We start from the raw sequence: 57671 nt of genomic DNA, 5'->3' as shown, positions 1-57671 counted from the left end.
GGCTCGCATCTGGGCGTAGATTCGCGAGATCAAGTAACCGCACCTGCTTTTCGTGGATCATACTTTGATTGGCAGCAATTCCGATCAGAATCGATGCCGCACCCTGCTCATGACCTGCGTGGCGGCCGAAGGGGTCCTTTGGCGGATCTTTGGCAAACAACTGCGCTTGCAAGAGCGGGTCAGCACCACCGTGCCCACCCTCCGCATGCTCGATTTCGACGTCATAAGCAGCTTTAAAATGAGGATGTACCACAAGCCGATGGCCACCTGCATGGGCATGCTCATCCACCTGCTTCTTGCTACCATCATCGTTCAAGATATGTGCTCCGTGCTTTTCCTCAAATTCGATGCGACCGCGGTCACCCATAAAGGAGACACGGTAGCCTTCATCGGGGCTGTATGCATTCAGACTGTAGTTTAGCAAAGGACCGTGTCGGTAGCGGACCATGACATTCATAGTATCCTCGATGTCGATACCGTCTCGAAATACATTTTGATCACGCTGGTAACCGCTCTCTTTCTCTGCCTCTAAATACAGGTGCCGATTGTAAATGTCATCGTCGCAAAGGTCTTCATATAAGAAAGCAAACGGATCCTCATGCCCGACAATACCATGATATCGCGGGTATTCGGTGTACTTACCATCACCTCGCTTAATTGCATTATCACGCCCGTAAAAAGAAAGATTACCATGGGCAAAAACAGCCTCTGGTATTCCGTCAATCCACCAGTTCACAAGATCGAAATGATGAGTCGATTTATGGACAAGTAAGCCCCCTGAGTCTTTCTTGTAGGAGTGCCAACGTCTAAAATAGTCTGCACCGTGACTGGTGTTCAGCAAATACTCTAGGTTTACTTGATGGACCTTTCCGATCACGCCAGAATCCAACACTTCTTTTACCTTAGTTGCAGCAGGAGACCATCTATAGTTAAAAGCAACTTGAACGCTACGTCCATGGCTCGCGGCTATCGTATCCATAATCGCCTGGCACTTTGTGGCATCGACTGTCATCGGCTTCTCAGTGATCACATCGCAGCCTGCCTCTAAACTCGCTTTAATGTAATAGTCGTGCTCTCGGTCGATTGTGCAAACCACGACCTTATCCGGACGCAATTCCTTGAGCATGGTGCAAAATTCGGACGCATGGTACACTGGGACATTTTTATAGTCATACAAATCTCTCAAGCGCTTCTGATGGTAGTTAGCTCGAACAAGGCTAGTATCACACAAGCCAACGATTTCACTGTCTTCTTTGTAGTCCCGAGCAACTGGATCCAGAAAAGTCCGAACACGACTCCCCGTTCCCACATAGGCAAAGCGTTTTAAGCCTAAACCTTTTTTATTGTTATCAGTTCCGACAGCCACTGATGCTGCACCCTCTTCTATTGAAACATTACTCACAATTTGATCCTTAGTATATGAAATTTCTGACGTATAATTCGAGCTGATCTATATCATCCTCGGAGACATGTTCAACATGGCCATCGATCATCAGTACATTTGTGCCATGGTTATGCCTCCATTCAACATTCTTCTCGAAAGAGTTGATGCCGAACACCGCATAACCATCAATCGAACTTGATGAAGCACTATCATAGAGCAAAGCGGTGGAAACGGGATTCTCAAAGACCAAAAGATTCATCGCCGTTTTCGAATCCGTACCCGCTGCATTCATCGCATAAGTACGGCGTGCATTTCCATCTGGATATGTATTCATAGCTTCAGGGCACAGAAAAAAAGTATCCTGATTTGTTTTGGGAAAAGGCATATTCATGTAATCGCCGGTAACGATCATCCAGGAAACCGAAGTCGCATTTTTGTTAAGATAATTATCCGTTGGCTTAGGCAGAAAACCCTTGTTCTCATTTGCATACATACGTAATGCGCCCCCCAACTGCCTGAGGTTATTGACGCATTTCACGTTGTCTGCTGCCGTGCGAGTCCGTCCTAGCGTCACCATCAACAAACCCGACAGAATGGCAATCACCGCAATAGCAACAAGCAATTCAAGGAGTGAAAATCCTCTCGATCTGTGCTTACTAGAAAGATGCATGGCTAAAGGCTTTCCCTTGAGCGAAGCACTGGTTGTTCGCCAACTAATTGAACTTTTCTATCCATCGCAACTGCTGCCAGGGATGATGCTTTGGCTGACTCTTTGTAACTGACCCATTGTCGAGCTTTCCATGGCACGTCGTAGGCAACAACTCCATCGACTTCGACATTGACGTTGCCGGAGAAGCGAATCTGGGAAATTCCGTTATCCCATGCCTGAATATCGCTAAGCACCGCACGGCAGTTACTCAGCCAAAGCCCATAGCCCAAATTGTCGTATATCTTCAATCGCGTTGCTGACATCTCGCTGTCAGCAACGTTGCCGACCCCATTGTCGTTTCCATAAAAGACTCCATCGCTAATTTCACATTGCATTTGATCGTGCGCTGAAAAACCTTCGTCCAAATTCTGAAAAGCTTCTATGTTTTCAAAGACGAGCCCCTGCCCCTTCCCATGCAAATTGAAACCATCGTTGAGCGCGCCAGTCGCTTTCAGATTGCGAAAAACTTGATGAGACGCATTTTCAATTCGCACCACAAAATAACGTGTGGAAATCTCCCAGCCATCTGGAGAAACTCCGGGTAAAAGCTCTAGGCTTTTATTATCCTCAGACAAGCGCGCATACTTGGTAAATTGCCCAGTCAGCGCATCCTGTAGCAGACGCTCACCTTTGAAAACGAGAACAAACGGAAACTCCTGCGCAATATCGCACACATAATGATCGCCCTCTTTTCTGAAACCCTCAAGAGGATCAAAACCAGTAACAGTCTCTCCGCTTCCCTCAACAACGATCGGTGCATCCTTTCGGCCAGACCTCTTAATAAAGAGTGGCTCACGATATGGGCCACTGCCCGGTTCAATACGAATAACATCCCCAGGTTGAACGTCCCTGCATGCATCGGCCAAACTCGTGTAATCTCCACCGCCATTTGAATCCACATTCAAAATCCGTCGAGATACTGCAGCCTGTTCGGGCACCGCAGGCTGTAAGTTCGCGGAATCTGACAAAACAAAGTGAAGCGGACGAGAATACTCCCAAGTCCCCAAAGGACCATCATTAGCAAAAATCCCCCTACCGCCCTCATACGTGTCATTCTTGGCCCCAACACTCAGCACAAGCGAGCGGCCAGCCTGACCAGCGGCATTAAAATTCACATAAAAGCAATAATCTCCAGGCTTCAATTCCAACTCTGCAAACGTGAGATATAGCCATGTTCGACTATCTAGCTTTTCGTCCTCATCTGGAATTAAACCAACGTAACTAGCCAAAATCTCACCAGGCTGGGCGCTCCCGTTCTTCGTCCGCGCAAAAGTCAACGAGAACAAGCTGTTCGTATCCAGATTACGAGTCGCAGAATTTATTTTTAAAGCGAGCTGAGAGATTTTAGTCTTTTTGCTGACCTTGAATTGTTGCCCAAGGGCACGACGTCCTTCATTTTCGATCCAATAGAAGCGAAAGCCATTGGCCCCTTCTAATTCAGCGTTCACTAGATGACTCCCGTCAACTTTGGGGTTCCCAACCATCACGCTTGTCGAGAGAGTTAACATCTCTTGGCTCACATTACTAGCCGTATCCACATCAGGCACGATAGCCTTAGATTCAAATTTTGGAGGAGCCACATGGATCGTGTTATTTTCAATCAACGCTTCCGACTGGATAATTGAAATGGCCTGTCCAGCTTTCAAACCATAATCGCGACCCGCATCTCCCGCATCGATTAGATTCACATTGGATATCTCGTTATTGCGTATGACGACATTTTTACTCGCCACAATACTGATACCGTCCATCGAACATCCATCAATAACGTTGTCCTCAATCAAAATATTGTCATTTCCTTGATAGTAACGTGAAGCCATCCCCATCGGCAATACATGAGTAAATAAGGAGATGGCACCGAGCGTGTAGCTCTCTTCATAAAGCTGATGCGCGCCGAGCCCCACATCCGTAATAGTATTGCCTCGGATAGTCAAATCGTGGACCCAACCCGCCTCTTTCCAATAAGCAAATTCTGGGCCGGCACTAATGGCAGCCCCCTTGAGACGTTCGAATCGGTTGTTCTCGATCAAACCGTCATTGCTCATCAAACGAAGTCCGCGTGCACGGTGGTCGTGGAAATAGGAATCTTTAATCACGAAGCCTGAAGCCGAACTAGCATGGAACTCACAAAAAGAAATTCCAGCAGGGACATCAGAAATCGCGTCCTTGAATCGTATTCGGTAAAATGTAGCGTTCTTCGATTTCCGATAGCTTGGCCATATTTCGCGCATCTTTGATTCCCATTTTTCGAAGGGCTCGTTGGCACGCTCAATACTCTCTATTTCTGAAGTCCTAATCAGTGAAAAATCTGGCTCTTGAAGAAATCGGACTACATCTCCCTCCTGTAATAAGTCCTCAAAGGGATCATCCCCGAACGGTCGCATCGATAGGCACGTCTTCTCGTCTTCCCATGCTAAAACCGGAAGCGTCGCACCATGCAGGTTCACCGAGTCATCCCCCATGTAAGCAAATTCGCATTCACTGATAATAGGACCCTTACGCGTATACGCAATGTTGACTGCATCCGCACAAGTCGAAAGAAGGCGCGGCTCAGTGGCACCTTCAGGCAATGGCCCTGGAAGCACGCGCAAACGCTCATAAGTGCCTCCATCTTTAGCAAAACGCACAAGCAAGCCCAAGCCCGGACCCGCATGAATCGTGCAATCCTCTAGATGCAGCCCTTCGGAATTATCTCGCACCTGTATGGCCGCAGCCTTTCGGATATTCATCACTATCCGATCACCTACTTCAACATAATGAAAGGCCGTTTCGCCCTTTTGGAAATGTAAGCGGCAATGCCTCGCATCCAAACGCTCGTTTTTACTCAGATAATAATCTGGAGCACCCGCCTTCCAGAGATGACGGTCTTTTTCAAAGAGATGCGCCCGACGGACCAAGTAATCTTCAGTCAGATCAGGATACCCATCATGGATGGCAATATCGGCAGTTAGCGCCTCCCGGTCCACCGCCGTAATGGTGCCCTGAGTGAATGGCAACGGATTGTAATCCACCGTAAGCCCTCGAATCGTCAGGTTCTTACAATTCCGAATAATTAAGGCGCTACCCACAGGGTTCGACGCAAGGAGCCGCACTCCTTCTGCATTAATTGTAACGCCCTCAAGGTTCTTCAAAAGCAACCCTTCTTTAGGTAAGACATAGTCGCCAGCAGCCAAATTAACTTCTGCAGGTTGGCCAGGCTGTAGCATTTGCAACGTCGACAACGAATTAGTCTCCACTTGACTACCTAACACGTATTGGGTTAATAAGGCGGCACAAGCCACCTGCACAAAGCATCGATAAACAGACATACAATTGGGATAAATATTGGGGCTAAAGCCGGAACCTACTTACGGTTCCGGCGTTGACGAGCTACAACAGAAATAGCAACGACTCCAAGGAAAAGCGCCACAGTGCTGGGCTCAGGGATCGACTGTACTGTAAACTGTAGGTCTCCACCTAAACTCGAAAAGTTGACGCCATCTGACGACTCCCAAGCCGAGCCATCCCCATACAAGTTGCCAGAAACCATTCCAAAAACCTGATCCTGGTCCTGGACACCAGCACTATCCCATGACAACACGATCGTGTAATAATTTCCCGCCGTTAAAGCAACATCCTCTAAATCAAAAACAATCCAATTTCCACTAACAGGATTACTACCTGAAGTGAGGTAGGTGCCGCTTTGGGTTGAAATCGCACTACCGATTAAAGAGATATTATCACTCTCGAAAATCTTTACATCGAAACTAGCGCCAGAAGCTCCTGCCTGCACATTACCAAGCGCAGAAAAAGAAAATGCATCTAAAGTGAAAGAACTATCAGCCAAAAATGATTGGCCCAAGTCGCGACGACTGTTCTCATTGTCCCGCCATTGGTAGCCACTAGCGGTACCGCTGGTGAAGCTTGCTTCGATATTTGTATCCGGCGCTGTAGGAGAAACGTCGACAACGGTTTCTGCAATTGCTGCCTGAGCAACAAAGATAATGGAACAGACAATGGGTAGTTTGAGCATGTTTTTCATAATTTTCTAGTCCTTGGGTTTTTGGATAAGCATTGAAATCAAGAGTTACCTAATACGTATTGGGCATGAGGCAATTACTAGGTTGTTAATACCGAAAAGCAAGATAAATATAAAAAAAACGGGCATTCAAGCAGCTAATGCCTTGGCTAATGCACCGGACCAGTAGATTCCCCCACCACTAATTGCGGCTCGACGAGGACAGTATCAGCATCCTCACCGCCACAGTTCTTAATCTGACTGATCAACAAACTGCTTACCTGCTCCATCAGTAATTCAGGGTGCTGGTCTATTGTCGTCAGTCGCGGGAAAAGGCACTGGGCAATGTCCTGATTATTGAAACCTGTCACAGAAAAATCATTCGGCACCGAATATCCAGCTCGATGCAAACTTTGGACAACTCCCAGCGCCACCAAATCGTCTAAACAAATCAATGCCATCGGGCGCTCTGCGGGCTTCATTTGCAACAATTGCTCAGTCAATTCTACGCCAGCGACCACAAAGCTATCATCAGCCTTTTTCTTAGGAAGGCTGACAAAGACCTCATCGGCACTCAGACCATGCTTGGCAGCAAAATCCACCAAGGGCGGCCACCGCCAGCCATCGCGGGGGCCAAATCCCATCAAAGCAAAACGCCGATGCCCCAACTCCCATAAATGCCCCATCAATAAAGCCATCGCCTTATGTCGATCCAATGAAACGCTCGGGCAGATGTGTCCTTCTTGCACTGGGTCTATCATGACGCAGGGCGTATCTTTCTTTTCCAGTAATGGGGACAAATCCGCAGGCATCAGTTGCGATTGAATCGTCACGATTCCCTCGACTTTGAGATTCAGAAAATCCTTAACCGCGTTGGCTTCAACATCCGCACGGTTCATGGTTGATTCGAAAAGGCAGCGATAGTTTTTCTCTTTCAGAAACATCTGTAATTCGGAAATCTTCTGCCCAATAATTGGAACACCATGTCGTGGAAAACAGACGCCGATCATGCCCGTCTCTCTTCCACGCAAGCCACGCGCGTAGAGATTAGGCTGAAAGCCATATTCCTCCATCGCCTTCCGAACACGTTCCCGAGTGTCCTCACTGACATCCTTATGGCCGTTGATTGCTCTGGAAATCGACCACTGGGAAATATTCAAATGACGGGCCAAATCTGCAGCAGAAAGAATTTCGCCCTTCTTTTTTCTATCTTTTAACTGCTCGGATGCCATTTAAAAAGCATGACCCAATTCGTATTGGAGGTCACGCACGAAACAAGCATCCACACAAACAAATTCAATGGGGCGTCAAAAAGCAGCCCCGCCCTCGGACGCGAGTAACCTGCGCTAGTCTTCCAGGTAGTTCCAAGCTTGGATGCGCCAAAAGCGCGGCGTCGGACTGCCGGACCAATTTTCTGACCAGTTTAGTGTGCTGCCGGATTTTGAAATGCCGTCATCAATGATTTCCCAGTTTTCAAGGTCACTGCTTACACTGACGGTGCTCGGTAGTCCGTAGGCGAAGCTCCAGCTCGTGTCCGCTTCCTGAAGGACGGCATCAATATCGATGCTGGTTCCGGCCAATAATACCACCGAGGGAACATCAACCCACGGCACAAGTAAGCTGCTGGAACCAACGGTGACATTCTTATCCACTGGTTGCGACAAAGCGCCTCCGCTGTAGGATATTTGGTATGTTCCGGAGTCTACGGGAATAGCATAGCCACCGGCAGTCCCGGTCACTGCAAAAAAATCACCGCTGTCCAGCATCACAGTTACCCCGCTGAGGCCCTCCCCCGGGTCGTAAAAATAATTGCCGTTTTGGTCTTCCCAAACCGTACCGACAATGAACCGGTTATAGTGATTCGCGCTTGAAGTACGGGCATTGCAGTAATTGATGGTGGTCACCTCAGGGCCGACAGACGTGTTCACATTATTCTCCTCGACCACACCAACCCCAACATTGCTGTAATTGCCCATTAAGCCAGCGCGGTGACCACGGCCAGTCTGCATGCCGGTACCATCATCTCCACCCCAATCGATATTAAAGCCAGCATGACCATAAGCTCCATTTCTGGAATATGAAAATACGCTGCCGCGTCCACTTGAGTATGAGAACCCGGCGTCTGACATTCGCTGAAATTGATCATTGTGGTTTTGCCCGTCGACGCTGATCAAATACTCCGAATGCGCAACTGCCGCATTATGCAAACGGATGTCGAACGCTGCGGGCGGTGTCGGTGATAGCGCGCCAAATTCCGTGCGTAGGATGTCCTTATTCACAGAAAAGTAGCTGATCGCGTTTTGAATAAGGCTATCTTGAACCAAGGACAACCATATGCCCTCCACCTCAGGATTTGCACGCGCCCGATTCATCATCCACATGTATTGCTGCTCGACCCCGCTAGGGCGCGATCCGTCCGCGCTTTTGTGAAAGGTCCACTCGCTCAATGCCAGAGGCATCTTATGGTCATCCGATAGCATTTTCGGCGACAAAATCGGCGGGCTTCCCTGTTCCCACGGCGGTGACTCAGCTGGTGATTGAGGGGAGCCAAAAGCAATTTGGCTACCAAGAAGAATGCTTAGGAGAATGGATAGTTGGGTCACGGGAAGCATCGAATGAGTCACTAGAATGATGTTGGCATCATACCAGTCCAACTCCCATTTCCCCAGCTACAAACAATCTACTGAGAGCGTTTCACATATATTTTATGTGCTGAATCATAAGATGATAACACCTCGGATTAGGTCACGCCACTTGGCTGACTTTTTAGACGTCCTCTTAGAAGCGATTGCAGGCGCGAAAACAATTCCTGGTCATAACCAATATAGTTTTATAAAATGTTGTTGTATCCCATCCGATGAGGCAGGATATTTGAGGGTAAACAACCCAACCACACCAACCTTCCATTCCAATCACCATGTCCGATAAGTCCCTCGCTAGTTTCATTGAACGCACGAAAAACCAAGACCGCGGCCAAGGGCTGTTCGAGCTTGAGAACGAGCGCATGCTCGAAGTGAACCTCAGCGGCTCGGTTTGGACGAAGATGGGCTCGATGGTCGGCTATCATGGGCAGGTAAAATTCACCCGCGAAGGCATCATGAGTCAGGGCCTGGGCAATTTGCTCAAGAAGGCGGTCAGCGGCGAGGGTGCCAAACTGACGCGCGCCGAGGGCAATGGTGTTGTATACTTGGCCGATGAGGGCAAAAAAGTCGTCATCGTCAAACTTCAAAACGAGGCGCTCGTGGTCAATGGCAACGACATCCTCGCCTTCGAAGAGCACATCACATATAACATTAAGATGATGAAGAAAGTCGCTGCGATGATGTCCGGCGGGCTCTTTAACGTTCGTCTGGAAGGCAGCGGCCTAATTGCTTTCACGACGCACTATGACCCCGTTACGTTACGCGTGACGCCCGGCCACAACATCATCACCGACCCAAACGCAACCGTGGCTTGGTCGGGGAATCTGGAACCAACCTTCCGCAAAGACGTTTCACTGAAAACCTTCGTCGGCCGCGGTAGCGGCGAAAGCATTCAAATGGAATTTGCCGGTGATGGCTTCGTGGTGATCCAGCCCTACGAAGAAGTTTACATGCAGCATACGACGGGCTAGGTCCCATACCGCAAGCACACCTCCTACTCATAAATAAGAAAATTCCGCTACGCCGCTTGGCTGGCGATGCGGGTGGACCACATTGTCAGGAGCGATTGCAGATGCGGGAACCAAAAACAGCCCGCTGGAGTGAGCGGTAGGCCGTCCGGGCAAGGAGCACCGATGAGGCCCGCTTCGCGCCAATTGTTGAGGAGGGGTGTGGCCGCGGCACGGTTGGGCCATTGGCTGAGCGGTGGTAACATGCGACGCTGGATATGCGCGACAATGGCGTCAGTGAAGCCTTGGCCGGGCGCAGCTTCGCGGGTGATGCAATGAGCACCAAGTTCGCCCGCCTCGATGGCATTCTCATAGTCCTCCAGCGTACGGAAACCACTGATTTGCACATTGCCGAGGCGCCCGCCAGCCGATGAACCGAAGGGCAAAATGTCGGCGCTGGTTTTGGCGAGCTGGTTGTAAATGGAGCGCTCGCGCTGGCCTCGCCTCCAGTGCTGTGGCGTAAAGTGCTCAAAGCCATGCTGCGCCAGCGCCTCGGCAGCGGCGGTAAACATTTCCGCACGCAGTTGGATGTCTGCTGGGGATTTGATCGATCCGCGCTCCACGGCCTTGGCCAATGGACTGTTTGGAAACTGTTTGAGCGCATAGAGGTCGAGCCCGTCGATGCCGGTTTCCTCGGCCAAAAAGCGAACATCCTCCACGACGGAGGCAACGTCCTGATTCGGTAGGCCGTAGATGAGGTCGACGATGGTCACGAAGTCGAGGTCGACAAAGTGTTGCAACGTTCGCCGGATTTTCCCGCGGTCAGCGAGGCGCCCCATTGAGCGGCGGAGGCGGCTGTTGGTGCTTTGCAGGCCGATCGAAATGCGGTTCGCGCCCGCCGCGCGCCAAGCAGCAGCCTTTTCCTTGCTGAATCCCCAAATGCGCCCCTCGACAGTGATTTCGGTTTCGGTATCGATAGGATAAAGCCTCTTTAAGGTTTCGAGTACTCGCGCCAAGTCTCCCGCCTCAAGGTCGCTCGGCGTACCGCCACCAAAGAAGACTGAACTGATGCGCCGCGTCGTGAGCGATGGCCCCACCCAACGGGCTTTTTGCTCAAGGTCTCGGCATAAGAACTCCGCGTAGCGCTCACTAAAACCAGGCTTTGTCGTGTTTTGGAAAAACGGACAAAATGAACAGCGATGATGACAAAAAGGCGTGTGCAGATACAGGTTCAACGGCGCATCATGGCGCTGTGAGTTAATCCCAGGTGCCCAGTCGGCAAACGACTCAGCCACGCCTTCGCCACGGCCACCACCACCATGCCCCATCCCGGGTCTTCCGCGTATTGGTGTAAAGATGTCGGAAAGGCGCACCCCAACTTGTGCGCAATAATCAGCAGTTTGCGGCGATACATTGTCCATATTGCAATACTGCTCGGATCCACAACGCGTGTAAAACCCACTTTCGAGAATGCGTCTCGTTTTCAGGAAAGCGCACCATGGCAATAAGTATTACTAATTCCATGGATGGACAAGATAAACATTTACGCCACCAAAAACTGACAATAAACTCAATCAACCATGACAATAAATAATGAAGCTTTGCTAGTATGGCATCCGAAACAAAACCTAACTATGCAAAATCATCGTAACAAAACTCACGTTTCTCAGGGCTTTACCCGATCGATCCCTGCCACGGAATTCTGGCACTAAGCGACAACCAGCGGCGGTGACCAATGATCCCCCCCCTCCAAGGTTTTAATCTCGCCCCAAACGAAAAAAACGTAAGTCTGTTAGCCAAATCATGATCAAGAAAATTCTCATCGCTTTCTTTCTGTTAATCATCATCGGCGTAGTGGCAGCATACTTCAGCATTAATGCTGTTGTGGGCGGCGGCATCACCAAAGTCTTCAACAAGCTGGGGCCTGAGATTACTGGAACCAAAACCTATGTTGAAAGCACCAGTGTGAATGTTTTCGACGGTGACATCGGTATTAACGGCCTGTTCATCGGCAATCCGGAAGGCTTCGACAAGCCCAGCGCGATGGAGTGTGGCGAGATCTTTATCGACATCGAGCCCGGCTCACTGTTTTCCGATCAAATCGTCATCAACGAAATCCGGATCATAGCGCCAAAATTCACTTTTGAGTCCACCCTCACCTCGAACAATCTGACCAAGCTCAAAAGCCAGATCGACGCCAACACCAAGAAATACACCAGCGAAAAGCAACCTCCCCCCCCCCCAGGCGAAGAACCTTCACCCACCGCCGAAGCCTCCAAGAAGACACTGCTCCTGCACAAGATCATCGTCACGGATGGCAACGTAGACCTTGCGGTATTGAAGATAGAAAAGACCCTCCCCCTCCCCCAAATCCAGAAGGACTTTGGCGGCGAAGGCGTAACCCCTGCTCAGGCGGCGGACTATGTGCTTTCTGTTGTACTTGAAAAGGTCGTCGAAGTTGCCGCTCAGTTGGTGCGCGAAATTTCCAACGACCCGAACGCCATCCTGAAAAGCATTACCGGCGGCGATGGCGCGTCGGCTGTAGATTCAGCCGGCGAGGCAATCAAGGGCCTCTTCGATTAACCCTGCTGTGCGATGGGTCCGTTTCGCCTCACGCCTCAAGAAGCGCGGACCCTTACGGTGCTGCTCCTGATCCTGTTGGCGGGCCTCATGGGTATGCTCATGTGGGGGGGGGACTCTGAACCTGAGGATAACATGGTTGTTAATCAGCATGACTAGAGGCATGTAACGACTTGGTGACGAGCCATACGAAGGTTGACGTATCGCAATCGAGAGAAGACTTTGGCGAGCGATTTAGCTACGCATGCAAGAAGTTTTCATGATAGTCGGTTTCCTTTTGGCGTCGTATGCCATCGTCGCCAATGACGCCATCCAGACGCTTGGAACATTCCTTTCTTCCAATGAGAAGAGACCTTGGTGGGTACTTTGGCTCTTCGCGTGCGGGATTCTGACTTTTGTCATGTGTTGGGGCTATTTTATTGTTGGTGACGTATCTTACGGTCGCTTAGGCAAATTCCCACTCCCCGAAGGAGGCATTACTTGGGTGCAAGTCGTCCCCCCTCTATTCATTTTGGCGCTGACTCGCTTCGGCGTACCAGTCAGCACAACATTTCTGGTACTCACGGTGTTTCACCCGGGGAACCTTGAGGACATGCTTAAAAAGAGCCTGTTTGGTTACGCCTTGGCCTTTGGTTGCGCTTACTTTATTGCCCGTTTTGTCGTCGTCGCTCTTGAGAGACGTTTCCTTGCCTCTCAAAAAGATGGCCAAGCGCAGATTCAAACCTATTGGGTATACCTTCAGTGGTGCGCCACAGCTTGGCTTTGGAGCCAATGGCTAGTTCAGGACTTGGCTAATATCTTCGCCTACCTCCCACGAGAGCTAAGCCTGCTTGGATTTGTCATGGCAATCGGCGTCATGTATGTGCTGCATGCCTGGATATTCTATAAGCGGGGGGGGGCTATCCAGAAAATCGTTACGTCAAAAACCAACATGACAGATATTCGCGCGGCCACGATTATTGATCTCCAATATGGCTTCGTGCTCTTCTTCTTCAAGGAACTCAATGACGTGCCGATGAGCACGACTTGGGTCTTCCTCGGCCTGCTCGCCGGGCGTGAGCTTGCCCTTACTGGTGCGCTCAAGCACCGTAAATTCAAGAAAGCTTACGCGACCTGTGGGCGCGATGCAATTAAGGCCTTGATCGGCTTGGGCATCAGTATTGGCCTCGCCTTCGCCCTACCTGAAATTGATAGAATGATCAAAGGGGAATCTTCGGCGAAAGCCACCATCGCTAAAGTCGAGCCTGCCGCCCAAACAACAGAAATAATCATTGAGCAGACCAAGGAGCCCGTTGAAGCTCCGCTAAATCAGTAAGGGGGGGGGCTGTGGCAGGCGCTTTACCTTAAATGCCCCATAATCATGACATGAAATTGCGCTAATTTAGCCCAATTCTATATCTAAAAATCGAACAAGCCCTACTCTGCCGTGTCTTCAGCGTCTAGTTTGCTTAGATCGAGATCCTTTAGATGTGACTTCAGCTCTTTGCCCGCCTTAAACTTGATCACGGCGCGCTTCGGGATAACCACGTCCTTTTCTGGACGGTTAGGGTTGCGACCAATGCGACTTTTCCGCAACTGGACTTCAAATACTCCAAAATTCCGCAATTCAACGTTGCGCCCTTCGGCCAAGGCCTCAGCAATGGCGTCGAGTGTCAACTGGACGGTTTCACGAACCTCCTTTTGCGGAAAATTAGTTTTCTCGTATATTTGTAGGACGATATCCCGTTTGGTGAGGTTCCCGGACATGACAAGGAATGATATAGATCGTAGAAGGCAACGCGTTGGACTGGAAACGATAGTCTTGCATCCGATTAGGGGTGTCAAACATTATTTAGTCCCTCATCATCTATTAGTTAGGAAATTTTTCCCCTACCCGAAACATCCATAGAATTCAGACAAAACCTTATATTTCAAGACCATCATGAGCGATAAAGACGACGGAAATATACTAGAAGAAATACAAAAACGGCTTCAGGGAATGATGCCTCCCGGCAGCAAAGTCGTTGGCGTCCACCCGATGCAGGGTGCCGATAAAATCAACGCCCCTGACGAGGAAGAGACCGATCGCGCACAAGATGACGCTGAGACTCTTCGTCGCATTCGGGACTTCAATTTAAAGCCCAAGGACATCCGCGACCACCTGAATCGCTACGTCATCAAGCAGTTTGACGCAAAAAAAGTTCTATCGGTCGCCATCTGCGATCATTACAACCACGTCCGCCAGTGCCTGGAGAACGAGCGCCTGCTGGAGCAAGACTACGCCAAGCAAAATATACTCCTGCTCGGCCCAACTGGCGTCGGTAAAACCTACTTGATGCGCAACATCGCACGCTACATCGGCGTGCCCTTCGTCAAAGCTGATGCGACTAAGTTCTCCGAAACGGGCTACGTCGGCTCCGATGTGGAAGACCTCGTCCGCGACCTCGTCAAGGCTGCCAATGGCAACGTCGAGCTTGCCCAGTACGGCATCATCTACATCGACGAGATCGACAAAATCGCCTCCTCGGGCAACTCCATGGGGGGCAAGGATGTCTCGGGTCGTGGCGTGCAGATCAATTTGCTCAAGTTGATGGAAGATACGGAAGTTAATCTCTTCTCGCCCAACGACATAATGGGACAAATGCAGGCGATGATGACCGGTGGACGCGGTGGCAAAAAGCCGAATCGCCAGTCCATCAATACCCGCCACATCCTGTTCATCGTCAGCGGCGCTTTTGACCAACTCGCAGAGAAAATCCAGAAGCGTGTCGAGCACACCGCAATTGGCTTCAACGCCAGCCCCAGCGACGCCGCCGGAGACGATCCTTTTAGATTCCTCCAACAAGCCGCCACGCGCGACTTCATTGACTACGGCTTCGAGCCGGAGTTCATTGGCCGCATCCCCGTCCGTGTCGGCTGCGAAAGCCTGAAGCCCGATGACTTAGCTGCGATCCTGACTAGCTCCGAAGGCTCCCTGCTCAAACAATACCGCCGTGACTTCCAGGGCTACGAAATTGACTTTAAAATCACGCCCGAGGCCATTGTCGAAATCGCCACTCAAGCCTTTGAGGAGCGAACTGGTGCCCGTGGCCTGATGACCGTCCTCGAGCGCATTTTCCGCAACTTCAAGTTCGAGCTGCCCTCCACCGCGATCAAGTCCTTCGAAGTAACCACCGAGATGATCGCCCAGCCCGATGAAGCGCTCACCAAGCTCATTGTCGACCACAAGCACCTTATGCGCGAGGTCTGGGAAAGCGAGCTAGGCGCATTTTCCACTGCCTTCGAGAGCGAATATAGCTTCAAGCTCACCTTCACTGATGAGGCCGCCGATGTGCTCATTGAGGCTGCCGCCGAGGAAGACCGAACCTTGCGCACCATCTGCGACGAACGCTTCAAGGACTACCCACACGGCCTCGCCATTGTCGCCCGCAACAACGGGCGCACCGCGTTCGAAATCAGCGGGCCTGCGGCCAAGAACCCTGATAAGGAGCTGTCCCAGTGGGTCGTCGAGAGCTTCCGCGAAGCTGAGGCTCAGGCCAAAGTCCGAGCCGAAACCGAAGCAGTCCAAAAACCGCCCCCAGACGGAGACGACGTCATCGACGTCGACACTCCGCGTGAAAGCTAGGAAGCTTTTAGGTGGCTAGATCCTAAGCTCACAAGGCTTCTTTGGGTGACGCGGATCGAGGACGATCCGCGCTACCTCAGGAAGAGAAACACCATTTCTGAGCCGCAGCGAGAGCGGCTCACGCTCATTTCAGCCAACGTCGAATTTAAATCTTCGTAGGTATTGCCCCCCCTACTCGCAGCATTTGTCGTCGTCGCAGCAGGGCTTGTAGGCGATGAACGAGACGAAAGCGCCTTGGGGGTCTTGGATCGAGCACATGCGGCCGATCTTGGGGATGTCCATTGGGGGGCAAAGGATTGTTGCGCCAAGCTCCACTGCTTTGGCCGCAGTTGCGTCGGTGTCTTCCACGGTGACGTAGGCTCCCCAAAAGGGAGGAGTGCCCTCGGGCATCATGGGAGGCTTGGCCATAAGGCCTGCCATCATCTTGTCGCCCTTTTTGGCGATTTTGTAGGTCATGCCGTTATCCATTGGCCAGTCCTCGATGGTCCAGCCGAATAGGCCCGCGTAGAAATCGCAGGCACCATTAATGTCCGAGGTAAGTAGTTCGTTCCAGTCGAAGCCACCGATAGTAGGTTTTTGAGTATCGCTCATAATGAAACGTGATAATTGACTCCGAAGGAAAAACCAAGAGCAGAGTTGTCATCAGGGCAAAGTTAACCTTGTAGTAACAGTATGCCAGAAGGAGCCGCTATCAATCGTATGTTTGGAGAGATCGCGCATCGCTATGATGCCGCGAACCACCTGCTGAGTGGCGGGGTGGACTATTACTGGCGCCGCGTGCTGGTGGGCAAGGTCGCCCGAGCCAATCCACAAGTCATCGTCGACTTGGCGACAGGCAGTGGTGACGTCGCTTTTGCGATCCGCAACAAACTCCCTGCGAGTGTCGAGCTGGCTGGCTTGGATTTCTGCGAGCCCATGCTGGACGAGGCCCGAGCCAAGCAGAAAGAGCGTTACGGCGATGAAGCAATCCGCTTTGCCTTTGGCGACTGTTTGAATCTGCCGCTGGCGGACGAATCCACCGACGTCATCACCATTGCGTTTGGCGTGCGCAATTTCGAGGACCGTATCCGCGGCCTTCAAGAAATGAGACGTTCACTGCGACCCGGCGGCCGGTTGCTGATCCTTGAGTTTTCGCAACCCTACGCGTGGTTTCGCCCGTTTTACTACGTGTATCTCAAGTGTATTCTGCCAACACTAGCCAGCTTGGTAACAGGTAAAAAGGACGCCTACAGCTACCTCGCCGACTCCATCGAGGGCTTCCCCGCGCGAGACACACTGAGCGCGCAGATTCTCAAGGCCGGTTTCGCAGAAGTGTCCGCCACTCCCCTCACCTTCGGCATTGTCGCCATTCATGAAGCCGTGCGATGAGTAGCCCCGCCGCCAGCCTTGCCTCAGCACGCCCGGCTTCACCTTGGTCAGATGGCTGGACGCGCTGGCGTCGCAATCGGCTCGCGGTCGCCAGCACCGCCGTCTTAGCACTCATCATTCTGGTGTGCTTGATTGGCCCTTTTTTTCAGCCGGATAGCTATTATGAGGTCACTGACACCGACTTGGGTGCCTCTGCCCCCTCAGCAGAACACTGGCTAGGCACCGACACTCTGGGCCGTGATCTACTGGCACGGGTAATGATCGGCGGCCGGATTTCTTTTGCCGTCGGACTGCTAGCCTCGCTTGTATCGATGATCATCGGGGTCGCCTATGGAATCGGTGCCGGTCTGGCGGGTGGTAATACCGACCGCATAATGATGCGTGGCGTGGAACTACTCCAAGCGATGCCGTTCGTGATCTTTGTTATCCTGCTGCTGACTTTTTTCGGGCGTCATTTCGCCCTGATTTTCGTCGCAATTGGAGCTGTAGAATGGCTCACAATGGCACGTATCGTGCGTGGTCAATCTCTGGAGCTGAAGGTGCGCGAGTTCGTACAGGCTGCGCGCGCGCTCGGGCAATCCGAGTCCTCCATTGCTTGGAAACATCTGCTTCCAAATCTCTTTGGCGTCATCATTATCTACGCGACGCTCACCGTGCCCAATGTCATGCTGCTAGAGGCCTTTATCAGCTTTCTTGGGCTGGGCGTGCAGGCTCCAATGACGAGTTGGGGGGACTTGATGCACCTCGGTGCCGAAACAATGGAGGAATACCCTTGGCTGCTCTTATTCCCCGCGTTTTTTTTCTCAGCGACACTGTTTTCGCTCAATGCTATCGGCGATGGTCTACGCGACGCATTTGACCCCAAGAGCTGATTGAACAGACGAGGCGGCCCGATTTACTCGACACAAGGGATCACCAAACGCTGACTACCAGTCTTTGACCACACGCTTCATCGCCTTGGTGTCGAAATTGCCAAATTGCTCGCCGCCATCGGCCTCCGTAAACTGGACCATTTCTTTATATTCCATGGCTGTTTCCTGATTCTTTTCGCTGTTAGGCTGAGGCGGTTGATTGCCCTGCATCTGCTGTTGTTGCTGCTGAGTGGCAGCAAGCTCTAGTGCGCGTTCACTACGTTGCGAAAGCAGCTCCTGCTGTGCAGCATCCATCTTCTGTCCAAGGGTTTGCTGCTGTGGGGCCTCATCGCTGAGCGCCATCGCGGAATCGAAATTTTTGAGAGCTTGTTCCATGCGTGCGATGGATTGATCATCTTTGCCCTTTTCTTTGAGTTGCTCAGCAGCGGCAAGTTGCATGTCAGCGGCGTGTTCAAGCGAATCAGCCAGCTTGCCGTCGCTTGCTTCCAACTTTTGAGCAGCCGACTCGTTGCTGGGGTCTAGGCGGGTAGCCTTTTCCAATTCGGCCTTGGCTGACAATAGGCGGTCGGCTGCGCTCTGAGCTGCCTGGGCACTCGCCTGCTCAAGTTTGTCGAAACGAGCTTCAGCCTCTTTTTTAGTTTTTTCCGATGCTTCTTCGCTAGTCATTTTTTTCTGATAATTCTGCATTTCCTTTTCCCATTGCTCGATTTTTTTCTGTGCAGTATCGGCAACTTCCAAATGTGCGTCCGCTAGCTGCTCATGGCGCTGGGCTAGCTTTTTCTCCAGTTCCTGTTTGGCGATGGCTGCCTCGGAATTATCGGGGTTTAGGTCGATCGCAGCCTCAAAATTCTGCAGTGCTTGCTCTAGGTTCTTGTTAGCGGCCTCCTGACTTTCGCGCATTTTTCTGCTCAAACTATTCCCCTTCTTCTTGAGGTCGTTTACTTCTTGTTTACTGATGTCATCCTTCTTGAGTTGTGCGCGAATCTCTTCCCGACTCTCTCTAGCATCAGCAACTCGTTGTTCATGTAAATCACTCTGTAATCTTTGTCTTTCGGCAATTTCCTGCATGATATCCGAGGCCTTCTTGCGTGCGTCCTCGGCGGTTTGCTTGGCCTTCTCGCTATCTGGAGAAATCGCTGCGGCATCATCAAAATTCGCTATAGCTTCCTGAGCCGAAGCCTTTGCCCGCCTGAGGTCGTTTGTCTCATCTCGGGTAAGTGGATTTTCGCTATTTTCTGGTACTTTCTCAATGTATTTCTCAGCGGACGTAAGATTTTTCTCACCGTTTCTGGTGAGATAATCCGTCATGCGTTGACGTGTTTTCTCAACGAGTTCTTGTATGTCCTCGTCTTCAGGCTTGATCGATAGCGCCTCCTCGTAATCGGTTAGCGCAGAGCGGAACAACACGAGATCATGCTCGCCCTTAACCCATTTGCTCTCGCTTCTTTTGATTTTCGAATTGCCCTGCTCGATAAGGTGGACGACGAGTTGATTAGAAACGAATTCGTAATTTTTGCGCGCCATGTCGTAGGCGTCATTGCGTTCGACGGCAGCCTCGAGCGAACGCTGGGCGCGGCGCAGGTGGATGGTCGCATCCTCCTTTCGATTATCAGCAGAAATGGCCGCGCTGATACGGAAGCTCGCGTTACCAATCTGTGCCATGGCCTTGGTCACGAGTTCTGGATCTTTGGCCAACCGCACCTTTTCCCAAAGGACAACGGCTTCGTCGTAATCGCCAGCGGCATAATAGGTCAGCGCGAGATTATAAATTAAATATTCGTCGTTGGGTGCCTGTTCGAGGCGCTTCTCAATGATTGGGCGCACTTCAGCGAACTTACCCGCTTTGATCAAGGATTCGATGGGATTCTCAGGAACAGCGAAAGAAATCGCGGGGGCGAACAACAGTACGAGAACAGTGATCAGTAATCGGGGGATTTTATTCATCGATCAAAATAGCGCGCGGCGTGTGGCGGATGTTCTTTTCAGGGATAACGGTCTGAACGAAAATCAGCAGTAACCCAATTAATAACGGAATCGGGAAAAACTCAACATAACCTTTCATCGTGGTCACGTCGGCATCGTCGCCCATCGGTTTCAGCGACTCATGGTAGAGATTAACGAGGGCATCTCCCTCCTGATCCAGCTCAACAAATTTGCCGCGGCCAGCCTCAGCCACACGGCGCAAAAAAGCGCGGTCCATGCGAGAAATGACCTCACCACCAAAAGCGTCGCGCTGGTAAGTTGGCTTATCCTTGCGGCGATAAAGTTCAATCTTGGCACCTTCTAACGTGCCTACGGAGACGGTGTGCGTCACAATGCCTTGATCGTTGTACATTTTGCGCGCAAAACCGATCGCGTCGCCCTCCAATTCCTCGCCGTCAGAGATGACAATAACGGCTTTGTTCTTAAGGTCCATGGGCTCCATGGCGTGAGCCACGCGCTCCAGACCCTTTTCAAGATTAGTGCCACCTGGGTAGGTGTTGCTACCGCTTACGTGGTCGAGCACAAGATTGAAGGCGGCAAAATCGAATGTAATCGGAGCACGCAGATAGCCGTTACCAGCAAACACGACCAAGCCCACGCGATCGCCCTTGGAGACGTTCAGCAGGCGCTTAATGGCCTTTTTTGCGGTTTCGAGACGATTGGGCTCCATGTCGGTGGCAAGCATGCTCTTGGAGCCATCAAGCACGATGAAGTAGTCCATCCCAATGCGCTTAATTTCCTGGTCCTCCGGCTCAATGACGGGGCGCGCGAGCGCCAACAAAATGAAGAACAGCCCGAGCAGCAACGTCAGCGCCTTGAGCCGGTTGCGGGTATAGACTGCACTCAGATTCGCTACGCGGTTAATCGCTGGCCCAAGAAAGATTCGCAGACGTTTCTTTGCACGACGATTTGACCACAGGTAAACGAGGAACAATACCAAGAGGAATACCAGCCCGCCCCAGATAACATTTGGATAAGCAAATCTCACGGCAGCCTCCTTTTGATCGTCTGCCACAGCAGAAATTCAAGAGTCAACAGCCCCACCCCGCCCCATGCGAACCAATGGAACACTTCGTCGAAGTTCTGAAAACGCTTCTGCTCAATGACGGTCTTTTCCATACGATCAATCTGTTGGTAAATCGACAGTAAGGTCGCTGTATTCGTGGCTTGGAAAAATTCGCCACCAGTTTCGCGGGCAATCTGGAACATGACGTCCTTTTGGACTTTGCTCGGATGCACAACGCCGGGGTTGATCCGGATCGTGTGGATACGGATATGTTCGTCTTTGGCGATTTTTGCTGCATCCATCGGTGACATCCCGGTGTTGCTCAATCCGTCTGAAATTACAATGAGCACCTTCTGGCGTTTGTCCGGCCCACGTGAACCTTCGATCTCAAAAGGCTCCTGCATGTCGAACATGTCATACCAATGGGTCTCCCTCACTTTCTCTGGTTCATCCACCTCTTTGCTGGCGCGGCTAAGCTCATCGGAAAGCAGGTATTTGATCGACATGTGGATGCCCTCTCCGACCGCTGTACCACCTTCGGTTTTGATAGACTTCAGCGCCGCTGTAATCCAGTCATAGTCGAGTGTCAGCGGGCTGGTGAGATAAGGATATTTGGCAAAGCCCACAATGCCGAAGCGATCATGCTTGCGGCCCTTCACGAACTCTCCGATTACGGAGCTCAGAGCAGAGAGTCGGGACACTTTTTGCCCGTCGACAACGTAGTCCTCTGCGTCCATCGAACCGGAAAAATCAAGTGCGAGCATCACGTCGATTCCCTTCTCAGAGTCGGGGATTTCGCCTTGTGGAATCCGAGGACGCGCACAAGCAGCCACAATCAATGCAAGACCGAGCATTCGCAACAGACGCAAGAAAAAACCTCGGCTCACGCGGTTCTGCTTGGCCAAACCAGCAAGGATTTTGGTCGACGAAAATGTAATCGACCCAGCAGGCCCATGTCTGGCCGCCCAATAGACCACAAGAGGAATCGCCATCCATAAAATGAGCAGCCAAGGATACGCAAAACGCACCTCTGTAATCCGGCTCCAAAGGTCGTTCATTACGCCTCCTCCTTTGATGGTGGTGCTGCCTCAGTCGCTGCAATATAGCTTTCGACCCAGGCCAAAAATGCATTACCAGTCTTTTCAGGCACCGTGTGGTGCGCGAATTTGGCGCGATCCGAAGTCTCCAAGAATTCGGTGATTTTTTCCCGTGTCACAGCCTCAAAGCTCAGCCCCTTAGAAGCGGCACGAAGGAATTCACTTGTCGTCTGGCTTGTGGCACGAATCTTAAAGCGCCCCTCAAGGTAAGCGCGGAAAATTCTGGCAAGTCGGTCGATAAATTCGCGCATATCCATGCCCTCCATATCGCGACGCAGCTCGTCCAGTGCCTCACGTGCATTCTTCGCGGGATCGGGCGGAGGTGGTTTCCTGAGTTCCTCAATGGCGGCCTTAATCTTAACGCGCATACGCCAGCCAACCAAAGCGATCAGCGCCACAAAAATCGCCGGACCGATAAACCACCAAACACTGATCTCTACCGGCGGTTTGGCTGGAGAAAGGTCCTCCACCAACCCCTGCGTTACGTCGGTTTCTGATGTCGTAATTTCGTCCGCCATTAAGCCAATCTCCGTGACGCGCGGTCGGTTAAAAATTGACACAAGTCAGCAAAATACGGCCGGTCAGTATGGATATCCAACGCAGGCACGCCACCAGAACGCAGTTTGTGGTGCAATGATTGATAGCGGGCCATCGCGCGCTCTTTATAAGCGGCGCGGATTTTTTTGCGGTTGGTGTTGATCTCCACGAAATCGCCCGTTTCGGGATCCTGCAAGGTCACCCAGCCAACCCGAGGCAGCTCAAAATCACGATGGTCGATAAGATTGAGCGCCATCATTTCGTGCCGTTGGTTGGCCGACTTGATTGCCCGCTCGAAGCCCTCATCCATGAAGTCTGAAATCACGACTACAACGGCCGGGCGTGTCGATACGCGGGCTAGGAAATTAACGGCTTCTGAGATATTTGTGCCCGTGCTCGTGGGCTCGTGGAAGAGAGCGCCCTTGATCATGTGGAGCACGTGGTCTTCGCCCTTGGAGGGAGGTATCCAGGCCTCGACATGGTCCGTAAAAAGCGCCATACCGACGCGATCATTGGAGCGAATTGCACTGAAGCCAAAAACACCGCAAAGCTCAGCGGCCAGCTCGTTTTTCGATTGCTCAGCGGAGGTAAATACGCCCGACGAACTAAGATCCAACAAGATGATAAAAGTCAACTCACGCTCCTCGATAAAGCGCTTCACATAGGGCTCGCGCATACGTGCCGTGACGTTCCAGTCAATACGACGAACGTCGTCTCCCGGTTGATACGGGCGCACGTCCTCGAAGTCGATACCTCGTCCGGTGAAGATAGAGTGTGCCTGGCCTTGGAGCAATTGCTCGGACAACAGACGCGTCTTCACTTCTACGGCGCGAACCCGCTTCAGCCACTGCTTAGCGCTCATAACTTAGACGCGGGGTTGGCGTTAGGGGACCGGAACGAGCTCCAGCACGCGCGTCAAAATATCTTCCCTCGTAACTTCGTCGGCGGCAGCCTCGTAAGTGGTGTTAATACGGTGGCGCATAACATCCAATGCCATGTCCTTTACATCATCTGGAGTCACGTAACCGCGTCCCGAAAGAAATGCCTTGGCGCGTGCAGCGAGGGTCAAGTTGATGGTCGCACGGGGGGAGGCACCGTATTTGATGTAGGGCACGAGTTCCTCGTCTACTCGGGCCGGTTCACGCGTGGCCATTACAAGGCTGACAATGTACTGGCGGACAGAGGTGTCGACGTAGATTTTATCCACGATGTCCTGCATAGCCAAAATGTGCTCAGGCGACAGCACGGGCTCGATTGGAATCTTGGGGCGGGTCTGCGCCATGATATCGAGAATTTGGAGTTCCTCGTGCTCCTCAGGATACTCGACGACCACCTTTAACATAAAGCGGTCCATCTGCGCCTCCGGCAACGGATAAGTGCCTTCTTGATCAACGGGATTCTGTGTGGCGAGCACCAGAAAAGGCTCAGGTAATGGGTAAATCGTGTCGCCAATCGTCACTTGGTGCTCCTGCATTGCTTCAAGCAATGCAGACTGGACCTTGGCGGGCGCTCGATTGATTTCGTCGGCGAGGATCAGGTTACCAAAAAGCGGCCCCTTGTGCGTCGTATAGACGTTATCCTTGGCATTGTAAATCAGCGTGCCAATCAAGTCAGCCGGGAGTAGGTCGGGCGTGAACTGGATGCGTGAGAAATCGGAATTTACCGCCAACGCCAGTGCGTTAATGGTTGAGGTCTTGGCTAAGCCAGGAAGACCCTCTAAAAGAACATGGCCATTGGCCAACAGACCGACCAGCAAACGGTCAATCAGGTAATGCTGGCCAACAATACGCTTGGCCAGCTGCTCGTAAAGTGCGGGGAGCCATTGATTGGCCGACTGCACCTCTTCGGTGATCTGCGTAATGTAATCTTCAGTCTCAGTCACAGGTAACAATTGGGTTAAGGGAAAATAGAGATGCCAACGTGGATCGCCAAGATAATCAATCGAAATATTAAACTTAGCATCTCCAACATTAGCATTATTTTGCTTACATATAAGTTAGCGGCGAAAAGTGCAGGCAAAGATAATTAATTCATGAAATGACCGTGAAAGAGTCTCAATGGAAGGCCTATCATAGTAGTGATCAATACTACCTTGCTGGAGATATGATGCGTTAAACTAAATTCAGCCAGAATTGGACATTTGAATCTAAGCAACAACGACATAGCTCCACAGGGCCGTTGAAAGAATTGCTCGCCAAGGCATTCGAATGATCAATTAATATGTATCTCGTAAACCCAACGAAGGCCCAATGAAACCCAATATCCTCTGGATCTGCACCGACGAACAACGCTACGACAGCCTAGGCTGCACTGGCAACCCCCACGCGGTCACGCCCCACCTCGACGCTCTAGCGGCAGAAGGTGCTATTTACCACCGTTTCATCACGGCTAATCCAGTCTGTATGCCCTCCCGCGCGTCCTTTTTTACGGGACAAATGCCCTCACGACACGGTGTCGTCACCAATGGCGTTGGCTTACCAAATCGAGACCTTGTCCCAGCCTCCCCCACCAGTCGTAATATGCCCCAGCGCGAGTCTCACGCTAATACCCTACCCGAGCTTCTGGCTGCAGCTGGTTACCACACACGCTCTATCGGAAAACTTCACCTCTGCCCCACCCGAGGCGCACCCGAGCTTAATCACCCAGAAAACGATTGGTTGTGGAAAGAAGGTAAATTTGACGACTGGCATGGTCCGTATTTCGGCTTTGAGCATGTCGATTTGACGCTCAACCACGGTGAACGTAATATTGGCGGTCACTATCGTAAATGGCTTCGTGAAGTGGCCCCCGAAGTGGAAGCGCTATTGAATAAACGGATTGAGAACTATCCAGCTCCTGAGATCGATACACTTTACCCCGGTCGCATCCCTGAAGAGTATCACCACAGCACTTGGGTCGGGCAGAAAACAGCGGACTTCTTGTCCAGTGACGAAGCAAAGGAAAAGCCGTTCTTTCTATGGATGAGCTTCCCAGATCCACACCAACCCTTCACCCCTCCCGCATCCTTGGCGGAGGAGTTCTCAAAACATGATTACCTAGTACCAACGGCCACGGTCGAAGACCTTGCTGATAAGCCCTCCGCTTGGCCTAAAGAGTCAATGCCCTGCATTAAGAATCAGCCCGAAAACATTGGTACGGTTCGCCGCTATACCGACGCGCAGAATCACCTGATTGACCGTGCCGTAGGCCAAGCAATTAAAGCGCTCAAGGCCAATGGCCTGTGGGAAAACACGATTGTCATCTTCACGAGTGACCACGGTGACTACCTTGGCGACTACGGGCGCATTCGTAAAAATGAGCTACCCTGCAACGCTCTCAACCACGTCCCCTGCATCGTCCACGATCCCTTAGGTAAACTACCCAAAACCACCGATATGGCAGTTAGCGGCGTCGATATGTTTCCGACAATTTGCGAGCTTGCTGGCGTGGAAATAACCCACTCAATCGATGGCCAAAGCCTGCTTCAAGGCGACCCCGATCAACGCCGTGCCTTGGTCCAGTGCATGAGCGAAGAATTCCCGCCGAGCTTCACCATCTATGATCGAGAATACCGGCTCACATGGTTCCCAGGCCAGGATGAATGGGAGTGCTATGCGCATCAGAACGATCCATATGAGCGAAAAAACATCATCGCAGAATTTCGCTTAACCGAACGTTTTAAGGAGTTACGAGAAGAACTGATGGTTCGCCACCTAAGCGCGTTGCACCCTAGGATTGGACGCTTTAGCTGCTGGTAAACCAATTGATCCTGCGCCGGAGTCGCTTACTGATCAGCGAGCGTCGTCACGAGTTGTAGAAACGTTGCCCCGCTCGCTGGTATCGGTGCCGCCGCCGTAATAAAACGCCCGTCGACCTCGTAATCTTGGATCACATCAGACGTGGTCCAAGGGCCGACCAAATTATCGCACATCATCACCTTGTAGACAACATCGTCACGGGAACGGTAATAACGCAGCGTAATCATCCCCCCCCCTTCGTCGATCGACTGCTTTGGCAAGCGGCGCTCCGAAAAGCGCTCAGGATGAATCCCCAAGGCGTAGGCTAGGAGGAGTGGATGCCCGACTTCATACGGGTCGGCCAGAAGCGGAACATCGACTTCCAAGTCATACTGCCGCAGCCAATCCTGATACTCCCGCAAGCTGGTAATCGCAACGATGTCGCTGTAATAGGAAAAACCAAAATTGTTCTCCGCTTGAACGCGAAACTCGTATTCGGTGTCAGGCTCCAAGCCTTTAACCGCAACTGGCAGCGGCCAGTCTTCCACTGGAAAATTCAGCATTTCAACCCATTCGGCATCACCAACTTTACGGCCTTCGATATGGTAAGTGCGTGCGAGGAATGGGTCGTTCCAATACAAGAAAACCACCGATGACCCCTGCGCAAAGCCTTCCAGAGCCAATGGCGCATCAGGCACACTACTTGCGACCATTTCCAGCTTCACGTCGTCAAACAGCATGCGATTCGCGCCCGGCAAGGATGTGTTCACAACGTACCAAGAAAATTCATGGTAGGCAATGCCGCTCAGGTCATTGGTATTTTTGGCCACGGGTAAATTGCTCCCGATTGATCTACCGTCCAACGAAGCTGACCAAGTGTTGGACGTTAGATTGATAATAATCTCAAGATCGTATGCTTTTCTCAGCGAAAATGAACGATTGAGCGAATGATAAACGTAATCGCTGTTATAATAATATAAGTCACGACCCTTTGCATCGAACTCCAGAACGAATAGTAATTGGCCGCTCAGATTGTAGAAACCAACACCAAAACGGTCCTTTGCTTTTACCAGCGTTGAATCAATTTCCAGTTGGCACGAAAAGTGTGCCTCAGATCGAGCGTCCGCAAAATAAACTGCGCTGCCATAAACATAATCATACTGACTACCTTGATAGCCGTTGCCGCCCAAACTAGCTAAACGCATACCGCCCATGCTCGTGTCTACCAACACTTTGTTGCTAGCCGTATTCGCCCCCCCCCAACCGTTTTGCCCAGCTAGCGCTCCAGTCTCAAAGCCTTGATCAGCCTCAAAGTTCGCGTAGTAGAGCTGTGTCGTTTCGAGGAAAGCCCGATAGGACTCCGCAGGTTCAGTATAGGCCGACTGGATGTCGCCACTGATCGCAGTGACTCGATAAAAGTAATAAAATTCGCCGTCGAGTGTTTCGTCGTAATAATAGGTAACGCCCGGCTTAGTTGTCGCGACCAATGTCCATGGCTTATTATAACCAGCCGCACGTTCAATGCGATAACCGGTTTCATTGTCCGCAATATCCTCCCAAGCCATCCAAGCCGAAAGCGTTGAGAGACGGGTGAAAACGAGATTACGCGGCGTGGCCGGCAGAGCATTACTGGTCGCCGTTCCATAAAGTGTTAGAGTCGCTTGAGTCAGCTCACCAGGCAACTCGGTTTGCTTGTCAACAATGCGCAACGTCCATTCACCGCCAGCGGATTCTCCCCAAAAATGCACACTATTAAAAGCGAAGTCTACTATATCCGCTTCCTGATCCAGATCGGTGGAAGCTAACAGCATGCTTTCCGTGCCATTCGGCGAAATAAGAATAATTTCCAGCTCGCCTCGGCTTTCATGTGTTAGAGAGAGACGCATTTCGGCATGCTCCACCCGAAAGCCAACACTGGGCATGGCAAAATTCACTTCCAGCGTCGTCGCGTCGTCGGGCACGTTTGCAGGTAAGCTGAGAGTATGGTTCTGCGCCGAAAGGCTCTTGCGAACGCCAAGCGAAGTCCAGCTTTCGGCGAGCGAAATCGCGGCTTCGACATCCACGAGACCTGCTCCGTATTTGCGGTTAAAATGAAATGGCGCTGCGGCGGCATTGTCGAACCAGCCCTGATCATCAGCGTCTACTTGGCGCGCTGAGCGAATAAGGATCTCCTGAACGTCACGCCAATTCAAGTTCGGGTTTGCCTCCAATAAGAGGGCCACAATACCTGAAATAATTGGGGCGGAGCCTGAGGTTCCGCTGAAATTGAGCGTGTAGTCGAGGTCATCCAATTCCTCTTTCAAAGCGTCATGGTTATAGCCATCATTGGCGAGTAAGTCAGTCGTCACGAGACCACGGGCACCAGAATCCAGTGACGGCGCACAGATCATTAAGCTGGCACCAGATTCAGAGTAGATCGCCTGCTTGCCGAACTCACTCACGGCACCCACCGAGATCGTGTATGGCGAGCTGGAGTAACCATCCTTGTTGCAATCGTCTTTACGGAAACGTCCATTGCCCGCTGCCCAAACAAAGATCGTGCCCTTACCGCCACGCCCTTCCTCTGCCGCTTGTTTGAGCGCCTCCTTAGCCAGTGGCCCCGGGCCAATCAGGACATCACCAAAGCCAGCAGGCCCCCAACTGTTGTTCTTGATGTCGATCGATTGCAGTCCGTGGAGAAATGCCTCTGCCTCTGTCACGTCCTCCGCGTAATCGCCAATCAAACGCAAACCAGCAAGATGCGCCTGTGGCGCGACTCCGCTAACACCAATACCATTGTTACCTCTCGCAGCAGCCAAGCCCGCCACCGCCGTGCCATGCTTGTCTTCACCCGAAGACGAGCCATCGTCGGTGTCAGGAGTCAGCAGTTCGGGACTCGGGTCCGTGTCTCCGTCGCGAAAGTCATAATGCATCGACGGCTCCATATTTGGCAGCAAATCCGGGTGGTTGATCGCCAGTCCGTCGTCCACGATGCCAATAACAACCCCCGCACCAGTATAAGTCTCCCAGACGTCACCAAGGTTAATGTCATACACTTCAGGATTGTCGTCGACCAGATGCCATTGCTCAGGGAAAAGTGGATCGTTGGGCACCGAACGACGCTCTTGCAAACGTGCAAACTGCCGTTCAATAGCAATGATTTCAATAAAGTCATCCACACGATCTTCAATGCCCAGCACATCATTATAATCGAGCAGTCGGAATCGGTATCGGTTACCCGGCAATGCAATGCGACCCGCGTTCGTCGCCCCAAGAGCTGCGGCAATTGCGTCTGCGTTCGCTCCCTCTCGTAAAGTCACAACAATGGACTCAGATAAAATGCGACGCGTAAAGTCATTGCGCGGCTTGTCCTTCTCATAAAAGACAAGACGCGGTTGTTCGCCCTTGGACTTATTCAGACTCTTCGATTGCGCCAACACAACATTCGGTGATGATGCTGGCTCAATCGTTTCGATGCGCTCTTTTACGGGGCCATTCTTCCAATAAACCTCGTTCGGAGCTAACGTATATTGATCTGTACTTTGCGCAAACAAACTGCCAGAGGCGCAAAAAAACAGCAATGTAAAGATCAATCCACAGAAATATATTAAATTTAACCGTATCATAAAAGCAAACAACAATAGGTCACATTACAGACATGACAAGTCGTATCATGTGACAATTCCCCGCTCACGCCACACATAATAACATTGCAAACTGGCAGGCCCGCAGGGACTCGAACCCCAACAGATGGAACCAGAAACCATAGTGCTACCATTACACCACGGGCCTACTCAAAGGTGAAAAAAATCTCGTGTTGTGCCATCCACGTCAAGCGAAATTCAGCGACGGGAAAATTGCTATTCCTCTTGATGCCTAGAGATCTTTAAGGTTTAATTCTAAAGATGTCCGATCCCATCGATACCTCTGGCCCACATCTATGGCTCGTCTGGTGGAAAGCCACCCGGGCGATTGAAAAGCGTGATCGACAGAGCATCAAAGAGCAGGGATTTGAAGGATTAAGCGATTTTGCAGTGCTAGAAGTCCTGTTGCACAAAGGTCCACAGCCCGTGAATACCATTGGCCGACGCGTAATGCTCACCAGCGGCTCAATCACTGCAGCCGTCGACCGCGCCGAAAATAAAGGCTATGTGGAGCGACGTGCCTCCCCCACCGATCGGCGTGTAGTGGAAGTTCACCTGACCTCCGCGGGCCAAAGGCATATTGCCAACGCCTATCAACAACACGCCCAGGTGTTGGAAGACATATTTGGCGAGTTCACGTCCGAGGAGCGTACAACGCTTTATCAACTGATCAAGAAAGTAGGTCTGCGAGCCGCAGCCTTGGCCGATTCGTAAATCTCGCGTGCCCGAGCGAGCGGTTCTCGCTATTCAGAGTAATTTCGGTATTGCAATTCCGCGCCAGAGTCATGTCTTAGGCTTTCTTTTGAGGAGAAGTGCCAGAGTGGCCGAATGGGACTGACTCGAAATCAGTTGTGCCGGTAACGGTACCGGGGGTTCGAATCCCTCCTTCTCCGCAGGCTGCTTTTTGGAATCGACCGAAACCCCGCATAAACGCTAGGAATAGCAGGCGGGCAAAGGGATTGGGGCTTATTTCTCTTTCCACTTTTTACTATCACTGCCTGATTTATATTTGCTTTTCTGGGAAATCACCTTAACTCAGTTGGGGTAGCGATGAACATCAAAAAGCATAAGCGGGAAGGCCGTAAAAAGCCGTGGGAGGCTAGATGGTATGTCGAAGGAAAGCCGAAGTTCAAGTTTTGCTCAACGAAAGCTGAGCGGGACCGGTGGATTTTGTAGAACGGAGCAGGCAGCGATCTTGAGCGATGGCAGAAAATCAAAGACCTGTGCTATGACCGAAACCTTGCCTGCGGAGTCGAGAACATCAAGAACGGGTTGCGCCACTCTTTCGCCACCTACCATGATCGAAGTGGCCCTAAGTGACCTGCTCCTCTAGAACTAAGCCCGGCCAGTTTACCGGGAGTAGGTCACTTCAACGTGATCTAAAAAATATCAAACAGATTGCTTTGACTACTTCCAGTCTTTACGCGCATATCATAATGCAACTGCTCGTAGGGGATTGGTCGAAGTTAATCGAAGTCGTCTCCAGAGTTGCGTATCTTTGAAGATCAGCCCAACCGAGTAATTTGCCCTTTTTCGGCTTGAGTATCGTTCAATGCCAGCTTCTTTCCTGAAGCATCCAGCTGCTGTTTGAGCACCCGATTTGGACGCTACGTTTTGCCGTCACTACGTTCCTCGGTACCCCAGTAAATAATCGATCACCTGTTGCTGCTTTTGACTCATCCAATCCGCGATCGCACTTAGAAAAATGATGGCTTACGAATTCAAGGGATAGAACCAAATTAACCGCACGCAGTAAGATCCCGACCCAAAAAGCATCATTGGCTTATCATTTTCGCCATACGAAGTCAGCAATAAGCACGCATTAAATCAGCAGAGGCCTAACGCTGTTATCGCATATATGATATTCTATTCAAGCTATCTCATTCATGATTTCTAATTAAAGAACGCCATACAGAATGGGCGACGAACGATATCAACGATTTAAATTTACCGGACGCAATAGAAGTTGATTATACATGTGCTTGGTAATTCAAGTCCCACCTGTCAAAATACCCCTTTCAATATGCTCCAAAAACATAGTAGCCAGCCCAATTCTCGCATGCGGTGCTTGTGCCAGCGAAATGAAAATGGATTCGCTTTGGTCATTGCGCTCTCATTGATGGCGTTCGTTCTCGTCTTACTTTTATCAATTGCCACGCTTACTAAACTCGAAGTGGAATCAAGTTCGAGGGCGATGAAACAAGCGCGAGCAAAGCAGAGTGCTTTGCTCGCACTGAATATGGCCATTGGGCAGTTGCAAAAATACGTCGGGCCGGATCAACGCACCACTGCTCGTGCCGACCTCCAGAATGGTGCTAACGCGAGTAATTCTCACTGGATCGGCGCTTACGGAAGTTCCATACCAGCCGATTATGCAACACCTCCCGAGACCATCGCAACTGAGCTTTCGGATCTAAGCAACATATCAAGCAAGGGCTCACCCGCTCGCCTACTGAATTGGTTGATCAGTGGTAACGAAACCACAGCCTTTAATCCAAGCTGGACATCCGGCGATGTCGGTAGCAAAGGGCAAATCACAGGCTACCCCGACACCGCAACCGCTCTCAACTTCCGCCCCGGTTCTGCGACGATCAATGGGCTCACTGCATCGACCTCAGCAACGGACACCAGTATCACCATCACTGATACATCAGGCACCGCTCAGCCCGCGCGCCTTCTGGTCGGCTCAAACAGCGTGACATCTGCCCTCGATAACTCCAATACCCCCATTGATTACGTGGTCGCGCCTGCCGTGGACATCGAAGCTGGTGGCGGCATCAGCAACCGCTATGCTTGGTGGATCAGTGACGACGGCATGAAAGCTCGCATCAACTTACCTCAGGCTGGAACTGACAGTTCATTGTCATCCTCGGAAAAACTCGAACAACAACGTAACGCATTTTCAAACTCCGAACGTGCTGCAATCGAGCTCATGGCACTGGATAACGACGATTGGACAAGCTCTCCTCTGAGCGACCATCTCATTGACACACTCTACACGCCTGATCAATCCCTAAGCTCAATCATTTCCTCAGCCCAAACCGCACTGATCTCCAACGATACAGATGCGATGGATGCCGCACTCAAATATCGCTTCCACGATGTCACCCCGTACTCGCTCTCAGTCTTATCTGACACCTATGCAGGCGGACTCAAACGCGATCTAAGCATAATGTTGGATGAGAGCTACAGCCCCTCCTCCAGTGACCCAACCTTAGACGCCAACACCCTCTGGCCACGACACTCAGAAGCCACGGGGGGATTTTCCGAAAACTACGGAATGCCTACCTGGAAACACTTACGATCCTACTACCAGACACGCATTCCAAGCTCCGGATCACTCGACCCAATACTACCTGCACATGACAAGTCGGATCGAATCGCAGTCAACACAAATGGAGTTGAGGACCACGTCGGAATTGCGCCCATTCTTACATACAACTCGATGGGCTTCTCCATGGGGCTAAGCAAGTCCAGTGGTAATTTCGAAGCTGAAGCAGGAGACAACATCTTCCTCAAGCTCTACCCACTGGTGATTCTATGGAATCCATATAACTTCACAATCAAGGCTTCCACTTACGAAGTGGGATGCTATCCGACACATAACGTTAGTGTGAAAGTCCAAAAAACGACTGGGACTGATGGCGATATGGTTGACGCGAGTCAGAACCTCGACTTTTCGAGGCTTGGTGATCATGAAAATCAACAAATGTTCATTCGTTTTAGGCTCGACTGCCCAGATATCCCTCCTGGTCAAAGCTTAATCTTTTCACTACCAGAAAGTTCTCAAGGGGAAAGTTATACTCAGAAAAATATACTTAAAAATCAGGGACCCAATAAATATTCATATGTAACGGTCCCATTCAAAGAGACAGGTTCTGGTAAGAGGCCCAACCTATTAATTGAAGCAGGCGAAGAGAACGTTGCCTATCAACTCATAGCTACGGCAGGTTCCAGCTTAATAAGCAACGGAGGCTGGAACATGTATCTAGGCGAGCCTGTCGAGGCCGACCACATATACTACGCGAGCTGGACGCTTGGTGGTTCAACTAACGCAGCTCACGACCGCTTAAAAAATCCATCCAGTAGTGCCGAACCTGGTGACAAGTTTGACCGACGTTGGTATAACACACACCAGTCGATAGACTGGACCGATAGCCAAGCGGATCAGATCCTTCAACTGGAAGATCCGCTCGAATACGACTCATTTGATGAACCAGCGTATGTCGTATTAGGCCATGCCCTGTTTTCTGGCGCAGGTCTAACCGCTCGATTCAATGAAAACCAACATATGTTCACTACCCGCTGGATTGCTCAAGGCAACATGCGGGCGACGCGAACAGGACGGACGATGCGAGATCAAAATTTCAACGTGCTCTACATTGCGACATCAGGCATGACCTCAAAAGATGTAAAGTGGCAGAAATTTAACGCAGCGTCATCAACCCCTGAGCGGATTTCTGCAGGCTCTGGGTTTGATTCAATAAACGGCAACACTGCTGTCGATGCGATGCTCTTTGAGTTTTCCTACGAAGATCAAGATATCTTCTCGATTGGGCAACTCCAACACGCCAACTTATCCTTTTTCGGCAGCTATCCCTCTTATCCAATTGGAAATAGTTTGGCGGATTATCACCTGCACAGCAAAAACCCAGAAATCACCGGGCATCAACTGACACGCATTGACGAGATAACTACGGACAACAATTATTCTTTAAGGAGGGATATGAATGCATACTATGACATTTCTTATCTGCTCAACCGCACCCTATGGGATCAATATTACTTCTCGACCGTGCCAGCCGACACAGGAACCGCGATACCTGATCAGCTCGCAAACCCACGTTACTTGCGCTACGGAGCCCCTTCAGACGATACCCTGCGAGATCCAGACCTCTCAGCGGCTCACCTGCTTATGGCAGGTGGCTTTAACATCAACTCGACATCCGAACAAGCGTGGCGAGCCGCCCTCGGCGGTGGCAACAATCTTGATTTCATACCGGAGAACACCGACTCTAGCACCAATCCAGAGTTAAATGCCTCTTTCCCACGCTTTAGCCGTCCGTACGGCGATGATGACCCCGACGACCCATGGAGAGGCTATCGTACCCTGGATGAGAACCAGATTGCCCAACTCGCCCGTAATATCGTCGCTGAAATTCGCAATCGTGGCCCATTCGTCTCCGTCGCCGACTTCGTCAATCGACGCATCTACGACAACCCGAACACGGATAACGGAGACCCTCAGGCGACCAATTCATCTTGGGAGCACGAAAACTTCAAAGGACCACTCCAAGCTGCGATTGACCGCACTGAATCTGGTGATTTTGCAGCAAATAACGCGGGGGCGAACACTTTCTGGGAAGAGGACGAACTCGCCACAGGTGACGGCATCAAGCACAACCAAAGCTCACAGTATACCAGAGCCTACGACAAAGCATTACTTGAAGGAGCCGATGCGCCCTCAAGCCCTGTCAGTAATCGCTCTGCCTTTGCTCCAAAGTACATCACCCAAGCTGACATTCTCGCCAAGATCGGAGCCGGACTGACTGCCCGCTCCGACACCTTCACGATTCGAACCTACGGTGAAACCGTCAATGAAATGACTCAAGCAGTCGAAGCCCAAGCTTGGTGCGAAGCCGTTGTTCAACGTCTCCCCGAATACTTGGACGATTCTCTTGAGGCTTATGAAGTTCCAGCAGACGGAAGTATCAATCAATCACTCGGTCGAAAATTCAAAATCATATCCCTCCAATGGCTCTCAGCATCAGACATCTAACTCTTGCACTTATCAGTTTCTTCTGCCTGCTGCTATCACATCGAACTGCGCAGGCAGTTCCCCAAGACGCACCTGAATTCCGAGTGCTCTCAATGTCATCGTTCGAAACCGTGCTTTTCGATATCGATAAAGAGCCAATCATTCTAAGAACCAGCCTTGGTTCGTTTTCTCGGCTGTATCCCGCATCTAAAAATGGAGATGTCGTATTCTACAAAGAAACACCAAACCCAAAGGACCCAAACCTGCCCCCTATTAAAACCACATTGGCACAGGCAAAGCTATCAGACGGCGGCCCCTACATCATCCTCCTCATCCAAAACCCCGCGGGGTCCGCTCTTGAATATAAAACAGTCGTGCTCGATCACTCACTGGAAAAATTCCCAGCAAATACTTATCGCGTTTATAACTTCTCAAAACGTCAACTTGCGGTGCAACTTGCAGAGACAGACATACTCCTGAACACAGGTGAGTCTGGTAGCATTCCCTATCCTGACACCTCAAAGACGTGGCTAAAAGTTGCTGCCAATGATCAAGACGAAGGTTGGCTAGTCGTCCGTTCAGCTCCTCAGACAACAGGCATCAACAATCGCACCACGCTCTTTCTAGTCGATATCCCACCATCTAAACGCGACCTCAATCCACTTGGAATAATTGACCGCGAAATGAGAGAACGAATCCACACCGACGAGTTTGGCGTTCAACATATCCGTTAAGCTCATCACGATCCTGAACCACTCAGGACAATCAATTTATTTGGGCATTAAATGACTACTTACGGACAATTCAGTGACAATTGACTATGAGTTCATCATAAAAGCGACAAGAACACCGAGCCATTGGTATAATTACCTATGTAATGAGAACTACGCATTTCGATAGTATCTCAAACCTGCCAAGGACAGGTTTTCTCGCAGGACAGACTTGGCAACCGCAAGCAAGCGGTTCCGGAACGGATGTTCTTTATCAGCGATATCGATAAGGGTAACTACTGGAATATCAACGGCCTGACACCTTCGGATGAATACACCTGCACACACGGCATGGGGTATTCTGTAATTAAGCAGAAAAATAATGATATTGCTGCATCATTTAGAATTTTTGTGCCCAAGCAACAGACCTGTGAAATATGGACAGTCACCTTGTCCAACCACAGCGATCAAAGAAGAAACCTCCGTCTATTTTTCTATACCCTACAGGAGATGGCATCCGAATCCACGCCACAAGCTTACTATTCCGTCGATGCTTTTTGGTGAAATGTTGAACGCAGCTACTTCAAACTGGACTGCGAGCCCTACGTATTCGGCAAAAGCTATCTAGCGATTAAGGACACCTATCGCTATGGCACGGCCGGTTGGTTTTACAAAGCACTGCTCAGCTACGTGTATAATATTAAACCGGAAATCAAAGGGCTTAAAGTGAAACCATGCTTACCGCCCGCATGGAAGTCCAGAGAGAATCCGTAGGCATGACTGTGAACGGAATCGCGATGGATCGAAATGATTTCCTCCCCTGCGTATCCGGCGAATAGTATACCGTCACCATCCACGCTTAAGTCAGCCTCGGATTCTTCGAAACTTCGACAACAGGCTGCCCCTCTACCACGCGAAACTGTTGCTGATATTGGCTCGGGGTCATCCCCATCTCTTTGCGAAATACTTTACTGAAATGGATACGATCCGAAAAACCAGCACGATCTGCGGCCTCACCGATCTGAACATCAGCATTTCTCAACAAGTTTCGCGCAAACTCTAAGCGTAAACGCCGGATATAGTCACTCAGACTCGTCCCCACATATTGCTTGAAACGGCGGCTCAGAAAATCAGGGTGGCAGTTTAAATGAACCGCAATCGTTTTGACATTAAAGGTTTCGGACAGATTCAAATCAATATAACGCTTCGCTTCTTTAACCACATATGGGACAGGCTCTGAATCAGAATGCAAAAACTCCTTCAAACTATTGCCATTCGAACTAATGATCTCCTGAAGGCAATACGCCGAGTCTTTCCAAGTCCGAACTTGATTCTCATAATTTACATGTATCAAACCATAACGGTGCTTGTAGCCCTCATGCCACTCAAAGTTGTCCAGTAAAGACCAATGAAAGTAACCGCGTACATCCACTCCATCATCCATTGCCTTACGCAGTGAAAGCAAATGCCCAACCATAAAATCAGTGCGGTTACTATCATGAACAGCGCCATCCAAACTGACGCGATCTGAGGTCGAACAACCGTTTTCAGTGATCACTATTGGCAAGTCATAGAGTTCATGAATGAAACGTGGCCCCCAGTAGAGGCAGTCGGGGTTCTGCGACCATTCGTAAAGTGAAATATCTTCTCCATCAGACAGGGGTATCGCCACAGGTGTGCCCTCATCACTCATACGTACCGGCGTGGCCTGAAAAATATTACAGCAGTAGTAATCGAGCGGTTGTTGAATGATCTCAAAATCCGTTGCTGGAAACTTCGGCAATGCTTTCTCATAGACCTTCAACCCATCCTCAGGATAATGCCCGAGAATGGCAGGATCCGACCACCAGCGAGTATTCCAAACATTGTCGGAGTAAATCGCACTGGTCGCTTCGCGCGCGGCGCTAATGTCATCCAGCCGATTGCTTCCTGGACGATAGACCGAACCTGACGGCGACCAACCAATCATCGGGGTTCGTTTCGCATTTTCACGGATGACTTGCACTGATCGTCCGTGCGCCAACAGCGCATTGTGCCCAGCCATCAAACATTCCCCAAAACTTAGATTCAACCCAGGTGCATGCGTCCCATCCCGGTAACCTAAACCGATAAAGCACTGCGGTTCATTAATCGTCACCCAGCGTTCCACTCTATCTGAAAATCGACTTACAACGACCTTCGTATATTCAGAAAACCATTCTGGACTACTACGATTCAACCACCCCCCCCTTAGAAACAGCTCGTAAGGCAAATCCCAATGAAATAACGTCACCCACGGCTCTATATTATTCTCAAGCAATTCATTAATTAATGCATCGTAATAGGCTAGCCCAGCTTCATTAATCGTTCCGGTTCCGTCCGGCAATATTCGCGCCCAAGAAAGTGAGAAACGATACGCCTTCAGTCCCATAAGTCGCATCTGCGCAACATCTTCCTTAAATCGATAATAGTGATCACAAGCAACTCGACCATTTTGGCCCCGCCAGATACGGTTCTCCCTCTGAACAAATAAATCCCAAATCGAGGCTCCTTTACCCTGGGCATCATGCGCGCCCTCAATTTGATACGCGGAAGTCGATGCCCCCCAGATAAAATCTTCAGGAAACAGCGTTGGGTCTTTTTTCATAATAGGGGTAATAACCAGAATGGAACAACAAGCATGAAATAACAAGAAATTCCCATCTCTTGTCAAATACTGCTCGATCATGAACCTAAAAATTCGTGTTAAAGAAAGACTAATCAGCAAAGGACACATCGTTAATCAGTAGACCCCTAACAGCATATCTAAAAAAATGCTATTCTAATCACCGCGGAGACAATCACGACGCGGATTAAATCTCTACCATTACCCACATTCAAATGAGTTCTTCATTCCCAACAAATTTCACCTGGGGTGCCGCTGCGGCTTCCTATCAAATCGAAGGAGCCTGGAAAGCTGATGGCAAAGGCGAGTCCGTCTGGGACATGCTCTCCCACCAAAAAAGCAAAGTTTGGGATGGTCATACTGGCGACACTGCCTGCGATCACTACAATCGCTATAAAGATGACGTTCGATTAATGACTCAGGTCGGTCTCCAAGCCTACCGACTCTCCATTTCTTGGCCACGCGTCATGCCCGACGGAACGGGCAAAATCAACGAAGCAGGTTTGGCCTTCTATGATAACCTGATCGACGAACTCTTAGCCGCGGACATCCAGCCTTGGGTCACGCTGTTTCACTGGGACTACCCCACTGAATTATTCAACCGTGGTGGCTGGCTCAACCCTGATAGCCCACAATGGTTTGCGGACTACACTGCAGTCATCGTGGATCGACTCTCTGATCGAGTGAGCCACTGGATCACTCTCAACGAACCGCAATGCTTTATCGGTTTAGGCCACTCAGACGGCAAGCATGCCCCCGGGCTACAGCTCGGCTTGCGTGAGGTTTTGAAAGCTGGGCACAACTCTTTAATTGCCCATGGGATTGCCGTGCAAACCATTCGTGCACGTGCCAAAACAGCACCACAAATTGGTTGGGCACCGGTTGGTTGCGTAAACTATCCTACAAGCGACAAGCCTGAAGACATCGCAGCCGCCTACGCGGTGATGGACGGAGTTTGGGCGGATAATTGCTGGAATAATCGCTGGTGGGGTGACGCGCCTATTCTAGGACACTATCCAGAGCAAGGTCTTCAGGCTTACGGAAAAAATCTGCCACACTTCAAAGATTCCGATTTCGATATTATACAGCAACCGCTTGATTTTTATGGATGCAATATCTACCACGGCAAAGCAACCAAAGCGGGTCCCGACGGTAAACCCATCCTCGTTGAAAAAGATGTTGGCGGACCGCACACACACTTCCTCTGGGAGCGATCCGACGATGCGCTTTACTGGGGCACAAAATACCTTTCTGATCGCTATAAATTGCCCGTCGTCATCACGGAAAACGGTCTGACGATGCCCGATTGGGTCTCCTTGGATGGTCGCGTGCATGACACACATCGCATCGACTTCCTGCAACGCTACCTACTCGGCTTAGAACGCGCCATTAAAGACGGCGTCGATGTGCGCGGCTATTTCCAATGGTCGATCATGGATAATTTCGAATGGGCCGAAGGTTACAAACATCGATTTGGACTCATTCATATCGACTACGAAACTCAGGTTCGTACACTCAAGGACTCTGCTTACTGGTATCGAGATGTCATCCAATCTAACGGTGCCACTCTACACGATACACCGGTTGTTTCCACAACGCCTCCCCTCGCATACACCTAAATTTACTTCAACATGATATCCATAAAACAACCTCTAAATCAGAGCCTACTGGCTCTATTTTTTGCTTTAACACTCCCCCTCGCAGCTCAAACGACGCCCGAAACGGCAGAGCTTTTGACGCCCGCATCGACGAACATCACGAGCTTCAAGACCGAACACAACCCGACCTTATCCATCGTCGATACGGAGAACTCAAAAACCTTACGCGTCGAATTCCCGGCGAGTAAATCATACCCAGGATTTAATATCCCTGTGCCTACCGGCGGGTGGAACCTATCCACCTACGCAGGAATCGAAGCTGAAATCGTCAATACCAGCACCTCGCGTCTCAACATCAGTATGCGGGCCGAAAACAACGGAGACTGGGAAAAAGAGCCTTGGAATAGCAACAATGTCTGGATCGCTCCGGGCGACTCCAAACGCTTGCAGGTGACTTTCGGCCAATCCTTTGGACAGGCGGGATACCCGCTCAATAGTGGTGCTATCAGTGCGGTGAAGCTTTTCGTCAGTAAACCGAACGAAAGTGGAAGCATTCTAATTAAATCCATTGAGGGATTTGGCAAAGGCACTCCGACCAGCACCCCCGCAGCAGCGACAACAGCACCCGCAGCATCCATCACAGCAAAAAGTGGCTCACCAATTTTCGTCCCAACGGCCGATAACATTAGCGCTATTAAAACAGAGGGTAACCCAATGCTGTCAGTCGAAGGCTCTGCGCTCAAGCTAGTCTTTCCGAATGATGACAACTACCCGGGCATCGACTTCCCACTCCCCGGAGGTCAAATCGATCTCTCTAAGTTTGCAGGTGTCCAAGCTGAGATCACCAATACGGGAAATTCTCGACTAAACGTCGCTCTGCGCGTGGCCAACCCAGGCGACTGGAGAAAGGAACCTTGGAACACCGGTAATAGTTGGATCGACGCTGGCCAAACTATGCCAGTCAAGGTGATCTTCGGCCAATCGCATGGCCATTCTGGATACGCACTGGATCGCTCGAAGGTAAACTACATCAAGCTCTATGTTTCCAACCCCAAGGCTGATGCATCCATTCTCGTCCGTAATCTGGTTCCCTTCGGCAGCGGAGACTCAGCAACGACGTCTGCAGCAACCAAACCTACAGCAATCGGTGTCGACGCTACCTTCTCTCCTTCTATCGATGGCAATCTACTCGATTTGAAAAAAAACGGACTGTCGGGATTCAATTTCAGCGAATCCTCTGCAGTTCTGGTAGATGGCAAAATTAAAGCCACATTTAACAAAGCTAAGGGCTATCCGAACATTCAATTCCCTATCCCTTCGGGCGGTTGGAACCTAAGTGCTTTCGGTGGCATTCAGGTCACAGTCACCAACCCCGGAAACTCTAAGCTTAAGGTTTCCATGCGTGTCGATAATCCTGGAGCATGGAAAGATGAGCCGTGGAACACGGAGAACCTGTTAATCGACGCAGGCGAAAGCAAAACACTTAATCTGACTTTTGGACAACAAAACGGAGCACCCGCCTATCCGTTGAAATCGGCTCGTATCAAAGCGATTCAAGTATTCGTCGCTCGCCCGAAGGCTGATACCACTCTGATCCTATCCGACCTTCGTGCGAGTGGTAGTCCAGCCGACGCTGCGAATGAGCTATCCTTCACGAAGCCGGAAGATCGCAATATACCAGCGGTCCTGCCTGAATGGCTCGGGGGACGCCCCCCAGTCGAGGGTGACTGGGTCTTGACTCTAGACGAGAATTTCGACGGCGATACACTCGACGAATCACTGTGGTCACCACGCTTCCCCTGGGACGGTCCTCAGCCGGGACAAAAACAACGCTATGCCCCTGAAAACGTCATCATCGGCGACGGCGTCGCGACATTTATCGTTGAAAAACGTTTCGGTCACGAAAACAATGATCCGAAACTGGACACTCGCGAATATACTTCAGGCCTCATCCAGACCTATGATAAGTGGGCGCAACTATACGGTTACTTCGAAGCCCGGATTAAAGTGCCCTACGTGCGTGGTCTCTGGCCCGCCTACTGGATGATGCCCGACCGTGGTGAAGAAAGCGGTCTGGACGAGTGGCAACGTCGTCACACTGGTAACGGTGCGATGGAAATTGACATCATGGAAATCCTTTCCGAATGGGGCCCCGGCCGCAATAGTGTCGCCACTCACTGGGATGGTTATGGACCCGAGCACAAACAATGGGGCACATCTCAGATTTATTACGGCCCAACTGAAGACGGCTATCACGTCTACGGCCTCCTCTGGGAACCGGGCAAACTCACTTGGTATGTCGACGGCAAAAAAGTCGCCGAGCAAATCAGCGAGCGCGTCAGTAATGCGCCAGCTACATTAAGGTTCAATGTTCAAATCGGCGGCTGGGCGACCAATGATACAGACGATGCAAATCTTCCTGTATCGATGGAGGTCGATTACACACGCGCTTGGCAGCTAAAGTCACGCCTGTAGAATCAACCCCGCAGCTTAACTGACCTGGTCTCACTACGCAAACTGTTCCACCTTATTCGTTAGTCTAGCAGGTTGATTGATGTGTTGATATAGGTTTGTTGAGGAAGTCAAGGCTTGGGCGCAGAGAGGCAGTAGCCGGGCCGAGCAGCGACCCTGCTCAACCAGACCCTCGGCAACTTCGCGTTTATGCCCGGGCTCATAACTTTTTTCAAGTGCCTCCTTTAGAAGCTCTTTGCCGAGCATCTCATCGGCAAGCATGCGCTTGAGCCGAGCGTTTTCCTTTTGCAACCCCTTCAGTTGCTTGCCTGATCCAGCTCCATCATCCCGAACTCGCGTTCCCAACGATGGAAACTCTGTTCGCTGATGCCTGCCTCGCGACAGACATCCTAAATGGTGGCGTCGGCCTGTTCAGCCTGACGAAGAACACGGATTTTTTGCTCTGTGGTGTATCGTTTGCCTTTCATAATCTGCTCACTTTCTAATGCGCCAGACTAAAAATTCAAGCGGACTTAATTGCGTAAGCTAGACCACCCACGGTCTCGTAGCCCATATCATTTGAAAATATAAATAGAATGTTGGGGCGCTTAGCATGCCCCTCGTCCATACGGATAATTTCTGCGGTGTTCATAAAATCACGCCCCTCAAGTCCCGAACTCCCCCCATCCGCGACTAGATAAGGCGATTGTGCGGCAGCCAGCTCGACTTTGAAACGACCGCTTAGCTCTCAAACCATCGGTTCACTAGAGAATTTTCAACTTGAACGAGTGAGGATGTCCCAAATGAAAACGAGGTATCCGACGCTCCAGCTGCAGCGTATAATCGCATCTCCAATGCGGGCGATGCGTTCGTATTTTTACCCGTTAAATAAATTTCGTAATTACCTGCCGTGAGTCCGTCGATCCGTAATCCTACTCCTCTGGAGTCTGAACCCACAGTGTGAAAAATACCATCCACTGACGGCGCACCTGTAGGATAAATCCCCGCGCTTGCAGCCCCGCCTAATGCGGAGCATCCGTTGGGCGTTTCCGTGAAATCAGAGAACCTGACTGTCGCTACTGGTTTCGACTCCATACGTCAGCACAAGTCCCCCCTGAGTCTCGCCGTATTCAACGAGCTTAACGCAGACTGAACGAACCATTAAAAAACGCCGGCAAACGAACGAGGTCGTCTGCCGGCGCAACCCAAAAATCGTGTCTGAACCAGTTATGCGCGGCGGCGACGGCGCAGCAGCACCCCCCCGGCACTGCAAGCCATAAACAGTGCTGCAGTCGTCGGCTCGGGGATGGTACTGCCAGTCAACTGGATATTGTCATAGGCGTAGCTCCCGGTGGTACTTGAAGAATCAAAATTCAAACGGAGGTAGAAGGTAGATTGATTGTCGAGGACGTTGGAGCTGAGCGTTGAGATATTCAATGTCGTGGTCGCGAAACTGCTAGTACCGTTGGTGTAGCCAGGGGTAGAGAGGTCACTGAAGACGATGCCATCAGTGCTATATGTCCAGACATCTCTGGCATTCATGCCAGAGGTACGGCGTGTGGCATAAGTCAAGGAGAGCGTGTCATACCCCACGCTGCTTAGCGAAAGGGTGATGTATTTGCCGTTCATATTAGCCGAAGGATTCAAGAAAATGAGGGAGCCGCCGGTTGTGGAGTCAGTGCCAACGCGATTTAACGTGGAGTCTGTAAACACACCATAACCAGCGTTGCCGCCAGTAATATTTTGACTGGTATAGGACGTCGCCGCTTTGCCGTTGATAGTGGCATTGGCAATCGTTGCTATATTGGCGAAGTCTATGTTGATGCCAGCACCGTTAAATACTGTGCTGTTGCTGGTATTACTGGCGAGAGTGCCGGGAGTCGCGTTGTCAACTTGTGAGTAGGCCTCGCCGTAGGCAGCAGCGTCAATGTCGAAGGAACCGAGCGTGCCGCTATTATAGACGGGATCGATATTGTTGAAATTCCAATAAGACAGCAGTTCTGCAGAACTAGACTGAGTGAGTGCGCAAGAGACTGCGGCAATGACGAGGGATTTGTGTGTGATATTCATAAGGGGTGTTGATTTTAGTGATTGTTTTTTGGCGGCAGATTTTTTAACTGATTCGAAATGTTAGCAACAAAGCGAAAATTTGAAATCTTATTGCCATGGAGAATTGCCTGACAGTCCGTCATGCACGCTAAACCATAAAAAAGCCGGCAGAAGAACGAGTCGCCTGCCGCCGGCGCAACCCAAAAATCGTGTCTGAACCAGTCATGCGCGGCGACGACGGCGCATCATCAGCAGCATTCCGACACAGGCAGACATAATCAGTGCTGCACTCCCCGGTTCGGGGACGATGCTGAAATTGTCGTAGCTGACACTGTAAGTTCCGGCGTTTGGAATCCGATTACGAAAACCGAAATTCTGGCCTGTCAGGGACGAGGCGTCCGTTGCGCCGATGACAGATCCGATATTCACGCCGTCGGTAATGCTGAGATCCATTGTAAGTGTGCCTCCCGAGTAGGTTCCCGAGAGAGTCATCGTGTAATTGGTGTCGGTCTGCAGCCCGCCATCAGGGAGGCTCGTCTTGGTGCCGCCGAGGTCCGCGGGTGAGGAGGCAATCTCAAGAATTCGCACCGATCCTGCAGTGTTGACATCCGCGAGGTAATACGGATTTCCAGCGCCCCCGCTGAAGGCCGTGTTAGTCCCGAGCGCACCGAACCCGAACGTCATACCCGACTCCAACGTCGAGATCGAAAAAGTTGTGGAAATGGACCAGTCGGTGCCGACTGGTCCCAAGTCGGTTACGTTAACCGTGGCGCTCGAGGCAGTGGCACCGCCTGCTGTAAATGCATTGGTGTACACACCGCTGCCAAGCGTCCACTGCACATCGGTGGTTTCGGTGAAGTCCGCAACGCTGGTGGAGAAGTTGTTCGAGTAGCCAAGAACCACCGCATTGGTGGAGGCGGTAGCAAGCAAAACGGCAATGGCTGGGAGCGTTCTAATGATTTTCATAGGGATTATCCTCTTTAGAGTTCTTTTTGGCAGCAGATCTAAACGAATTTAGTAGTTTAGTAACAAAGCGCGAATTTGGAAGCATATTAATATCAAACAATTGCCTGACAGTCAGCCAGCCATAGTGTGCTCCCGTCACCTCTGGAATCACGCCGGACAAAAGACGACGCGACCGGTCAGGTTGCAGTACATTTCACTTCGAGGCTCGGCCCTGCTCTTCGACAGTGGCCCCGGCAACCCATCGCCCTTCGATCAGGGTGCCGTGGGCGGTGGAGGGAGGTCCGATTTCGCCGAGGGCGAGGAGTCTGGCAACGATGTCCACTGCGGCGGCTCCGGTGGCCTCGTGTTTTTGATCGATCCCGGCGATGCCGGAATTCGATGGGTTGCGGTCGAGGTGGACGAAGCCGGCCTGCTCGGGAAAGCGGAGTCCGAGATGGCGGTTCAATCGCCCCTGAGGGAAGGACATAATGGCGTCCGGCTTCCATCTGTCGATCCAGCTACGATAAGCGTTGGCAGTGCTTTCGAACTGGGTCACCCGGTTGTCGAACACAGGCAAACGCACTCCCGCCGACTTCGACTGTTGCCACCCGTAGTAGGCATGGCTGATCCGGTTCTCAATCAAGCGGTCCAGCGGACTCGGAAGGGCGAGGCCGATCCGTTGGTAGCCGAGATCGGTCAGATATTGAATGCAGAGTTGCGTGTTGGCGAACTCGTCAGCCATCGCGAAGTGGAGGGCCGGAGTTCGCAGACGAGCACCGATGGTGGCTGCCGCGAATTGGTTGAGATCGAGTGGAAGCGGAGCCGGATCTTTGTTCCAGTCGTCAATATAGAGGATGACCAAGCCTCGGATTCCCCGTGCGAAAAGTATCTTCTGCAGACCTTTCGGTTTGATGTTTGGATCCGCAATCGAAAACCGCTCGAGCAGATAGCCAAGATTCTCCGCCCGCTCCTGAGCTCCCTGATAGAGCCTGCGGTAGGATTCGTGGATCCCGGTAAGGTCTGGAGTGCTGCCCGTTTCCACGTAACCTAGAACCGCCTTGGTTCGCTGCGGACTCTTGCGGCGTATCTGGGCCAATCCCGCCGAAATGAGCGGATCTGGCGCGTATCTGAATTCTTCCGCCAGTTCGCGGATCCGTTTTTGCGTGGCGGCGGCCACTCGCCCGGTGCCCCGCAAGGCATCCGATACTGTCTGCCGCGAAACCCCCGCCAACCGTGCCAGTTCGCGGACTGTAATACCTGTGCTCGGTCGTCCCATGAGAGGAACCATAGCTCACAAAAAACGGACTGTCAGGCAAAAGCGAAGGAACTTAACCCAAAACCATGACAACAGCGCATCGCCGCAGTTTATGTCTGCCAGACGGTTTCCCAAAAGTCGAAAAAGCTTACCTCAATTAAGGGTGCATCTACATCTTGCCAGTGCATGGCTGTCCTTCCAAATTCGCCCTTAGGCCATCAACAGCTGCTCCGATATTTTTGGGCTGTAGGTTTCGGTATTTACGATCCAAGTCTTGTTCATGCTTAATGAACCAATCTATGGCCATGGCCTTGACTTCCTCATCGAGTAGCGCGGTAGGCTGTGCGGACTTTGACCTTTCCAACTTTTGCTCTGCGGCGTCGATCTTCTGCTCGATCTCGAATTTAACTGAACGCAGCTTTCGCTTTGCTTCTTGGTAATCGGCGGTTTTCAGAGAAACCATGAACTTCTTCCGCCCGATAATTGGAACCAATTTCTCCGGCACCCGCTTACGGCAATAAAAGATTTTGCTGCCTTTTCGATTTACTAGGCCGTCTGGTCGCTTTGGCATGTGTTCCACATAGGTTTTGTGTAACACTCAAGCCTGAATCCCTTTGTTTAAAAGGCTTGGCGCTGGCTGCCAATAACTTAGAGGAATTTGGCGGAGAGGGAGGGATTCGAACCCTCGGTTGCGTTTCCACAACACTTCCTTTCCAGGGAAGCACGATCGGCCACTCTGTCACCTCTCCTTGCTGACTGGCAAAGTCAAAGGGTTGTGTATGCTAAAGCATCATCGCTCCGTCAAGCCCGTATAAGAAAAAGCCTGCAAGATTTTTTCGTATGTTCCAAATAGAACTTGGCCAACACGTGCCAACTAGCTGTCAGAAGGCGCGGCTTTTGCTGGTGGGCGGATACCATCCATGACCTTCTCGCTCATTTGCTCGATGCCATGATGGCTAATTTTGGACGTCGGATAGATTTCTTTGGCCTCAAGATAGCGTGTCAGGCTCAGGGCGAATTGACCTTTTGCTTCTGCTTGTTCGGCGCGATCCAGTGCGCCCACAAAATCAGCGACTCGCGGGGCTAGTTTAGCCTGGGCACGGGCAAGAACGTAGTCGTCGGCATAGATCTTTTCTGCGTCGGCGAGAATCTCCCATGCGGCGTATGAATTCCCCTGCCCGTCCAACTCTTGGGCACCGACAATGAGGAAGTCCACGCGGGCAATTTTGTCCACGGCTTCCTTGAGTTTTTCTCGACGAACGGAGTCATTAATAAGTGCGCCGCTGAAGTTGGCGCTTTCTGTATAAATGGCGCGGTAGTCCTTGCGGTTATACATCTCATCGAACATGACCGAGGCTTGCGTGCCCACATCCGCCTTGTCGGCCATATCAGACATATATGACCGAATTGCGGGGTTCTGCGGCCAGAGGCCAGTAGCGCGCTCCAGCATGGTCTCAGCTTTGGCGAAATCGCCCTGCCCTACGGCTTGGCGAGCAGCCATTAAGGACAGATTGCTCATTCGCTGGACTGACTGCACTCCGGAAAGCACTTGCGAAGCGGGAAAATCATAAGCCAGTTCCTTGGCCTCAGCGGTCACACGCTCAATGCCTTCATAGTCTTTGTGGTCGATGAGTACTTGGAGCTCGCGGGTTTTCCGATAAAGATCGAGCAGCTTACGCTTTTTCTCGGCGGGGAACTGGAGTACATCCGGTTCGTATTCACCCAGAAAGAAGGTCTCCTGAAGGCGTTCCAATGCACCAAAAAGCTCGTTGCTGGCGTAAAGGCTATCCACCGTCTTCATGCCAATGCGCACGTCAGCCTGAGCCTCACGGGCGAGCAACTCCACGGTTTCAACCGTTGGAGTAAAGTCGGATACCGGCAAAAATGCGCCCAACTCCTCACCACCCACAGTGATCGTCTGGTGAGAGCCTTTGAAGGCAAAGCGGTAAAACTGCGATGCGATCATGCAATGCTCAAAACGGCGCGTTAGAAGCAGGTTTACAATCTGCGATTGGAACTGAAGCTTGGCAACTTGGCCATTAGCGACTTTCAGCGTCTCCATCGCGGCCATCTGGGTTTGAATATTGACCAACTTTTGAGCACCAAAAGTTGTGTCCGTTACGCCCTCATAAGCTTGGCCCGTATGGCGACCTTCAGATTTCAAACGCTGCCGCTGCTCATGCTCATATTCCTCTTGGGCGCTCTGTGAGAGTAACTGCCCTTGTGCATCTTCCATCTCTTCGTCCATCAGTTGACGTGCTCGCGTCAGGCTGGTGTTTTCGTCACGAATACGCCAGACATTGTAAACTTGATTGGCCACGGTAATGGAAATGCCTTGGTCCATTTCATAACGTGCGGCCTTAAAAAGCATTTGCCAGGCTTGAAAGACTTCGTCGGACAGCGTTGCTGTGTCCTTCATATTATCTTCGCCAACGAGAGACAAGAGCTGCGCGATGCGCTGAAGGATACCTAGATAAATCTCATCGTTGGTATTCAGGTCGGGCGTGGCTAGATAGCGCTCGAAGCGGGCGCGGGCGACACGGTTGTTGCCCACATTAAAAGTGCGGCCCTTCCAATTGTAAGTGCCGTCTTCGAAATTGACTGAATCGCTGTCGACGTTGAACACGCGGTCGGCCATATTCTCCGAGGTCTGGCTCTCAAATAAGCCCGCGCCGGAACCGACGTTCATCACGTTATTCTGGTTCTCAGCGCCGCTGGAACCGCCGGAGCCACTAGACCCACCATTACCGCCGCCTCCGCCAAAAAAATTTGGTGAGCCGCCTCCGCCAGAAGATGAATCGTAAGCCTGTCCGAAAAGCAAAGAAGTGGACAGAAGAGCAAGAACGGCGATTGGCTTTTTCATGGCGTATCTAATTAAGAATCCTGGTTTGGCGAAAATCTTTCCAACACACTAACCACTGTCCCAGCTGGATTCAAACCAGGAAACTGTTAATATTTCTCAAGCTCGTTGATGTAAATCAGGCCACCGTCCTGGACACTAACGCCCAGGTTGTAACGTTGGCCCGTGTGAATACTGTCGGCCAAGCCTTCTGGCAAAAACACCGGCACTGGACGGCCATCAGTCTTAACGACCAGCAGACGGCCGACACCGGGACGATAACTGAGCATTGACTCGACTTGCGCGTCGATTCGGTAGGAATTACCTAAAAAATTCTGTGGAGACTGTAGATAGTCCGTGGTGGGAAATGGCTCAAGGTGCGATGTGCTACCGCCCTTCAAGGCGATCACCAGCACGATAATAATCGCAGCTGCGAGGACCAACGCCGCAATTCCGGCGACGGCGTTAAATTTTCCTGCGTGAGCTTTTATGTCGGTCATTCTGGGGTTGGGCTGCGGTTGTGCCAGCATCTTAAACCGTGAGGGTTACGGAAAGTTGCACACCATGCCAAGTGAAATGATGGCGTAATACAAATGAAAAAGATTAACAGAAAGCGATCTGTGAATAAATGACATACAGCGCCCATCATCGTTTCATTACCAAAATAGAGAAACGAATCCTCGCGATTCCATCGGTCAGCCTGCTAATAGAGCGTTAGTCGATCGGCTCCAGCACATCGCTCATCTGCGCCTCATAAAAACGAGTCAACAAGAGCTTGATCGCATACGGGTCCGATTCCTTGAGAACCCTTTTGGCGAGTGCCTGAGCATCGGAAAGCTTCATCTTGCGGATAAGATATTTAATCTCGGGTAATACCGTGCCCGTCGCGCTGATCTCGTTGGCCCCAAGACCAAAAAGTAACGGGACATAGATCGGATCACCGGCCATTTCGCCGCAAACTCCCACATGAATATTGTGCTTGTTCGCCGTCGAAATGATCGTATTGAGCGTGCGGATCACCGCAGGGTGATTCGGCTCGTAAAGATGCGCAATACGATCATTAACACGGTCCACCGCGAGCAGGTATTGGATCAGGTCATTCGTGCCGATGCTGAAAAACTGACAGTGCTCGGCAAGCAAGTCACACGTGTAGGCGGCACCAGGGATCTCAATCATTGCACCGACTTCGATCTTTTCATCAAACTTCTGATTCCGCTCCCGACATTCGTTCTTAGCCTCTTCCAACAGGAGATTGGCCGCCACGAGTTCGTCCTGCGTACTGATCATCGGATACATGATCTTCACATTGCCGACTGCGCTAGCCCGCAGGATGGCGCGGAGCTGATCCTTAAACAATTCCCGATGCTCCAGGCAAAAGCGTATCGCCCGAAAGCCCATAAAGGGATTGCTCTCGTTCTGCACAAAATAGTCAGACAAATGCTTATCACCGCCCAGATCCAGTGTCCGCAAAATAACGGGGTGCGGGGCCAAAGTCTCAGCTACCTCACGATAGGCAGCATACTGCTCCTCCTCATCAGGGAAGGAATCATGCTGCATGTAGAGAGATTCGGTGCGGTAAAGGCCCACGCCTTCTGCCCCACGCTCAATGGCCCGTTCACAGTCTTCCGGACCGCCAATGTTCGCGCCGATTTCCAGCCGATGACCGTCAGCCGTTGTCGCAGGTAAGAGCGCCGAAGATTCAAATACGCGTTGGATCGTCTGGCGCTCGCTTTTCAGCTCCCCGTAACGGAAAAGGGTCTCCTCGGTCGGGTTGATGATGACAATACCGTCGTAGCCATCGATCAGTATATAGTCTTCATTATTAAGCTGTTCGGATGCATTGTGCAGGCCGACAACTGCAGGCACACCCATTGATCGGGCCATGATCACCGCATGGCTCGTCCGGCTGCCGGAGTCCGTTAAAACACCCAATACCTTCTTTTTATCAAAGCCAGCAGCCTCCGACGGAGTGATGTCTTCCGAGACAATAATCCGCTCGGAAACCAGCTCCATTAAATTGCGTTGAGTCTGCCCGAGAAGGATCTGCAAGACTCGGCGGGAAACATCCTCAATATCCTTAACACGCTCTTTCAGGTAATCGTCCTGTAGGGACTCAAAAGCCTCAATGAAACGGTTGCTGACCTCGCGGAAGCAATATTCCACGTTATAGGCGGTATCCTCCATTTCGCGGAGAGTTTCCTCGATCAGCGCACGGTCCTCCAAAACCATGATGTGGGCGTCAAAAATGCGGGCTTCATTTTCGCCTAGGCGTTCCGCAATTTCGTGTCGTATTTGGGCTATTTGCCGACGAGCCTCAAGGAGTGCTTTTTCAAACCGCTCCTTTTCATGTTCCAGCTGTTTGGCCGGAATTTCATAGACAGGAATTTCTAACTCCTTCTGTAAGATAACGAAAGCTAAGCCATGCGCAACGCCCGGAGAGGCGGCGATACCGTCCAAGACGATCTCTTTAGGCATTTCCGATTCCATTCAGCAAAAAGTTCAAAAGGGGTATACAAACAGCTCTGTTATTTTTAAAAGACTGATCGTCAATACGATACAGGCAAGATAAATCCGTTTAGCCCCAAAGAGGTATGATTTAGGCGAATCAATCGATTAAGCAATGGACGTTTCCACCCAGAAAGCAGCCTCTCCCAGGCACTCCTGAATCGTCGCAATAATCGATTCGCTCGCCATATCTGGTTCCAGCCAAACGAGGCAAGCGCTGCCGCTGCCACTCATAATACAACGGGCGTCATGGCGCTCCCGAATCAGCTCTAAAAGCACCGGCAATGCGAGAAATTTCTCGAAGGCTGCCTGTTGCATGTTGTTGAACAAAGGGACTTTACATAAATCTGACCCGGCCTGCCATTCGGCCAGCATTGCCTCGGCTTCGGTCGCTGGGCAATACCAAGTTCCGTTAGCCTTCATGCGCCCATATGCCCAGCCCGTCTCAACCCCAAAACTCGGCTTAAAGAGAATCAGTCTCTGCCCGGAAAGTGCCTCCTCTGCGGCGGTTGCCAGAGACTCCAGTTGATCACCTCGCCCCCTCATAATTACGGGCTTTTGAGCAAGGAAGAGCGGACAATCCGATCCAAGCTCCGACGAGACTTCGATCAACTCATTGATAGTCAATGGTTTGTCCAAAAGTTCATTAATCGAAGAAAGCACCGTGGAAGCATTACTACTCCCCCCCCCTAGCCCAGCTCCTGCCGGGATTTTTTTATCAAGATCCACTCTCACTGAGGCCTCAAATGGATGCCGACGACGAAAGGCCTCCACCGCGCGCAAAGCGAGATTTGTGCTATCTGTCGGCACTCCTGGAAAATCGCAAGTCAGTTGGTCCCCCCCCCCCTCGTTCGTCAAGGTGACAGTTACCTGATCGCCGAAAGCAACGGGTGCGACCAAGCTGACAAGGTCATGAAAGCCGTCCGCTCGAACGCCAGTAATGGCGAGGACCAGGTTGACCTTTGCCGGCGACAACAGGGTTAGGCTCGACATGGGACTAAGAAATGCGGGCCGTATTTTCTGCCAGTAGCGCCTTGAGGCGTGCGGCAGTATCGGCCGTCGCAAGGGCATCAATGATCTCGTCCAGATCGCCATCCATGACCGCTGTCAGACTGTGCACGGTCAGCCCAATGCGGTGATCCGTTAGGCGGCTTTGAGGGAAATTATAGGTGCGGATGCGCTCAGAGCGGTCCCCAGTACCAATCTGACTCCTTCGGTACTCAGCATACTTGTCGGCTTCTTCCTTCTGCTTTCGCTCCAACAAACGCGAGCGGAGCACCTTCATTGCCTTAGCACGGTTCTTCATCTGCGAACGCTCATCCGCGCAGTAGACCATGATGCCGCTCGGGATGTGGGTTAGCTGGACGGCGGATTCGGTCTTATTAACATGCTGACCACCAGCACCGCTGGCCCGACAAGTCGTGATTTCCAAATCGTCGGGGCGGATTTCAACATCCACCTCCTCCGCCTCTGGCAGCACGGCCACAGTCGCTGTCGAGGTATGTATACGACCTTGAGATTCTGTTGCCGGGACGCGCTGCACACGATGAACACCGCTTTCGTATTTTAGCCTCTTGTAAACATCCTCGCCGGAGATGAGAAAGGCAACTTCGCGAAAGCCGCCTACGTCGGATTCGTTCATGCCCATCGTCTCAATTTTCCACCCTTGGCGATCAGCCAAACGCTGATACATCCGGTAAAGGTCACCAGCAAAGATATTGGCTTCATCCCCCCCTGCACCACCACGGACTTCAACAATTGTGTTGCGTGAATCGGTTCGGTCAGGCGGCAGCATTGCCAGAAGCAGGTCTTCGCGATATTGATCGTATTTGCTCTCGCCTAAAGTGACTTCTTCCATCGCGAGTTCGCGTAACTCGGGATCGGCAGATGTGTCTTCGGCCATTTCCCTATTCTCATCCAACTCTCGCTCAAGATTGGCTAGCCGGTCGTAAAGCCGGATCAGATTGGATACGTGGGTGTGCTCGCGGGAAATGTCTTTGGCCCGCCTTTGGTCCATAAAGAAATCCGGCTGCGCCATGAGCTTATCAAGCTCGGCGCGCCTTGCGCGAAAAGGGTCAATATCGGGGATGCCTTCCATAATCGTTGGCCGGGGTTCCGGCGAAACAAGATAAGCAAGCGACTCACCGTCGGCTTAGCAAGAAATTTGGATAAACGGCATCGTTATTCCTTACGTGAGGAGTCCACTGTTCCCGCAATTGCGACGCCAAACAGCAGCATCTGCGCTGTATAGTAAATCCAGAGAAGAAAGACCACGAGTGTATTAGCCGCCCCATATGCAGACGCTATTTCGCTTTTACCTAGGTAGACATTCACCAAGACACGACCGATTTCAAAGGTTACGAGCACGAACAGGCTCCCGATTAAAATCGCCCGCCAACTCGGCGGATGCACTGCCAAGAGCCTCATAATCGCCGATACTGCTATAAAAACAAGCAAGCCGTTAATCACGTCTATCGCGAATTGAATCCAAACAGTGCTATCAGATAAAAAGAGCGACAAGACCTTTGGCGCTATCGCTGTTAACAAGATCCCAGCAACAAAGATCAATCCGGCAGCCAATGTAAAAACGAAGGCATTCAAGCGACCCAGCAAACTTCGCTTCACGGCTTGCCGCATATCTTTACTTTTGATCTTCAGAAGAGCATTCACGCTGATTCGCATTCTTACGAAGATAAGAGTGGCGGCCCAAAATAAAGTCAGCCCAGATACTACAGCCAACAGCCACCCCTGTCTCTCGAATGTGTCTGGCCGGACCATATCGATCAGTGCAGCAGCCTCGACTTGCGACATAAAGCCGTTCAGCCAATCAGCCGCCGCCTTCCGAGCGCTCTCTTCGCCGAGAAACTTCCCCGCAATCATCAAAGCAAAGACAATCAAAGGGGCGGACGAAAACAGCATGTAAAAGGAAATCGATGCTGACAGGCCAAACCCATCTGCTTGCATCCAACGTGCCACCACGCGTAACAGAAATTTGCCCCAGCGCCTCATGTCGATGACCCTGCCACTTCTCACCTTAGGAGCAAGCATCGAGACACTCTATGGGCACGTAGCCGAGATTTCGCCCTCGTCTACAATATAATCTTCGATCGCAGACAAAACAGTCAATGCATCTGGCGAGTCGTTAAACTTTAAAAAACGGTTTATCGCAATCAGTTGAAAATGCAACTGAGCACCTTTTAACTCGACTCCAGTCCAATCAGTTTTTGCCCAACTATTAAGGCCAACCTGCACCGATTCTCTACGCTCATCCGATTCCACATTAAAATCCTCCGGCAAATCAGACCAAGATGCCGGGATGTTATAGATGACCCAATGAACAACATTTGGGCCCGAATCGCGGGGCTCATCGACAATCAGCACATAGCTAACCGTTCGCCTAGAAGCTCCCCGCCATTGCAGCGGAGGTGAAACCTCTGATGTCGCATCCGCATATAAATTGGAAATCACCCCACCATCTGTGAAAGCGGGTGAAAGCAGGCTAAGCGCTAAGGCCTTGCCCCCATACAAGAACAGACCACCAAACACACATGCACGCTTACCCCCAAAAAACATATACGATTGATATGAAAATTTATGTGTTGGATGCAAGTCTGGTGATTTTAAAATCGTAGATTTAGCTCAAGAGCCTTCCACATAAAGCGCCCTGAGCTTCCTTCAAAAAGCAGGTAAAGAATTCGATTTACAAGTAACTGCTTAGTCAACCTTGACTTCATGAGAATTGTGATAGATATTCTTCACTTGATCTTTGAGAGGCTAAAGTCATGCCTCCCCAATCAAAGGGGGTGTTCCGGATTCGACTCGGAGCTGTAGGTTATGGCTGCAGGACGGAGATGATGGTTGGCTCCGTTACCAAATCCATCACATTACAAATGGCGAAAAAAACATCGTCGAGTTCGCCCCACAAGGCGAACTCCTGGCTGCTTAGTTCAGTCACGTCTCACCCCGGATGCTCGTTAAGGGAATGAGGCGTAAGCTAGCGAGTATAGTTTGCGGCGGGTGACCGGTCGTAAACCGTAATAAACAGGTTAATCGGGTTCATGTAGCGTGTCAGTTCGCGCCATGACCCCAAACTCAAACAACTGACTATTTCTGTAGACGCTATAATTGAAACCTCCGGACACGCGGGTTCGACTCCCGCCACCTCCACCATTTTAACCCCTTCGTAATCCTCAATACACCGTGAATTCCAACAGCTAGGTAATAATTCGTTATGTTGGGTCGAGTGGGTCAAGCGGCGATTCTGTGTTGTAGGTTGTTGGGTGAAAGGAAGTGCAAGGTCTTGCGTGGGCGTTGATTCAGTTCGGTTTCGATGAGGGCGAGGCTAGCCTCGCCCTCATCGAGGAAGTTGGTTCCCTTGGGGAAGTATTGGCGGACGAGTCCGTTGAAGTTTTCGACGCCGCCTTTCTCCCAGGAGTGGTAGGGCTGGCAAAAGTAGCCAGCCAGGGCCGTGATGATAGCCTGGGCGGTCAACCGTGGCATCCTTGCTCGGCAGCAGCACCAGGCGTCCGTAGCGGCTCTTGCGTTCGTACAGGCTCAGCAGCAGATAGCCACCGCCCCGGCAACTCGCGATAAGGTCGCACTCCCGGTCGCCGTAACGCTCACGTCGCCCCACGATGGGCGGGCGCTGCTCAATGCCCACGCGGTTTGGAAGCTTGCTGCGGCTGGTTTTGTTCTTGTGGCGATAGCGGCGTTTGCCGTTGATGCGCAGGTGCAGGTAAAGCCGTCCGCCACGGTCGCGGGCAGCCCGGGTGAACGTGTAGATGCTCGTGCGTGAAGGAGCTCGTTGGCCCTCCCGCCGCAGCGCACCGCTGATCTGCTCCGGGCTGTGCTT

Annotated in this window: 45 protein-coding genes, 3 tRNA genes, 1 other RNA gene and 1 pseudogene (1 of these 50 running past the window's edge); 17 read left to right on the top strand and 33 right to left on the bottom strand. The window is 51.2% G+C overall.

The window, feature by feature from the left end; translation table 11 throughout:
- The 6 genes from IE065_RS14985 to IE065_RS14960 form a co-directional block, all read right to left on the bottom strand.
- On the bottom strand, positions 1-1402 hold the 5' portion of the coding sequence (locus tag IE065_RS14985; protein WP_200163288.1) for a Gfo/Idh/MocA family oxidoreductase. Its footprint begins 20 nt before the window's first position; 1402 of the gene's 1422 nt are visible here — the first part of the coding sequence; the start codon lies at positions 1400-1402; its stop codon lies beyond the left edge, outside the window.
- Between the two features lie 10 nt (positions 1403-1412).
- The gene (locus tag IE065_RS14980) at positions 1413-2054 is read right to left on the bottom strand and encodes a prepilin-type N-terminal cleavage/methylation domain-containing protein (protein WP_189516582.1); all 642 of its coding nucleotides are present in this window, start codon (positions 2052-2054) and stop codon (positions 1413-1415) included.
- Positions 2055-2056: 2 nt separating this feature from the next.
- On the bottom strand, positions 2057-5401 hold the full coding sequence (locus IE065_RS14975) for a right-handed parallel beta-helix repeat-containing protein (protein ID WP_189516555.1): 3345 nt from the start codon (positions 5399-5401) through the stop codon (positions 2057-2059).
- A gap of 35 nt (positions 5402-5436) precedes the next feature.
- The gene (locus tag IE065_RS14970; RefSeq protein ID WP_189516553.1) at positions 5437-6114 is read right to left on the bottom strand and encodes a PEP-CTERM sorting domain-containing protein; all 678 of its coding nucleotides are present in this window, start codon (positions 6112-6114) and stop codon (positions 5437-5439) included.
- A gap of 146 nt (positions 6115-6260) precedes the next feature.
- Positions 6261-7322, bottom strand: a complete 1062-nt coding sequence (locus IE065_RS14965; RefSeq protein WP_189516551.1) for a LacI family DNA-binding transcriptional regulator — start codon at positions 7320-7322, stop codon at positions 6261-6263.
- Positions 7323-7436: 114 nt separating this feature from the next.
- Positions 7437-8702, bottom strand: a complete 1266-nt coding sequence (locus IE065_RS14960) for a CAP domain-containing protein (RefSeq protein WP_189516549.1) — start codon at positions 8700-8702, stop codon at positions 7437-7439.
- Positions 8703-9007: 305 nt separating this feature from the next.
- Here IE065_RS14960 and IE065_RS14955 point away from each other — a divergent pair, with 305 nt between their 5' ends.
- On the top strand, positions 9008-9703 hold the full coding sequence (locus IE065_RS14955) for an AIM24 family protein (RefSeq protein ID WP_189516547.1): 696 nt from the start codon (positions 9008-9010) through the stop codon (positions 9701-9703).
- Between the two features lie 47 nt (positions 9704-9750).
- Here the strand turns inward: IE065_RS14955 and IE065_RS14950 are convergent, their stop codons facing one another.
- Positions 9751-11100: a radical SAM protein gene (locus tag IE065_RS14950; protein ID WP_189516545.1), complete on the bottom strand. Its 1350-nt coding sequence runs from the start codon at positions 11098-11100 to the stop codon at positions 9751-9753.
- Between the two features lie 382 nt (positions 11101-11482).
- On the opposite strand from IE065_RS14950, the gene IE065_RS14945 reads away from it, so the two are divergent.
- From IE065_RS14945 to IE065_RS14935, 3 genes are all read left to right on the top strand, one after another.
- On the top strand, positions 11483-12262 hold the full coding sequence (locus IE065_RS14945; RefSeq protein WP_189516537.1) for an AsmA family protein: 780 nt from the start codon (positions 11483-11485) through the stop codon (positions 12260-12262).
- A gap of 12 nt (positions 12263-12274) precedes the next feature.
- Positions 12275-12418 (top strand): hypothetical protein, encoded by a 144-nt coding sequence (locus IE065_RS14940; protein WP_189516535.1) that lies wholly within the window; start codon positions 12275-12277, stop codon positions 12416-12418.
- An 85-nt stretch (positions 12419-12503) separates the two neighbouring features.
- Complete coding sequence (locus IE065_RS14935; RefSeq protein WP_189516533.1) at positions 12504-13574, top strand: hypothetical protein; 1071 nt, start codon at positions 12504-12506, stop codon at positions 13572-13574.
- A gap of 101 nt (positions 13575-13675) precedes the next feature.
- Here IE065_RS14935 and IE065_RS14930 read toward each other — a convergent pair whose 3' ends face one another.
- On the bottom strand, positions 13676-14005 hold the full coding sequence (locus IE065_RS14930) for an HU family DNA-binding protein (RefSeq protein WP_189516531.1): 330 nt from the start codon (positions 14003-14005) through the stop codon (positions 13676-13678).
- A gap of 175 nt (positions 14006-14180) precedes the next feature.
- Between IE065_RS14930 and IE065_RS14925 the strand changes: the two genes are divergently transcribed.
- Complete coding sequence (locus IE065_RS14925; RefSeq protein WP_189516529.1) at positions 14181-15863, top strand: AAA family ATPase; 1683 nt, start codon at positions 14181-14183, stop codon at positions 15861-15863.
- A gap of 171 nt (positions 15864-16034) precedes the next feature.
- Here IE065_RS14925 and IE065_RS14920 read toward each other — a convergent pair whose 3' ends face one another.
- Positions 16035-16454, bottom strand: a complete 420-nt coding sequence (locus tag IE065_RS14920) for a VOC family protein (protein ID WP_189516527.1) — start codon at positions 16452-16454, stop codon at positions 16035-16037.
- 81 nt (positions 16455-16535) lie between these two features.
- Between IE065_RS14920 and ubiE the strand changes: the two genes are divergently transcribed.
- Entirely contained in the window at positions 16536-17231 is a 696-nt protein-coding gene (ubiE, locus tag IE065_RS14915; protein ID WP_189516525.1) for a bifunctional demethylmenaquinone methyltransferase/2-methoxy-6-polyprenyl-1,4-benzoquinol methylase UbiE, read from the top strand.
- On the top strand, positions 17228-18103 hold the full coding sequence (locus IE065_RS14910) for an ABC transporter permease (RefSeq protein ID WP_189516523.1): 876 nt from the start codon (positions 17228-17230) through the stop codon (positions 18101-18103). Before ubiE ends, IE065_RS14910 begins: the two co-directional genes overlap by 4 nt.
- A gap of 54 nt (positions 18104-18157) precedes the next feature.
- Here the strand turns inward: IE065_RS14910 and IE065_RS14905 are convergent, their stop codons facing one another.
- The 6 genes from IE065_RS14905 to IE065_RS14880 are packed head-to-tail and all read right to left on the bottom strand — an operon-like array spanning position 18158 to position 24608.
- Positions 18158-20047, bottom strand: a complete 1890-nt coding sequence (locus IE065_RS14905; RefSeq protein ID WP_189516521.1) for a tetratricopeptide repeat protein — start codon at positions 20045-20047, stop codon at positions 18158-18160.
- Positions 20040-21101, bottom strand: coding sequence for a vWA domain-containing protein (locus IE065_RS14900; RefSeq protein WP_189516519.1), 1062 nt, complete (start codon positions 21099-21101; stop codon positions 20040-20042). Before IE065_RS14900 ends, IE065_RS14905 begins: the two co-directional genes overlap by 8 nt.
- A complete protein-coding gene (locus IE065_RS14895; RefSeq protein ID WP_189516517.1) occupies positions 21071-22150 on the bottom strand; it encodes a vWA domain-containing protein in 1080 nt (359 codons plus the stop codon). Before IE065_RS14895 ends, IE065_RS14900 begins: the two co-directional genes overlap by 31 nt.
- A complete protein-coding gene (locus IE065_RS14890; protein ID WP_189516515.1) occupies positions 22150-22707 on the bottom strand; it encodes a hypothetical protein in 558 nt (185 codons plus the stop codon). The genes IE065_RS14895 and IE065_RS14890 overlap by 1 nt, the downstream gene beginning before the upstream one ends.
- Entirely contained in the window at positions 22707-23588 is an 882-nt protein-coding gene (locus tag IE065_RS14885; protein ID WP_189516513.1) for a DUF58 domain-containing protein, read from the bottom strand. Before IE065_RS14885 ends, IE065_RS14890 begins: the two co-directional genes overlap by 1 nt.
- A 21-nt stretch (positions 23589-23609) precedes the next feature.
- Positions 23610-24608 carry an AAA family ATPase gene (locus tag IE065_RS14880; RefSeq protein WP_189516511.1) on the bottom strand — a complete coding sequence of 333 codons (999 nt, stop codon included), beginning with the start codon at positions 24606-24608 and terminating at the stop codon, positions 23610-23612.
- Between the two features lie 367 nt (positions 24609-24975).
- On the opposite strand from IE065_RS14880, the gene IE065_RS14875 reads away from it, so the two are divergent.
- Positions 24976-26463, top strand: a complete 1488-nt coding sequence (locus IE065_RS14875) for a sulfatase family protein (protein WP_189516509.1) — start codon at positions 24976-24978, stop codon at positions 26461-26463.
- 26 nt (positions 26464-26489) lie between these two features.
- Here the strand turns inward: IE065_RS14875 and IE065_RS14870 are convergent, their stop codons facing one another.
- Both IE065_RS14870 and IE065_RS14865 read right to left on the bottom strand, forming a co-directional pair.
- Positions 26490-30014: a S8 family serine peptidase gene (locus IE065_RS14870; RefSeq protein ID WP_189516507.1), complete on the bottom strand. Its 3525-nt coding sequence runs from the start codon at positions 30012-30014 to the stop codon at positions 26490-26492.
- A 125-nt stretch (positions 30015-30139) separates the two neighbouring features.
- Positions 30140-30213: transfer RNA gene (locus tag IE065_RS14865), tRNA-Gln, on the bottom strand.
- Between the two features lie 113 nt (positions 30214-30326).
- Between IE065_RS14865 and IE065_RS14860 the strand changes: the two genes are divergently transcribed.
- From IE065_RS14860 to IE065_RS14840, 5 genes are all read left to right on the top strand, one after another.
- Positions 30327-30779 carry a MarR family winged helix-turn-helix transcriptional regulator gene (locus tag IE065_RS14860; RefSeq protein ID WP_189516505.1) on the top strand — a complete coding sequence of 151 codons (453 nt, stop codon included), beginning with the start codon at positions 30327-30329 and terminating at the stop codon, positions 30777-30779.
- Positions 30780-30871: 92 nt separating this feature from the next.
- Positions 30872-30958, top strand: a tRNA-Ser gene (locus tag IE065_RS14855).
- A gap of 1301 nt (positions 30959-32259) precedes the next feature.
- Positions 32260-35844 (top strand): hypothetical protein, encoded by a 3585-nt coding sequence (locus tag IE065_RS14850; RefSeq protein ID WP_189516503.1) that lies wholly within the window; start codon positions 32260-32262, stop codon positions 35842-35844.
- The gene (locus IE065_RS14845) at positions 35820-36557 is read left to right on the top strand and encodes a hypothetical protein (protein ID WP_189516501.1); all 738 of its coding nucleotides are present in this window, start codon (positions 35820-35822) and stop codon (positions 36555-36557) included. The genes IE065_RS14850 and IE065_RS14845 overlap by 25 nt, the downstream gene beginning before the upstream one ends.
- A gap of 240 nt (positions 36558-36797) precedes the next feature.
- Positions 36798-37097, top strand: a complete 300-nt coding sequence (locus IE065_RS14840) for a hypothetical protein (protein WP_189516499.1) — start codon at positions 36798-36800, stop codon at positions 37095-37097.
- Positions 37098-37392: 295 nt separating this feature from the next.
- Here IE065_RS14840 and IE065_RS14835 read toward each other — a convergent pair whose 3' ends face one another.
- Complete coding sequence (locus IE065_RS14835; RefSeq protein ID WP_189516497.1) at positions 37393-39159, bottom strand: GH1 family beta-glucosidase; 1767 nt, start codon at positions 39157-39159, stop codon at positions 37393-37395.
- Between the two features lie 233 nt (positions 39160-39392).
- Between IE065_RS14835 and IE065_RS14830 the strand changes: the two genes are divergently transcribed.
- Both IE065_RS14830 and IE065_RS14825 read left to right on the top strand, forming a co-directional pair.
- Positions 39393-40796, top strand: a complete 1404-nt coding sequence (locus IE065_RS14830; protein ID WP_189516495.1) for a GH1 family beta-glucosidase — start codon at positions 39393-39395, stop codon at positions 40794-40796.
- Between the two features lie 12 nt (positions 40797-40808).
- Complete coding sequence (locus tag IE065_RS14825) at positions 40809-43250, top strand: glycoside hydrolase family 16 protein (RefSeq protein WP_189516493.1); 2442 nt, start codon at positions 40809-40811, stop codon at positions 43248-43250.
- 33 nt (positions 43251-43283) lie between these two features.
- On the opposite strand, the gene IE065_RS14820 is transcribed toward IE065_RS14825, so the two are convergent.
- On the bottom strand, positions 43284-43592 hold the full coding sequence (locus IE065_RS14820; RefSeq protein ID WP_189516491.1) for a hypothetical protein: 309 nt from the start codon (positions 43590-43592) through the stop codon (positions 43284-43286).
- A 2-nt stretch (positions 43593-43594) separates the two neighbouring features.
- Between IE065_RS14820 and IE065_RS14815 the strand changes: the two genes are divergently transcribed.
- Complete coding sequence (locus IE065_RS14815) at positions 43595-43732, top strand: hypothetical protein (RefSeq protein ID WP_189516489.1); 138 nt, start codon at positions 43595-43597, stop codon at positions 43730-43732.
- Positions 43733-44453: 721 nt separating this feature from the next.
- Here IE065_RS14815 and IE065_RS14810 read toward each other — a convergent pair.
- The 12 genes from IE065_RS14810 to IE065_RS14755 form a co-directional block, all read right to left on the bottom strand.
- The gene (locus IE065_RS14810; RefSeq protein WP_189516487.1) at positions 44454-45296 is read right to left on the bottom strand and encodes a PEP-CTERM sorting domain-containing protein; all 843 of its coding nucleotides are present in this window, start codon (positions 45294-45296) and stop codon (positions 44454-44456) included.
- A gap of 201 nt (positions 45297-45497) precedes the next feature.
- Entirely contained in the window at positions 45498-46241 is a 744-nt protein-coding gene (locus IE065_RS14805; protein WP_189516485.1) for a PEP-CTERM sorting domain-containing protein, read from the bottom strand.
- A gap of 193 nt (positions 46242-46434) precedes the next feature.
- Positions 46435-47496 (bottom strand): LacI family DNA-binding transcriptional regulator, encoded by a 1062-nt coding sequence (locus IE065_RS14800; protein WP_189516483.1) that lies wholly within the window; start codon positions 47494-47496, stop codon positions 46435-46437.
- 148 nt (positions 47497-47644) lie between these two features.
- Complete coding sequence (locus IE065_RS14795) at positions 47645-48046, bottom strand: DUF6538 domain-containing protein (RefSeq protein ID WP_189516481.1); 402 nt, start codon at positions 48044-48046, stop codon at positions 47645-47647.
- An 88-nt stretch (positions 48047-48134) separates the two neighbouring features.
- Positions 48135-48224 (bottom strand) — tRNA-Ser (locus IE065_RS14790).
- Positions 48225-48349: 125 nt separating this feature from the next.
- Positions 48350-50338, bottom strand: coding sequence for a hypothetical protein (locus IE065_RS14785; protein WP_189516479.1), 1989 nt, complete (start codon positions 50336-50338; stop codon positions 48350-48352).
- Between the two features lie 86 nt (positions 50339-50424).
- Entirely contained in the window at positions 50425-50814 is a 390-nt protein-coding gene (locus IE065_RS14780) for a hypothetical protein (RefSeq protein ID WP_189516477.1), read from the bottom strand.
- 214 nt (positions 50815-51028) lie between these two features.
- Complete coding sequence (gene ptsP, locus IE065_RS14775) at positions 51029-52789, bottom strand: phosphoenolpyruvate--protein phosphotransferase (RefSeq protein WP_229792137.1); 1761 nt, start codon at positions 52787-52789, stop codon at positions 51029-51031.
- Between the two features lie 138 nt (positions 52790-52927).
- Positions 52928-53812, bottom strand: coding sequence for a 4-(cytidine 5'-diphospho)-2-C-methyl-D-erythritol kinase (gene ispE, locus IE065_RS14770; protein WP_189516473.1), 885 nt, complete (start codon positions 53810-53812; stop codon positions 52928-52930).
- A gap of 4 nt (positions 53813-53816) precedes the next feature.
- A complete protein-coding gene (gene prfA / locus IE065_RS14765; protein WP_189516471.1) occupies positions 53817-54917 on the bottom strand; it encodes a peptide chain release factor 1 in 1101 nt (366 codons plus the stop codon).
- A gap of 83 nt (positions 54918-55000) precedes the next feature.
- Positions 55001-55867: a YihY/virulence factor BrkB family protein gene (locus IE065_RS14760; protein ID WP_189516469.1), complete on the bottom strand. Its 867-nt coding sequence runs from the start codon at positions 55865-55867 to the stop codon at positions 55001-55003.
- A gap of 9 nt (positions 55868-55876) precedes the next feature.
- Positions 55877-56392 carry a YbhB/YbcL family Raf kinase inhibitor-like protein gene (locus tag IE065_RS14755; protein WP_189516467.1) on the bottom strand — a complete coding sequence of 172 codons (516 nt, stop codon included), beginning with the start codon at positions 56390-56392 and terminating at the stop codon, positions 55877-55879.
- Between the two features lie 226 nt (positions 56393-56618).
- Here IE065_RS14755 and ssrA point away from each other — a divergent pair.
- Positions 56619-56989: a transfer-messenger RNA gene (gene ssrA / locus IE065_RS14750) on the top strand.
- Positions 56990-57067: 78 nt separating this feature from the next.
- Here ssrA and IE065_RS18110 read toward each other — a convergent pair.
- The gene (locus IE065_RS18110) at positions 57068-57319 is read right to left on the bottom strand and encodes a hypothetical protein (protein WP_229792136.1); all 252 of its coding nucleotides are present in this window, start codon (positions 57317-57319) and stop codon (positions 57068-57070) included.
- Between the two features lie 52 nt (positions 57320-57371).
- Positions 57372-57641: pseudogene (locus IE065_RS18105) on the bottom strand (IS30 family transposase); the annotation flags it as partial.
- Positions 57642-57671: the final 30 nt, after the last annotated feature.

It is taken from the genome of Cerasicoccus arenae (assembly GCF_014651635.1).
Lineage (GTDB): Bacteria > Verrucomicrobiota > Verrucomicrobiia > Opitutales > Cerasicoccaceae > Cerasicoccus > Cerasicoccus arenae.
Note: the sequence above shows the minus strand (reverse complement) of the source record. Positions and strands in the feature narration are given on the sequence as shown.

Excerpts from the sequence above, each read along its gene's own strand:
- IE065_RS14980 (WP_189516582.1), bottom strand. The coding sequence starts at position 2,054 with ATGCATCTTTCTAGTAAGCACAGATCGAGAGGATTTTCACTCCTTGAA.
- IE065_RS14975 (WP_189516555.1), bottom strand. The coding sequence starts at position 5,401 with ATGTCTGTTTATCGATGCTTTGTGCAGGTGGCTTGTGCCGCCTTATTA.
- IE065_RS14970 (WP_189516553.1), bottom strand. The coding sequence starts at position 6,114 with ATGAAAAACATGCTCAAACTACCCATTGTCTGTTCCATTATCTTTGTT.
- IE065_RS14965 (WP_189516551.1), bottom strand. The coding sequence starts at position 7,322 with ATGGCATCCGAGCAGTTAAAAGATAGAAAAAAGAAGGGCGAAATTCTT.
- IE065_RS14960 (WP_189516549.1), bottom strand. The coding sequence starts at position 8,702 with ATGCTTCCCGTGACCCAACTATCCATTCTCCTAAGCATTCTTCTTGGT.
- IE065_RS14955 (WP_189516547.1), top strand. The coding sequence starts at position 9,008 with ATGTCCGATAAGTCCCTCGCTAGTTTCATTGAACGCACGAAAAACCAA.
- IE065_RS14950 (WP_189516545.1), bottom strand. The coding sequence starts at position 11,100 with ATGGACAATGTATCGCCGCAAACTGCTGATTATTGCGCACAAGTTGGG.
- IE065_RS14945 (WP_189516537.1), top strand. The coding sequence starts at position 11,483 with ATGATCAAGAAAATTCTCATCGCTTTCTTTCTGTTAATCATCATCGGC.
- IE065_RS14940 (WP_189516535.1), top strand. The coding sequence starts at position 12,275 with ATGGGTCCGTTTCGCCTCACGCCTCAAGAAGCGCGGACCCTTACGGTG.
- IE065_RS14935 (WP_189516533.1), top strand. The coding sequence starts at position 12,504 with ATGCAAGAAGTTTTCATGATAGTCGGTTTCCTTTTGGCGTCGTATGCC.
- IE065_RS14930 (WP_189516531.1), bottom strand. The coding sequence starts at position 14,005 with ATGTCCGGGAACCTCACCAAACGGGATATCGTCCTACAAATATACGAG.
- IE065_RS14925 (WP_189516529.1), top strand. The coding sequence starts at position 14,181 with ATGAGCGATAAAGACGACGGAAATATACTAGAAGAAATACAAAAACGG.
- IE065_RS14920 (WP_189516527.1), bottom strand. The coding sequence starts at position 16,454 with ATGAGCGATACTCAAAAACCTACTATCGGTGGCTTCGACTGGAACGAA.
- ubiE (WP_189516525.1), top strand. The coding sequence starts at position 16,536 with ATGCCAGAAGGAGCCGCTATCAATCGTATGTTTGGAGAGATCGCGCAT.
- IE065_RS14910 (WP_189516523.1), top strand. The coding sequence starts at position 17,228 with ATGAGTAGCCCCGCCGCCAGCCTTGCCTCAGCACGCCCGGCTTCACCT.
- IE065_RS14905 (WP_189516521.1), bottom strand. The coding sequence starts at position 20,047 with ATGAATAAAATCCCCCGATTACTGATCACTGTTCTCGTACTGTTGTTC.
- IE065_RS14895 (WP_189516517.1), bottom strand. The coding sequence starts at position 22,150 with ATGAACGACCTTTGGAGCCGGATTACAGAGGTGCGTTTTGCGTATCCT.
- IE065_RS14890 (WP_189516515.1), bottom strand. The coding sequence starts at position 22,707 with ATGGCGGACGAAATTACGACATCAGAAACCGACGTAACGCAGGGGTTG.
- IE065_RS14885 (WP_189516513.1), bottom strand. The coding sequence starts at position 23,588 with ATGAGCGCTAAGCAGTGGCTGAAGCGGGTTCGCGCCGTAGAAGTGAAG.
- IE065_RS14875 (WP_189516509.1), top strand. The coding sequence starts at position 24,976 with ATGAAACCCAATATCCTCTGGATCTGCACCGACGAACAACGCTACGAC.
- IE065_RS14860 (WP_189516505.1), top strand. The coding sequence starts at position 30,327 with ATGTCCGATCCCATCGATACCTCTGGCCCACATCTATGGCTCGTCTGG.
- IE065_RS14850 (WP_189516503.1), top strand. The coding sequence starts at position 32,260 with ATGAAACAAGCGCGAGCAAAGCAGAGTGCTTTGCTCGCACTGAATATG.
- IE065_RS14845 (WP_189516501.1), top strand. The coding sequence starts at position 35,820 with ATGGCTCTCAGCATCAGACATCTAACTCTTGCACTTATCAGTTTCTTC.
- IE065_RS14840 (WP_189516499.1), top strand. The coding sequence starts at position 36,798 with ATGTTCTTTATCAGCGATATCGATAAGGGTAACTACTGGAATATCAAC.
- IE065_RS14835 (WP_189516497.1), bottom strand. The coding sequence starts at position 39,159 with ATGAAAAAAGACCCAACGCTGTTTCCTGAAGATTTTATCTGGGGGGCA.
- IE065_RS14830 (WP_189516495.1), top strand. The coding sequence starts at position 39,393 with ATGAGTTCTTCATTCCCAACAAATTTCACCTGGGGTGCCGCTGCGGCT.
- IE065_RS14825 (WP_189516493.1), top strand. The coding sequence starts at position 40,809 with ATGATATCCATAAAACAACCTCTAAATCAGAGCCTACTGGCTCTATTT.
- IE065_RS14815 (WP_189516489.1), top strand. The coding sequence starts at position 43,595 with ATGGAAACTCTGTTCGCTGATGCCTGCCTCGCGACAGACATCCTAAAT.
- IE065_RS14810 (WP_189516487.1), bottom strand. The coding sequence starts at position 45,296 with ATGAATATCACACACAAATCCCTCGTCATTGCCGCAGTCTCTTGCGCA.
- IE065_RS14805 (WP_189516485.1), bottom strand. The coding sequence starts at position 46,241 with ATGAAAATCATTAGAACGCTCCCAGCCATTGCCGTTTTGCTTGCTACC.
- IE065_RS14800 (WP_189516483.1), bottom strand. The coding sequence starts at position 47,496 with ATGGGACGACCGAGCACAGGTATTACAGTCCGCGAACTGGCACGGTTG.
- IE065_RS14795 (WP_189516481.1), bottom strand. The coding sequence starts at position 48,046 with ATGCCAAAGCGACCAGACGGCCTAGTAAATCGAAAAGGCAGCAAAATC.
- IE065_RS14785 (WP_189516479.1), bottom strand. The coding sequence starts at position 50,338 with ATGAAAAAGCCAATCGCCGTTCTTGCTCTTCTGTCCACTTCTTTGCTT.
- IE065_RS14780 (WP_189516477.1), bottom strand. The coding sequence starts at position 50,814 with ATGACCGACATAAAAGCTCACGCAGGAAAATTTAACGCCGTCGCCGGA.
- ptsP (WP_229792137.1), bottom strand. The coding sequence starts at position 52,789 with ATGCCTAAAGAGATCGTCTTGGACGGTATCGCCGCCTCTCCGGGCGTT.
- ispE (WP_189516473.1), bottom strand. The coding sequence starts at position 53,812 with ATGTCGAGCCTAACCCTGTTGTCGCCGGCAAAGGTCAACCTGGTCCTC.
- prfA (WP_189516471.1), bottom strand. The coding sequence starts at position 54,917 with ATGGAAGGCATCCCCGATATTGACCCTTTTCGCGCAAGGCGCGCCGAG.
- IE065_RS14760 (WP_189516469.1), bottom strand. The coding sequence starts at position 55,867 with ATGCTTGCTCCTAAGGTGAGAAGTGGCAGGGTCATCGACATGAGGCGC.
- IE065_RS14755 (WP_189516467.1), bottom strand. The coding sequence starts at position 56,392 with ATGTTTTTTGGGGGTAAGCGTGCATGTGTGTTTGGTGGTCTGTTCTTG.
- IE065_RS18110 (WP_229792136.1), bottom strand. The coding sequence starts at position 57,319 with ATGCCACGGTTGACCGCCCAGGCTATCATCACGGCCCTGGCTGGCTAC.